The organism is Streptomyces sp. NPDC019396, assembly GCF_040632375.1.
Taxonomy (GTDB): Bacteria; Actinomycetota; Actinomycetes; order Streptomycetales; family Streptomycetaceae; genus Streptomyces.
This window is the reverse complement of the sequence record NZ_JBEYBS010000029.1, coordinates 1-57,671: the sequence shown is the minus strand read 5'-3', so window position 1 is coordinate 57,671 and position 57,671 is coordinate 1. Positions and strand designations below refer to the sequence as shown.

The following is a 57,671-nucleotide window of genomic DNA, read 5'->3' as shown; positions in this document are numbered from 1 at the left end:
CACAGAGAAACCTACGAATTACCCATCCCGCTGAACGGTGTCCCGATGTCCCCCGTATGGAACGACGCGCTACCCCTCCCGGGATTGGAGTTCCATGGGACGCACATCACGCAAACGCTCAACGCTGGCAAACCGGGCGATCGCTGCCTCGGCTGCCCTCATTCTGGGCGGGGGTGGGTTGGTAGCGGCCAATTACTACGCTTCCGCAGGGGAGGGCTGGACCGGCCAGCGTCCGCTCCAGTCCACGAACGGATGGCAGTCGGTGTCCACCATCGACTGTCCCGACGTCGGAAACGAGATCCCCGAAGTGCCCCAACAGGTACGCGGATCGGTTGACCGCCAACTCGCCACACTGGATTCCCAGATCACCAGGGCCTACCAGAGATTCGCCGAGAACAAGCAGCGGGTGCAGAGCGACCGCACCTACGGCCAGCAGCAGATCCTCACGCCGCTGCAGAACGAGCGCCTGGTGATCATCCAGCGGATCATCGCCCTGCTCAACCAGCAGCGGACCGCTCAGAAGCCCCAAGGGCTCCAGTCGATGGCATCGTGCGAACTGCGCGGCGATGACAACAACACCGGCGGTCAGAACAACGGCGGCCAGGACCAGAACGGCGGTGGCCAGGAGCAGGCCGACAACCAGGGTCAGGGTGACGGCGGCCAGGACAACGGCGGCGACGGCGGTCAGAACAACGGCGGCCAGGACCAGGGCGGAGCAGGTCAGGCCGGCAACGGCCCGGAGACCGGCGACTTCGTGGACATCACCACCGTCCAGCCGAACGTGCAGAGCCCCCGCAAGCTCCGCAACGCGTCCCGCGGCACCTTCACCACCAGCTGCGGCCGGAACGAGAACGGCAAGTTCAACCCGGACAACGTCATCGTGGCGCCCGGTGTGAGCAACGGCGCCCACCACATGCACGACTACGTGGGCAACCAGGCCAACGACGCCTTCGCCAGCGACGACGACCTCGCCAACGGGCAGACGACCTGCCGCAACCAGGGCGACAAGTCGACCTACTACTGGCCGGTGCTGCGCGTGCAGAACGGTCAGGACGAGAACGACGTCCAGGCCGACGGCGGCGGCAAGGACAAGAACGTCGGCGAGATCCAGACACCGTCCCAGGTGACCCTGAACTTCGTCGGCAGTCCGGTCGGCAAGGTCACCGCGATGCCGAAGTTCCTGCGGATCATCACGGGTGACGCCAAGGCGTTCGTCAACGGCAACGCCAACGCCAACGCCTCCTGGAGCTGCACGGGCTTCGAGAACCGCCAGCTCAAGGACAAGTACCCGGTCTGCCCCGAGGGCAGCAAGGTCGTGCGGTCGTTCAAGTTCCAGAGCTGCTGGGACGGCCAGAACACCGACAGCGCCAACCACCGCACCCATGTCGCCTTCGCCGACCAGAACGGCCGCTGCCAGAACGGCTTCAAGGCCATTCCGCAGCTCGTCCAGCGGATCGTGTACGACGTGCCGCCGCCGGTCTTCGACGGGAACAACCCGAGCGTCTTCGCGGTCGACTCGTTCCCCGAGCAGCTGCACAAGCCGGTCACGGACCACGGCGACTTCATCAACGTCTTCGACGAGAACCTGATGAACAAGGTGGTGAACTGCATCAACACCGCTCGCAGGTGCCGGTAGCCTTCACGAGCACCCGAAAGGGCCCGCCGTTCACGGCGGGCCCTTTCGGCGTTCCGACGAGCGTCTCAGTTGTGTCCGGAGTGGTCCATGCCCGAGTGCTCACTTCCGGAGGGCTCACTGCCGGTGTGGCCGCTGCCCGTGTGCCCACCGTGCGAGGCGCCGGTCTCCACATCCCCGCCGAGCCGGTCGCGCAGCGCGGTGACCACCTTCTCGTCGCCGCTCACGACCCACTTGCGGCCGACGAGATAGGCGCCGCCGTAGTCGTTGGCCTCGTTGATCCACTCGCGCTGGCCCCGGTCGGTCGCGAAGGTGGTCAGCACATACTTGCCGTCCTTCGTCGCGCAGTTGGCCTGCCGGAGTTCCTTGGCGTCCGTGGAGACGTTCGGCCTGCACGTGACCTTGGCGGCCAGCTCTTCCAGCGACCCCGTCGCCGTCTCGGGCACGTCAGCGGCTTTCTCGTCATCCGGGACGCAGCCCGTGAGAGCCGTGACGGCCGTCAGGGCGAGCGCGGCCAGGGCTATCGGTGCGGTGCTTCGACGTCGGTCCGTACGCATCCAGCCATCCTGCCTGCTCGCCCCGCTGGTGTCACCGGGCAAGAGGGGCGGCGCGGGGTGACGTGCCGCACGGAACACCGAGGTGCTGTCCGGGCCGGGGAACAGACGGGCCACGGGTCAGGGCAGCAGCAGCCAGTCCGCCGCGAGTGCCGCCACCAGGCCCGCACCCAGCAGCCAGCTACCCAGCCGGGTACGGCCGTGACGGCTCAGCTCGATGACCACCCCGCACAGGATCATGGCCAGTCCGTAGACCCCCACCACCAGTACGGACGTACGGCTGGCGAGCCGCACCACGAGCACGGCGGCCAGCGTCACCAGCAGCGCGGACGCCACGGCGATACGCACCACCCGGGCCTGGCGGGGAGTCATGCCCGTGCGCTCCGGGAGTGCTTCCAGCTCACCCGGAGCCTCCGACTCCGGTACCGGGGCTTCCTGGTCAGATGCGGTCATATCCCCGGAGCCTACCGGGAGTGCCGCGGCGGCGGTTCACTGACCGGCGCTGTCCCTGTGCGGGCCGGCGCCCGACCGACTCCGACCCGCTCCGACCGGCCGTTAGGCTGTTCGCATGACGACCGGGGTTCGCCGCAGGATGGGCGTCGAAGAGCGCAAACAGCAGTTGATCGGGGTGGCGCTGGAGTTGTTCAGCCACCGCTCCCCCGACGAGGTGTCCATCGACGAGATCGCCACCGCGGCGGGGATCTCACGCCCGCTCGTCTACCACTACTTCCCCGGCAAGCAGAGCCTGTACGAGGCGGCGCTGCGGCGAGCGGCCGACGATCTGGCGGCCCGCATCGTGGAGCGGCACGAAGGGCCGCTCGGCGGACGGCTGCTGCGGGTGATGTGCCGGTTCTTCGACTTCGTGGACGAGCACGGCCCCGGCTTCTCAGCGCTGATGCGGGGCGGCCCCGCGGTCGGCTCCACCCGGACCAATGCCATGGTCGAAGAGGTCAGGCAGGCCGCCTACGACCACGTCATGGCCCATCTCGGCGTCAGCGACCCGCCGCCCCGGCTGCGCCTGGTCGTCCGTTCCTGGGTGTCGCTCGCGGAGTCGACGGCACTGATCTGGCTCGACGGGCGGGAGATTCCACGGGCTGAGCTCGAACGGCAGCTGGTGCACGACTTCGTGGCCCTGGTCGCCGTACCCGCCGCGTACGACCCGGTGATGGCGGAAGTGCTGGGTCGCCTGCTCGGCGAGGAACCGGCCGACGGCCCCTTCGGTGAGCTGATCGGCCGGTTGGCGACGCTGGTGCCCGAGGCGGTGCGCCTGCCGGGGCAGCGCGCCTGAGCCGGCCGTACGAGGCGTACGAAACCGGCCCGGGCGCACCGCCCTGACGGGTCAGCCGCGGGTGAAGACCGCGACGGTGCGCCCCGGCACCGTGAAGGTCCCCGATTCGGGCGCGTACGAGGCCGACTTCACGGTGGCGTCGGAGCCCGCGGCCTGCACCGGGTGCAGGGCGTACGGGGTGCCCGCGAGTGCCGCCACCCGCTGGTCCCGGGTCGTCGGCGTGGCGTTGAAGACCACGGTCAGCTTCCCGAGCCGCATGGTGATGACGCCCGGTGTCTCGTCCGCGCCCGAGAGCGGGAAGGACAGCGCCGACTGCACCGCGTCCGCCGTGCCGAGCCCGAACACCGGCTCGCTGGTCCGGATCCGCAGCAGGTCACGGTAGGCGGCGGAGGCCCCGGAGATCTCGTCGCAGCCCGGCTTCAGCGCGGCGCCGGTCAGCAGCGGTTTGGCGTAGGGCCACTTGGCCTTGTTGTCGGCGGCGGGGGGCAGCCCCCGGCCGAAGCCGTTGCCGTCCCGGCAGTCCCAGTGGAGGGCGTTGAACCAGTCCCCGCTGTCGTAGGAGTTGCGGTCCAGCGACTTGGAGCGGAGCAGGTCCGAGCCCGCCTGGGAGAGCGCCGGCCCCTGGGAGAGGGCGGCGGTCGCCATGGCGAGCACCTGCATCCGCGCCCGGTCGGCGGCCGTGACCGTCGGCGGGAGTTTGTAGGCGAGGGCGTCGTACAGGCTCTCGTTGTCATGGGCGTCGGCGTAGGCGAGCGCGTCACCGGGCGCGGTGGCGTATCCGGCCGGGGAGCCGTTGTAGTCGACCTCGGAGCCCTTGACCTCCGCACCGCTGCTGTCGGTGAAACGGTACGAGGCCAGGTTTCCCGAAAGTCCGACCTTGATCAGGTCCTGGTAGTGCAACAGGCGGGACTTCTGCTCCTGTGGGGTGCCGTTGGCCTTCGAGGCGCCCGGCTCGGTGAACAGTCCGGAGGCGAAGCCCCGGATCCCCGGGTCCTCGTCGAAGGGTCCGCCGCCGCGCACGGCGTCGCGCGCCCGGTCGGAGAAGGTGGCGATCCCGGTGCCCGCCATGTTCTTCTGGGTGGCCTGGACGAAACGGGCGTCGTCGGCGATCTCGCCGAAGTTCCAGCCCTCCCCGTACAGGACGATGCTCTTGCCGTCCACGCCGTCCTTCTGCATGGTGAGGGCGTCGAGTGCTTTGCGGACGGCGAGGATGTTGGTCTTCGGGTGGTGGCCCATGAGGTCGAACCGGAAGCCGTCGACCTTGTACTCCCTGGCCCAGGTGACGACCGAGTCCACGACGAGCTTGCCCATCATGGCGTTCTCGGGGGCGGTGTTGGCGCAGCAGGTGGAGGTGGCCACGGTGCCGTCGGCGAGCAGCCGCTGGTAGTAGCCGGGCACGATCCGGTCCAGTACGGACTTGTCGTCCTGGCCGCCGGCGACGGTGTGGTTGTAGACGACGTCCATGACGGTCCGCAGTCCGGCCCCGTTCAGGCCCTGCACCATCTGCCGGAACTCGACCGTGCGGCTGGTGCCGTCGGGGTCGGACGCATACGAGCCCTCGGGCACCGTGTAGTGCAGCGGGTCGTAGCCCCAGTTGTAGGCGTCCTTGGCGGCTGCCTCGGTGACGCAGGCCTGCTGCTCCTCGGAGTCGGGGGCGTGGGCCGTGAGATCGCAGTCCGGGGTGGACTGGTCGGACTTCCGCTCGGGGATGGTGCCGATGTCGAAGACGGGCAGCAGATGGACATACGAGGTGCCGCTGTCGGCGAGCTGCTTCAGGTGCTTCATACCGGCCGACGCACGGTCGGTGAAGGCCAGATAGCCGCCGGGGTGCTTCACCGTGCGGTCGGCGACCGAGAAGTCGCGGACGTGCAGCTCCTGGATCTGAGCGTTCCGCAGCGGCACGGCGGCGGGCTTGCGCAGGGCGGCCCAGCCACTGGGGGCGAGCCCTGGGTCGGCGAGGTCGACGACCAGGCTGCGGGCCGAGTCGGTGGTGAGAGCTGTCGAGTAGGGGTCGGTGACCTTGTTGGTGACGAGCTTGCGCACACTGGGCGCCCAGACGGTCACGGCGTAGCGGTAGGGCTTTCCGCGCCAGCTCGCCGGGCCGGACACGGACCAGACGCCGGTGGTGTCGTCGCGCCTCATCCGCACGGTCCTGCCGTCGAGTTCGAGCGCCACATCGCGGGCGGTCGGTGCCCAGACGGAGAGGGTCGGGCGGCCCTTGCGGAACACCGGCCCGAGCGCGGCTTCCCCGGCCTTGCCGGCGTACAGGTCGTCGAGCACGCCCGGGATCTGCACCCCGGTGGCGGCGAGCAGGGCGCCCGCTTCGTTGCGCTGGGTGGCGATGAGCTGGCCACGCAGGGCACCCCGTACCCGGTCACGGTCGCGCGGGTCGACGACGAACGCCGGGTAGTCCTTGAGGTGCGGGTACTTCGCCTTCTGGGCGTCGGTGAGCGAGGAGGGGCTCAGCCGGAGCCACTGCCCCTCGTCGCTCAGCGCGCCGTCCGAGATCTCGATGCCGCCCCGCGGGGCGTACACGAGCTGCTGGCTGGTGGCGTCGGTGGCCTTCGCCTTCCAGACGACGGTGTTCCGGTCGATGAACTGGGCCTCGGCCTTCGTCAGGTCGAGTGAGAGCGCCCCGCCCGTCTGCGGCAGCAGATACTTCTGCTGCCCGGCCAGCATCCACACCTCGCGGCCATGGTCGGCGAAGGTCAGCGACTGGTCGGTCGGCAGGTCCTTCTGGTCGCCCTTGTGGACGATGTAGCTGAGCGAGGTGGCGCCGTCGGCGAGCGGCACCTCGAAGGTCACCCCGTACGCGTCCTGGCGGACCGGCATCAGCGGCTTGGACCAGTCGGTGGGTTCGGCGGCACCGGTCCAGGTGTGCAGACCCCAGCCGTCGTAGTCTCCCCCAGAGCCTTCGGCCTGGGAGGTACCCCCGTCGGGCCGCTGGTAGTGCAGCACGGCCTTCTTGGTGTCCTGCGGCGGGTACGCGCCCTCGGGTGCCGTGTCGGACTGGCCGTCCTGGCCCTGCGTGATCCAGACCTCGCCGGTGCGGGCGAGGCTGATGTCGCGCTGGGGGCCTTCGGTGGTGCCGTCCTTCTCCACGGTGTACGGGAGGGTGGCGGCGCCCTCGGGGACCTTGACCCAGGCGAAGGCACCGTAGGCGTCCCGGCCGGTGAACGCCGCGGTGGTCCCGGCGGCCTTCAACTGCCAGCCGTCGTAGCCCCCCTCGGTCCGCTTGTAGTGGACGACGGCGTAGTCGCGCTGGACGGCCGTCGGCTTCGCGGGCGGCGGGATCCTGCCCGCCGTGGAGGAGGCGAGGGCGCTCGCGGTGCGGCCGAGGCTGTCGACGGCCACCGCCTTGTAGCGCAGGGGCGTGCCGGCGGGGGCGGTGAGGTGCTGGGTGACCTTGTACGGGGCGTGGTCGGCTGTGCCGAGGGTGCGCCACTCGCCGTTGCCGACCTGGGCGGCGAACACCACCCGGTTGAGCTGCCCGCCCTGGACATCGGCGGTGAGCTCGACGGTGCCGGTGGCTCCGGTGGCCGGCGCCCTGAGCGTCAGGGACGGCTTGGCGGCGGGTGCGGCGAGTGGCTTGGTCGCACGCAGCACCAGCGAGGAGAGCGCGGGCACGGTGACGGTGATCTTCCCGTCCTCGGCGTGGACGGCACCGGAACCGCCGTACAGCACGCGGAAGTCGGCAGCGTCCACGGGCAGGGTGACCTTCTTCGGCGCCGTGGCGTTGTTCGTGGCGACGACGTACTCGACGCGCTGCCTCGCGTCCGTACGGGAGAAGGCGTACACGGACTTCTCGGCGCCTGAGGCGTACCGCTCCTGCTGGATTCCGTCACGCAGCGCCGGGTGCCTGCGGGTGAGTCCGGAGAGCGCGGCGATCGAGCGGTAGACCGGGTGCGCGGGGTCGTAGGCGTCGTCGGCGTGGGTGCGGTCGGTGCCGAGCTGGTCGTCGTCCAGGTAGTCGGCGGTCTTCGAGGCGAAGAGTGTCTGGCGGGCGTCCTTGTCGCCGCCGGCGCCGGTGAAACCCTGCTCGTCGCCGTAGTAGACCACCGGATTGCCCCGGCTGAGGAACATCAGCTCATTGGCGAGCCGGGCCCGCTTCAGCAGCTCGGCGTCGTCCGCGCCGGGGTTGTCCTGCTTGAGGAAGGTGCCGATGCGGCCCATGTCGTGGTTGCCGAGGAAGGTCACCTGCTCGTAGGCGTTGGCCTTGTCGGTGGTGTACCGGTAGTCGTCGGCGAGCACCCGCGCGAGCCGTCCGGCATCGGCGCCCTGGGAGGCGTAGGCACGAGCCGCGTCCTGGAAGGGGAAGTCAAGGGTGGCGTCCAGTCGTCCCCGGGTGACGTACGGGGACGTGACGGCCGTGTCGGCGGAGTAGACCTCGCCGAACATGAAGAAGTCGTCCCGGCCCCGCTTCGCGGCGTAGGCGTCGAGTGCGGTGGCCCACTGGGTCCAGAAGTCCAGGTCCACGTGCTTGACGGTGTCGATCCGGAAGCCGTCGATGCCGAAGTCGCGGACCCACTTCTCGTAGATCTTCTTCATGCCGTCCACGACCTCGGGACGCTCGGTCCACAGGTCGTCGAGGCCGACGAAGTCGCCGTACTCGGCGCTCTCCCCCGCCCAGGTCGAGTCGCCCCGGTTGTGGTACATCGTGGGGTCGTTGAGCCAGGCGGGGACCTTGGGGATCCGGCCGGGTCCCTGGACCGGGGTGTACGGGAAGGAGTCCGCGTCCACCTTCGCGATCCGGTCGCGGTCGTCGAAGGGGCGGCCCTCCTCGTCCAGGTAGGGGTAAGCGCCCTTGGGACGGTAGCCGTACTTCTTCTCGGCGTAGTCGACGGTGTCGGCGGTGTGGTTGGTGATGACGTCGAAGAAGACCTTCATGCCCTTGGCATGGGCCTTGCCGATCAGCCTGGTGAGGTCGGCGTTGGTGCCGAAGTGCGGGTCGACCTGGGTGAAGTCGGTGATCCAGTAACCGTGGTAGCCGGCAGAGGCCTCGTTCCCGGTGCCCTGCACCGGCCGGTTCTTGAAGATCGGCGCGAGCCAGATGGCGGTGGTGCCGAGGCCCTTGATGTAGTCGAGCCGCTGGGTCAGCCCCTTGAGGTCGCCGCCCTGGTAGAAGCCCTTGTCGCCGGGGTCGTAGCCGGTCTCCAGGCGTGAACCGGTCAGTCCGCCCCGGTCATTGGCCCGGTCGCCATTGGCGAAACGATCCGGCAGCACGAAGTAGAACTGCTCCCGGGTCAGATCGTGGCGGCTCGGCTCAGCGGCGAGCTTCGCGTCCGCCGGGGGTGCGGGTGGCTTGGCCGCCGCCGCGGGGACGGCGGGCGCGAGCGCCGCGCACAGGGCGGCGGCGAGCGTGGCCGCGACTGCTCTGCGCCTGCCGCGCAGGGGGCGTATCACAGGGGCTCTCCGTAGGTTGTGAGACTGACCGGGAAGGGTCCGGGAGGAGAAGGGAAGAGTGGTGTGCCGCTCCGCGCGCAGCGGGGTCGAGAGCGCGCGGAGCGGCAGTTCGGGGTGGTGGCGGTTCAGTCGCGCCAGGTGTCGTTCAGCGTGACCGTGCCGCTCGCGGGCACGGTCGCCGTGCGGTTGGCGCCGCTCTCCCACACGACGGTGCCGGTGGCGTCCTTGCGGATGTACTTGTACGCGAAGGCCGTACCGGCGGGCAGACCGACGTCGAGCTTCCACACCGGGTAGCTCGCCGGGTCGAGCTTCAAGGCGGCACCGGTGTTCCAGTTGCCGAGTGCCGGCTGATCGCCGGTGACATAAATGTTCTGACCGAACACGGTCGTGGCGCTGACGCCGAACGAGGCTCCCGCGGCGCTCGTCGAACCACCGCAGTTCCGTGCGCCCACGTGAAGCGCGACGGCGGTGTCGGCATCCAGGGTGCGGGTGAACTGCCCCGAGGCGTTGACCGTGACGCCCGTACCGGACTGGACGTCGCAGTAGGCGCCCGCGGGAAGCGAGGTCTGGAAGGTCCGGGTCAGCGGGGACGACTCGTGGTTGATGGCCACGAAGGCCTTGTCGCCGCGCCCGAAGGCGATCGCGTCCCCTGCGTTGTCCCACCAGTTCGTGACACCCTGACCGTGGGCCACGTTCCTGAAGGCGACCATCGAGGAGATCTCGCGCCATGCGTGCTGGCACTTCCAGCCGTCGCTGTAGCAGGCGTTCACCGTGCCGCCGTTCGGCGGTCCGGCGTCCCGGTCGGTCCACTCGTAGCCGGAGTGGACGTCCGGGGCCCCGTAGGGCCACGCCAGCATGAAGACGTTGGCGAGCGTGTAGCCGGCGCCGTCCTTGTAGCTGAGGGTGTCACCGCCGCGCTCGGTGTCGTGGTTGTCCACGAAGACGGCGGACCGGCCACTCGCCATATAGCCCCAGCCCTCGCCGAAGTTCTTCAGGTGGGCGAGGTTCTCGTTGTTGAGGACCCGCTTGAGGTCGCGTGCGTAGCGGAACTCCTGGACGTCTCCGTTGCCGAGGTACTCGCTGGGCGAGACGGCCTCACCGGCTCCGTGGATGGCCTCCTGCTTCCAGTACACGCCGGGGTTGCCGAGCTTGGCCTTGATGGCGGCGAGGTCGGCGGCCGGTATGTGCTTGGCGGCGTCGATCCGGAAGCCGTCGACGCCCAGCGACAGCAGGTCGTCCAGATAGCCCGCGATCCTGGTGCGGACGTACTCCTCACCGGTGTCGAGATCGGCGAGCTGCACCAGTTCGCAGTTCTGGACGTTGGCGCGGTCCTGGTAGTTGGTGATCTGCGCGGTGCAGTCGTCCATGTCCCGGGAGGAGTACAGACCGGGGTAGCCGTACTTCGTGTACGGCGAACCGCCCGTGCCGGTACCGCTGCCGGCGGCCATGTGGTTGATGACGGTGTCGGCGACGACCTTCACGCCCGCCGCGTGGCAGGCGCCGACCATCGCGGAGAACGCGGCACGGTCACCGAGCCGCCCCGCGATCCGGTAGCTGACGGGCTGGTAGGACGTCCACCACTGCCCGCCCTGTATGTGCTCCTGGGGCGGGGAGACCTGGACGTATCCGTAACCGGCGGGCCCGAGCGTGTCGCTGCACGCACGGGCGACTGAATCGAAGCGCCATTCGAAGAGGACGGCGGTGACATCCTTGCTGCCCGGCGGGGCCGCCTGTGCGGCTCCCGGTGGCGCGAGCACCACTGTCGCCGCACCCGCCACGAAGGCGAGGGCGGCGGCCAGGGACCTGCTGGCCATGTGGTTCCTCCTGCGGCTCAGGAAGGGAGTGGGGGAGGTCGGTGCGGAGGGCCCGGGTGGGGATGGGGATTGAATGTTCTTGCTGCAAGACTGCAAGGCCCTCTGTGCAGGTGACCGTAGGGCCAGTGAGTCCAACGGTCAACAGTTTCGACATCTGCAGGACTCATGGAAGACATGAGTCCGCAAGAAATTGCACGAGAGGCGCGTAGCACCCGGGAGTCCGCGTCCGTACGTCGTGCCCGCGGCGGGCATGACTTCGAGGAGCGGCATGGCGCCGCTCCTCGAAGCCTTCATCAGCCCCGGCTTCCCCCGGCCTCCGGTCGCGGCCTGCGCAGTGCCGCTCCCGCCGGCGGTGCCCGCCATGCACCCCGGACCCAGGTCATCGGCGGGACCCTGTCGTCGTGGTCGTCGTGCCGGCGACCGCCTCAGCGCGAAGGACGCGCCGTGGACCCCCGTACCACCAGCTCCGGCTGGAACAGGTACTCCGTGGTCGGCACGGGATTGCCGCGGATCTCCTCCAGCAGCGCGCCGACGGCCGTCGACGCCATCGCGTGTACGGGCTGGCGCACCGTGGTCAGCGGCGGGTCCGTGAAGGCGATCAGCGGGGAGTCGTCGTAGCCGACCACCGAGACCTGGCCCGGTACGTCAAGGCCCCGCTCGCGGGCGGCGCGGATCGCGCCGAGGGCCATCATGTCGCTGCCGCAGACGATGCCGGTGCAGCCCGCCTCGAACAGCTCGGCCGCCGCGGCGTGGCCGCCCTCGACGCTGAACAGGGTGTGCCGGACGTACCGTTCGGCGCCCGGTCCCGCCGTCGCGAGGAAGCCCTCCGTCTTGCGGAGGGACGGCACGTAGCGGACCGGGCCGACCGCCAGACCGATCCGGTCGTGGCCCAGTTCGGCCAGATGGCGCACGGCCATGGCGGCGGCCATGTGGTCGTCCGTCGAGACGAAGGGGGCCGAGATCCGCGCGTTGTAGCCGTTGATGAGGACGAACGGGACCTTGCGGGCGGCGAGTTCGGCGTAGCGCGCGGGGTCGGCCGAGGTGTCGGCATGGAGCCCGGACAGGAAGACGATGCCGTCGGCACCGCTCTCCTCGAGCTGCTCCACCAGCTCGTCCTCCGTGGCCCCGCCGGGCTGTTTGGCGCACAGCAGCGGGGTGTAGCCGTAGCCGCTCAGCGCCTGCTCGACGACCTGCGCGAACGCCGGGAACACCGGATTGGTGAGCTCGGGCACCACCAGCCCCACCAGCCCGTCACTGCGCCTGCGCAGCCGTACGGGCCGCTCGTAGCCGAGTACGTCCAGCGCTGCCAGCACCCGGGTCCTGGTCGCCGCCGATACGCCCGGTTTGGCGTTGAGCACGCGGCTGACCGTGGCCTCGCTGACGCCCGACTGGGCCGCGATGTCGGCGAGCCGAGGAGCGGCCACCCCCGTGCCGCCGCTCCTCGGCCGGGGGACGGTCACACCGCCCACCACGCCGTGCTGTCGGCGGGCAGCACGACCGTTCCGCCGCCGGCGCCTTCGCCGAACGCCACCGGACCACTGGCCAGCAGCAGGGCGCCGGGGACAGGCAGTTCCACGTCCGCACCCGTGGTGTTGGTGGTGCAGACGAAGCCGTCGCGGGCCAGGGCGAGCACGCCTTCGGGCGCGTCCAGCCAGGTCACCGCGTCACCCGCGCCAAGGCCGGGGTGCTCACGGCGTACCGCGAGGGCCGCCCGGTACAGCTCCAGCGTCGAGCCCGGCACACCCGTCTGGGCCTCCACACTCAGCTCACCCCACGAATCCGGCTGCGGGAGCCAGCTGCCACCGCTGCCGAAACCGTACGACGAACCCGAGCGCGTCCACGGGATCGGCACCCGGCAACCGTCACGGAATCCGTCCTGGCCCTCGGCCCGGAAGAAGGACGGGTCCTGGCGCACCTCGTCCGGCAGGTCGGTGACGTCCGGAAGTCCCAGTTCCTCGCCCTGGTAGACGTACGCCGAACCCGGCAGCGCCAGCATCAGCAGTGTCGCCGCACGCGCCCGCCGCAGACCGAGCTCACGGTCACCCTGGTCGCGCAGCTGGGTGCCGAGACCGGGCGGGTTGGCGAAGCGTGTGGCGTGCCGGGTGACATCGTGGTTGGACAGCACCCAGGTGGTGGGGGCGCCGACGGGGCGCATCGCGGCCAGCGAGCCGTCGATGACTCCGCGCAGCTCCTGCGCATCCCAGTTCGTGGTCAGGTACTGGAAGTTGAAGGCCTGGTGCATCTCGTCCGGGCGGACATAGAGCGCGGTGCGCTCGACCGTCGGGGTCCAGGCCTCGGCGACGAGCACGCGCTGACCCTCGTACTCGTCGAGGATCCGCCGCCAGGAGCGGTAGATCTCGTGCACTCCGTCCTGGTCGAAGAACGGCATGACGTCGTTGCCGAGCAGCTTGAGCTGTTCGCTGCCACCGATGTCGGGCAGACCCGGGGCCTTGACCAGGCCGTGGGCGACGTCGACGCGGAAGCCGTCGGCGCCCAGGTCGAGCCAGAAGCGCAGGATCGAGCGGAACTCGTCCTGGACGGCGGGGTGTTCCCAGTTGAAGTCGGGCTGCTCGGGCGCGAAGAGATGCAGGTACCACTCTCCCCCGGCCTCGCCCCCATTGCCGTCCGGCTCCTCGACCCGGGTCCAGGCCGGTCCGCCGAAGATGGACTCCCAGTCGTTGGGGGGCAGTTCGCCGTTTACTCCCTTGCCCGGGCGGAAGTGGAAGCGCTCACGCAGCCGGGATCCGGGGCCCTCGCGCAGTGCCTGACGGAACCAGTCGTGCTGGTCCGAGCAGTGGTTGGGCACTAGGTCCACGATGACCCGCAGACCGAGTTCGTGGGCGGCGCGGATCAGCGCGTCGGCGTCGTGCAGGTTGCCGAACACCGGGTCGATGGCACGGTAGTCGGCGACGTCGTAACCGGCGTCGGCCTGCGGGGATGCGTAGAAGGGGCTGAGCCAGACCGCGTCGATGCCGAGCTCTTTGAGGTACGGGAGCCGGTCGCGTATGCCCGCGAGATCGCCCATGCCGTCGCCGTTGCCGTCGGCGAAGCTGCGCGGATAGACCTGGTAGATCACCGCGTCCCGCCACCAGCCGGTGTGCGTGCCACTGGTCGGGTGGTGGGCGGGGGCGGCGAGGTGCTGGGTCATTTCGTCCCTGGATGTGATCGGATGCGGAAGGTGTGGGGGGGCCGGGGCGGGGGCTCAGCCCTTGACGGCGCCGGCCGATACACCGGTCACCAGATGCCGCTGGGCGAAGAGGAACACGATCGCGGCGGGGATCGCGATGAGCACGGACGCCGCGGTCATCGGGCCCCACTGGGCGCCGTACTGGTTGACGAACTTCTGGAGCCCGCCGGCCAGGGTGAGGTTCTCGTCACCGACCATGAACGCGGAGGCGTAGGCCACCTCGCCCCAGGCGGTGATGAACGAGTAGAACGCCGTCACCGCGATACCGGGCTTGGCCAGCGGCAGGATCAGCCGCCAGAACGTGCCGAACGGGGTGAGCCCGTCGACCTGGCCCGACTCGTCGATCTCGCGTGGGATGGTGTCGAAGAAGCCCTTCATCATCCAGGCGCAGAACGGCACGGCGATGGTGAGGTAGGTGATCACCAGGCCGGCCGGCTCGTTGAGCAGCCCCAGGCCCGCCATGATGTTGTAGATCGGCACGATCAGCACCGCGACCGGGAACATCTGGGTGATCAGCAGGGTCCACATCAGACCCCGCTTGCCGGGGAAGCGGAAGCGGCTGACGGCGTAGCCGGTGGTGGCGGCCACGAACACGCCGAGCACCGTGGTGAGCCCGGCGACCAGCAGCGAGTTGCCGAACCAGGTGAGGAACTCGGTGTCGTCGATCAGCTTGGTGTAGTTCTCGAACGTCGTCTCTTTGACGAAGTCGGTGGTGGTCGCGTATTCCGCGGGCTTGAGGGAGGTCAGGAACACCCACAGCACCGGGAAGACGGCGATCGCGGACGCCACCACCAGCGTCAGATGCAGTCCGAGCGAGGCGAGCGGGGAGCGCCGGCCACGCACCGGGGCCTTCACCGATCCCACCGGGGCCTTCATCGGGACGTCGGTCGTCGTGGTCACCACGCTTCTCCCTGCTTGCGGAGGACTCGCCGGTAGACCGCGGCGAAGAGCATCAGGAGGACGAGGATCAGCACGCCCCATGTGGAGGACTGCGCGAAGTCGCGCGGGCTGATCTCGAAGGAGAACTTGTACGCCTGGGTCACCAGGATCTGGGTGGCCTCACCGGGGCCGCCCCGGGTCAGCAGGAAGATCACCGGGAACATGTTGAAGGTCCAGATGGTGCTCAGCAGGATCACGGTGGTGGACACCGAGCGCAGGCCGGGCATGGTGATGTGCCGGAAGCGCTGCCAGGCGTTCGCGCCGTCCATCTCGGCGGCCTCATAGAGTTCGCCGGGGATGGACTGGAGCCCGCCGAGCAGGGCGACCATCATGAACGGGACACCGAGCCAGACGTTGACGGCGATCACCGCCACCTTGGCCATCGTCGGGTCGTTCAGCCATGGCACGGCGTCGATGCCGCCGCCCGCGAGGAACTTGTTGAGCAGTCCGTTGTCCTCGTTGTAGAGGAAGCGCCAGGCGAATACGGAGACGAAGCCGGGCACGGCCCAGGGCAGGATCAGCATCATCCGGTAGAACGACCGGCCGGCGATCCGGCGGTTGAGGACGTTGGCGAGTGCGAGGCCCAGGCCGAAGGTGACGGCCACGCAGGAGACCGTCCACACCAGCGTCCACCCGAGAGTGTCGAGGAACTGGTCGCCGGTGAGCGCGTCGGCGTAGTTGTCGAGGCCGACGAATTCGTATGTCGCCGGGAGGTGGTTGACCCCGATCGACCGCTCGACGTTCCGCTCGTTGGCGTTGGTCAGCGACAGATAGATCCCGCGGACGAGCGGATAGCCGATGATCACCCCGATCACGATCACCACGGGGGCGACCATGGTCCAGGCGTACCAGTGTGTGGAGAGGGCGCGGCGGAGCTTGCCGGGCGCCGCTGCGGAGTCGCGGCGACGGCCGCGGGCCCTGTCGGGCTCCGCGGCCTTCGCCACCGACTGGCCGCTGGTGTGGACAGCCATCAGTCGGTCTCTTCCCTTACTTCCAGTCCTTGAGGAGCTTGCGGTAGGCGTCGCCCGCCGTCGAGGCTCCCTTGTCGGGGGTGGTCTGGCCGGTGAGGACCTTGGTGTACTCGGTCACGAGCGGGGCGAAGAGGCTGCCGCCCTCGGGGATCCAGGGACGCTCGACGGCCTTGTCGACGGCCGGCTTGAAGAAGCCGACGATCTCGTTGGCCGCGACCTTCGGGTTGGAGTAGACGGAGGTGCGGGTCGGGAGCAGGTTGAGCTCCTCGGCGACCTGGGTCTGGGCCTTGACGGAGGTCATGTACTCGACGAAGGCGTAGGAGGCCTCGAGGTTCTTGGATCCCGCGTAGACGGCGAGGTTGTGGCCGCCCTGCGGGGCGCCCTGGCCCGCGGAGCCGGCGGGCACCGGGGCGACGCCCAGGTTCGCCTTGTCCTTGAACTCCTTGCCGGCGTAGGTGTCGGCCACGGCCCAGGGGCCGTTGATCATCATGGCGACCTTGCCGTCCTTGAAGGCCGACTGCATGTTGTTCCAGCCGTCGGTGGCGTCGGTCTTGGCCACACCGGAGTCGACCAGGTCCTTGACGACCTTCAGGGCCTTGACGCCGGCCGGGTTGTCCACCGTGATCTGCTTCTTCTCGGCGTCGACCAGGTCGCCGCCCTCGCCGTAGAGGAAGGAGAGGAACCAGTAGGCGTCGTCGCCGCGCAGGTACAGGCCGGTCTTGCCGGTCTTGGACTTGATGGTCTTTGCGGCGGTCTTCAGCTCGGCGATGGTGGCGGGGACCTCGACACCGGCTTCCTTGAAGATCTTCTTGTTGTAGAAGACGCCCATGGTGTCGATGACCTGCGGGACGGCGTAGGTCTTGTCGTTGTACTTCGTCGAGGCGGCTGCCTGCTCCAGGAAGTCCTTGTCGTCCTTCAGCGCGGCGGTGCCGTCGAGCGGGGCGAGGTAGCCGAGGTCGGCGAACTCGGGGGTCCAGGCGACCTCGGAGCGGATGACGTCGGGGGCGCCGGAGCCGGACTGGGCGGCGTTCTTGAACTTGTTCTGCGCCTCACCGAAGGGCACATTCACATACTTGATCTTGACGTCGGGGTGCTGCTTGGTGAAACCCTCGGCCAGCTTCTTGAAGACCTTGTCCTCGCTGCCGACGGTCGACGTGTCCCACCACGTGACCGTACCCGACAGCTTGCCGCCCGAGCTGTTCTTCGCGCCCTCACTGTCGTCGCCGCCGCACGCGGTCGCCGAGAGCGCCAGGCTCGCGACCAGAGCGGTGGCCGCTATGCCACGTCGCATGTGAACTCCTTCGATGGGGCCGCACCATCACGGCGCCGATTCGTGGAGGAACGTAACAAGGTTGAAAGAAGACCGAAAGAGCTTGCGAGAGATTTCCGCAAGAGGCGGGGATCGTTACATCCGCGTGTCCTCAAGGTTGCCGTTCGGGAGCTTGTCAGCCCGGGGTTTCATACCCTCCGGCCTCGTCCGATCGCAGCCTGTACTGGCTGACACCCGTTCCGTTGGCCTCAGCAACTGCTTCCGCAAGAGATTGCAGCGCTGTTACCTTCGGGGGAGGTCGACGTTGAACCGTTCCTCCCGATTTACGTGTCCGCAGGCATCGGCAGCACCCGAAAGACCCGAAGGGACCGTCCATGACCCAGGAGCTCAGCACCACCGCCCCGGAGCACCTCCCCCGGCAGCGGGGTGACTGGTGGCGTGACGCCGTGATCTACCAGGTGTACGTACGCTCCTTCGCCGACAGCGACGGCGACGGCATCGGTGACCTGCGGGGCATCCGGGAGCGGCTCCCCCATCTCGCCGGGCTCGGGGTGGACGCGGTCTGGATCACCCCGTTCTACGCGTCCCCGCAGGCGGACGGCGGGTACGACGTGGCCGACTACCGGGCCGTCGACCCGCTCTTCGGCAAGCTGTCCGACGCGGACGACCTGGTGCGCGAGGCGCACCGGCTCGGTCTGCGGGTGATCGTCGACATCGTGCCCAACCACACCTCCGACCAGCACCCCTGGTTCCTCGCGGCGCTCGCGGGCGGCCCCGAGCGGGCGTACTACCACTTCCGCCCAGGAAAGGGCGCCAACGGCGAGCTGCCGCCCAACGACTGGGAGTCCGTGTTCGGCGGACCGGCCTGGACGAGGGTCGATGTGCCGGACGGCAATGGGGGCACCTCCCAGCCGGAGGCTGGGGGAGAGTGGTACCTGCATCTCTTCGCGCCCGAACAGCCCGACCTCAACTGGGACGATCCCGCGGTGCCCGAGGAGTTCGCCTCGGTACTGCGCTTCTGGCTTGACCTGGGTGTCGACGGGTTCCGTATCGATGTGGCTCACGGGATGGTCAAGGCGCACGGCATGCCCGACATCGGGCTGCGCGAGCAGGCCAAGATGATCGGCGCGCAGGTGCTGCCGTTCTTCGACCAGGACGGTGTGCACGAGATCCACCGCTCCTGGCGCCGGCTCCTGGACGGGTACGACGGCGAGCGCATCGGTGTCGCCGAAGCCTGGGCCCCGACCGCGGAGCGGCTCGCTTTGTATGTCCGCCCGGACGAGATGCACCAGGCCTTCAACTTCCAGTTCCTGCGCTGCCCCTGGGACCCGGACCGGATGCGCGAGGTCATCGACGCCTCACTCGCGGCGACCACGTCGGTCGGCGCCCCGACCACCTGGGTGCTGTCCAACCATGACGTGGTGCGCCACCCCACCCGCTACGGCGACGGCCCCGTCGGCCTGCGGCGGGCACGCGCGGCGGCGCTGCTGATGCTGGCGCTGCCGGGTTCGGCGTACATCTACCAGGGCGAGGAACTGGGACTGCCCGAAGTCACCGACCTGCCGGACGAGGTGCGCCAGGACCCGTCCTTCTTCCGGGCCGAGGGCCAGGACGGATTCCGTGACGGCTGCCGGGTGCCGATCCCGTGGACGCGCTCGGGCTCGTCGCACGGCTTCGGCAGCGGTGGCAGCTGGCTCCCGCAGCCGGATTCGTGGGGCGAGCTGAGTGTGGAGGCCCAGACGGGTGTGCCCGGTTCGACGCTGGAGCTGTACCGGGCGGCCCTCGCGGTACGCCGTGAGCACCCCGGCCTTGGCGCGGGTGACGCGGTGACCTGGCTGGACGCGCCCGAAGGCGTGCTCGCCCTGGCCCGCGACGGCTTCGTCTGCACCACCAACACCACCGGCACGGAGGTGGAGCTGCCCGTGCCGGGGACAGTGCTGCTGTCGTCGGGGGCACCGGGGTTCGGCGACGGGACGGTCCGCCTTCCCGCCGACTCCAGCACCTGGTGGGCAATCTGACATGCGACCGGTACAGTCCAATCCCATGACCGCACGGCTTGCCGACATCGCAGCCCAGGCGGGGGTCAGCGAGGCCACGGTCAGCCGCGTGCTCAACGGCAAGCCGGGCGTGGCCGCGGCCACCCGCGAATCGGTGCTCGCCGCACTCGACGTGCTCGGCTACGAGCGCCCCGTACGACTGCGCAGGCGCAGCGCCGGACTGGTCGGGCTGATCACCCCGGAGCTGGAGAACCCGATATTCCCGGCCCTGGCCCAGGTCATCGGCCAGGCGCTGACCCGGCAGGGCTACACCCCCGTGCTGGCCACCCAGACCCCGGGCGGCTCCACGGAGGACGAACTCACCGAAATGCTGGTGGACAGGGGCGTCTCGGGCATCATCTTCGTCTCCGGGCTGCATGCCGACACCAGTGCCGACATGTCCCGCTATGAGAAGCTGCGCGCCCAAGGGGTGCCGTTCGTCCTCGTGGACGGATTCGCCCCGGGGGTGCACGCGCCGTTCATCTCCCCCGACGACCGGGCGGCGATGCGGCTCGCGGTGACCCATCTCGTCGCGCTCGGGCACACCCGGATCGGACTGGCGCTGGGGCCCAAGCGGTTCGTCCCGGTGCTGCGGAAGATAGAGGGGTTCGTCAAGGCGGTCCGCGAGCAACTGGGACTGGCCGACGAGCAGATCGGGTCCGAGCTGATCCAGCACTCCCTCTACACCCTGGAGGGCGGGCAGGCCGCGGCGTCCGCGCTGATGGACCGGGGCTGCACGGCGGTGGTGTGCGCCAGCGACATGATGGCGCTCGGGGCGATCCGGGCAGCGCGGCAGCGCGGGCTCGAAGTGCCGCGTGACATCTCGGTGGTCGGCTTCGACGACTCCCCGCTGATCGCCTTCACCGATCCGCCCCTGACCACGATCCGCAAGCCGGTCCCGGCCATGGGTCAGGCGGCCGTGCGCACCCTGCTGGAGGAGATCGGCGGGACCCCGGCCCCGCACAGCGAGTTCGTCTTCATGCCGGAGCTGGTGGTAAGGGGATCGACCGCTTCCGGACCCGGAAGCGCGGCTGGTCCTTAAGGCGTACGGGGCCCGTTCGATCCCCGACCGGGGGATGATCGAAGCCCGCCCGGCCATCTGGCAAACTCTGCCCCTATGGGTGAAGCGACCGTAGAAACTCTTGAAGGGCTGGCGGCCACCTCGTCACCCATGGTGACCGCGGAATCTCCGGCTCCGGATAGCGATCATGAACCTGACCGCGGCCCGGGTCGCGGGCGTGGACGCTGGCGCGGCCTGCGGGCCCCCCGCCGGCCCCGGATCTGGTTCGAGATCCTGCTCGTCGCGGTCAGCTACTGGACCTACTCCCTGGTCCGCAACGCGGTGCCCGAGCAGAAGGCGCAGGCCCTGCAGAACGCCGACTGGATCTGGGAAACCGAGAAGACCCTTGGCATAGCGGTCGAGCAGACGATCAACCATGCCGTGAACTCGGTGACTTGGCTGATCGTGACCATGAACTACTACTACGCCACCCTGCACTTCCTGGTCACCATCGGAGTCCTCGTCTGGCTCTACCGCTGGCACCCCGGCCGCTATGCCTCCGCCCGGCTCGTGCTCTTCGCCACCACCGGCGTCGCGCTCGTCGGGTACTACCTCTACCCCCTCGCCCCTCCCCGGCTGATGAACGGCCAGGACTTCGTCGACACGGTGCTGGTGCACCACACCTGGGGCTCGATGGCCTCCGGCAATCTGAAGCACATGTCGAACCAGTACGCGGCCATGCCGTCGATGCACATCGGCTGGTCGCTGTGGTGCGGACTGATCATCTTCGCGCTGGCGTCGGCGCCGTGGGCAAGGATCCTGGGCCTGCTGTACCCGACCCTCACCCTCGTCGTGATCGTCGCCACCGCCAACCACTTCTGGCTGGACGCGGTCGGCGGCATGCTCTGTCTGGCCTTCGGCTACGGAGTGAGCCACGGCTGGCACGGAGCCCTGCCGCACCGGCTGCCGAAACAGGTCGCGCGACACGAACGCCTGGAGCCGGTCATCCCCAAGCCCGAGCTGAGCCCGGCACAGCGCTGAGCCGACGGCGGGGCAGCACCCGAAGGGACGCGGCACCACCGGTGCGGGCGGCACCCGGGCCCGGTCCGGGGCCGAGCGCCGCCCGTCCGGGAATCAGGCGCCGTAGAACAGCTCCTCCACCACCGCCCTGGCCCTTCGCGTGGCCCTGCGGTAATCGTCGAGCATCTCGCCCACGTGCCCCGGGCCGTAGCCGAGATACCGTCCCACCGCGGCCAGTTCGCGCCCGTCGGACGGGAAGGTGTCGCCGGGCCTGCCGCGCACCAGCATGACGCCGTTGCGTACCCGGGTCGCGAGCACCCAAGCGTCGTCGAGGATCTGGGCGTACTCCGTGGACAGCAGACCGGCGGCGTGCGCGGCGGCGAGGGCCTCGCGGGTGCGGGGGGTGCGCAGGCCTGGTTCGGACCAGGCGTGGCGCATCTGGAGGAGCTGCACGGTCCACTCGACGTCGCTGAGGCCGCCGCGGCCCAGTTTGGTGTGCAGGGCGGGGTCGGCGCCGCGCGGAAGGCGTTCGGTCTCCATCCGGGCCTTGAGCCTGCGGATCTCACGGACGGCGTCGTCACCGAGGCCCTCCACCGGATAACGCAGCGGGTCGATCAGCTCGATGAACCGCGCGCCCAGCTCCGCGTCGCCCGCCATCGGCTCCGCCCTCAGCAGGGCCTGGCTCTCCCACACCAGGGACCAGCGCCGGTAGTACGCGGCGTACGAGGCGAGGGTGCGCACCAGGGGCCCGTTCTTGCCCTCCGGGCGCAGATCGGCGTCGATCAGCAGCGGCGGGTCCGACGTGGGGACCTGGAGCAGACGGCGCATCTCGGCGACGACGGCGTTGGCGGCCCTGGCGGCCTCCGGCTCCTCCACACCCTCGCGCGGCTCGTGCACGAACAGCACGTCCGCGTCGGAGCCGTAGCCCAGTTCGTGGCCGCCGAAGCGGCCCATGCCGATCACCGCGAAGCGGGTGGGCAAGGTGTCGCCCCACTGCGCGCGTACGACGGCGCGCAGGGCGCCCGCGATCGTCGCCGCGTTGAGGTCGGTCACCGCGCTGCCCACCCGGTCGACCAGCGCGCCCGGGTCCTGCTCGGCCGGATTGTCCTCCGTACCGTACGAGCCGATCAGGTCGGCGGCGGTGGTTCGGAACAGCTCGCGCCGCCGCACCCCGCGAGCCGCCGCGACCGCCACGTCGGCGCTGTCCGCCCGGCCCACCGCGGCCAGCACCTCCTGCTCCAGATGGTCGCGGTCACGCGACCTCAGTCCTTCGGGGTCGCCGAGCAGCGCCACCGCCTCCGGGGCCCGCAGCAGCAGATCGGGCGCCAGCCGGCCCGCCGACAGCACCCGGGCGAGGTTCTCCGCGGCAGCGCCCTCATCCCGCAGCAGCCGCAGGTACCAGGGGGTCTTGCCGAGCGCGTCGGACACCTGCCGGAAGCCCAGCAGCCCCGCGTCCGGATCTGCCGAGTCCGCGAACCAGCCCAGCAGCACCGGCAGCAGGGTCCGCTGGATCGCCGCCTTACGGGTCATGCCCGAGGTCAGTGCCTCCAGATGGCGCAGCGCGGCGGCCGGGTCGGCATAGCCGAGGGCCTCGAGGCGCTGCCGGGCAGCGGCGGTGCTGAGCCGGGTCTCACCGGGCGCGAGCTGGGCCACCGCGTCGAGCAGCGGGCGGTAGAAGAGCTTCTCGTGCAGACGCCGCACCACCGATGCATGGCGCCGCCACTCCTTGTTGAGCTCGACCACCGGATCGGCGCGCAGACCCAGCGAACGCCCCAGCCTGCGCTGGTCGTCCTCGCCCTCCGGCACGAGATGCGTACGGCGCAGCCGGTACAGCTGGATGCGGTGCTCCATGGCCCGCAGGAAGCGGTACGCCTCGCCGAGCTGGGCGGCGTCGGCGCGCCCCACGTACCCGCCCGACGCGAGGGCGTCCAGCGCGCCGAGGGTGCTGCCGCCGCGCAGCGAGGCGTCGCTGCGGCCGTGCACGAGCTGGAGCAGCTGGACGGCGAACTCCACGTCCCGCAGGCCCCCGGGCCCCAGCTTCAGCTCCCGGTCTATCTGGGCGGCGGGGATGTTGTCGACGACCCGGCGGCGCATGCTCTGCACGTCGGACACGAAGTTCTCGCGCTCGGCGGCCTGCCAGACGAGCGGCGACACGGCCTCCATGTAGTCGGCGCCCAGCTCGGGGTCACCCGCCACCGGCCGTGCCTTGAGCAGGGCCTGGAACTCCCAGGTCTTCGCCCAGCGCTGGTAGTACGCGAGATGGCTGGAGAGGGTGCGCACCAGCGGGCCGTTGCGGCCCTCCGGGCGCAGATTGGCGTCCACGGGCCAGATGGCGCCCTCGACGGTGGTCTCCGAGCAGATCCGCATGAGGTGCGAGGCGAGCCGGGTCGCGGCCTTGACCGCCGCCGCCTCGTCGGCGCCTTCGGCCGGTTCCCCGACGAAGATCACGTCGACGTCGGAGACGTAGTTCAGCTCATGGCCGCCGCACTTGCCCATCGCGATCACCGCGAGCCGGCACATCGCGGCGTCCTCGGGCGCGGCGGCGCGGGCGATCGCGAGTGCCGCGCGCAGGGTCGCGGTGGCCAGATCGGCGAGCTCGGCGGCGGTCTGGGCGACATCCGTGGTCCCGCACACGTCTCGGGCCGCTATCGACAGCAGACAGCGCCGGTACGCGACACGCAGCGACACCGGGTCGGTGGCCTCGGCGAGCCCGTGCTCGAACTCCTCCACACCGGGGTGCAGATCCGCCGCCTCGTACGTTTCCAGCGCGTGCCAGTCCTGAGGGTGCCGGGCCAGGTGGTCCCCGAGCGCCTCCGAAGCCCCCAGCACCCCGAGAAGGCGGTCCCGCAGGGGTTTCGCGGAGATCAGGGTGTCCAGCAGCACCTGCCGCTCGTCAGGCTCGCCGTCCGCCGTCTTCTGCGCCTCCACCAGCCGCACCAGCCCGAGCAGCGCGAGATCGGGGTCGGCGGTGACGCCGAGTGCGTCGAGCAGCACGGAGTCGGCGCGCACCGGCGCCATCTCCGGCAGCTCCAGGAACCTCTCGGCGGCCCCGGGGTGGGTGAATCCGTGCCGCAGCAAGCGGGTGAACGTGCTGCTCCTGCGCCCCGGCACCGTCATCCCGCCGCCTCCATCCGATCAGGCCCGCCCCCGAGCGTAGCCCCCTGTGCAGGCTGGTTCCCGGTGTGCCGCACCCCGTGGAGTCTCGCGGGTCGGACCGCGCGGGTTTCGCGGTGTGCCACACCCCGTGCGGCGGGTCGGGGAGTGTCCGATGGCCGGGGTGTCCGCTCTCAGGATCCCCCTGACCGATGACGTCGTCGGGGGGAACCCGGACCGGGCCGGAATTCCGGCCCGTCCGGCACACCGCGGAACCGGCTACAGCACCGGCAGGTTCTTGCGGAGCTCGAAGGCGGTGACCTCGGAGCGGTACTCCTCCCACTCCTGCTTCTTGTTCCGCAGGAAGAAGTCGAAGACGTGCTCGCCCAGCGTCTCCGCCACCAGCTCGCTGCGCTCCATCAGCGCGATCGCCTCGCCCAGGTTCTGCGGCAGCGGCTCGATCCCCATCGCCCGGCGCTCGGCGTCCGACAGCGCCCAGACGTCGTCGTCGGCGCCGGCGGGGAGCTCGTAGCCCTCCTCGATGCCCTTGAGGCCGGCCGCGAGCAGGAGCGCGTAGGCGAGGTAGGGGTTGGCGCCGGAGTCGAGGGAGCGGACCTCGATGCGGGAGGAACCGGTCTTGCCGGGCTTGTACATGGGGACGCGAATCAGGGCAGAGCGGTTGTTGTGGCCCCAGCAGATGTACGAGGGGGCCTCACCGCCGGAACCCGCGGTGCGGGCCGAGCCGCCCCAGATCCGCTTGTAGGAGTTGACCCACTGATTGGTGACCGCGGAGATCTCCGCGGCGTGCCGCAGCAGACCGGCGATGAAGGAACGGCCCACCTTGGAGAGCTGGTACTCCGCGCCGGACTCGTAGAACGCGTTGCGGTCGCCTTCGAAGAGCGACAGGTGGGTGTGCATCCCGGAGCCGGGGTGCTCGGAGAAGGGCTTCGGCATGAAGGTCGCCTGGACGCCCTGCTCCAGCGCCACCTGCTTCATCACCAGGCGGAACGTCATGATGTTGTCCGCGGTGGACAGCGCGTCCGCGTAGCGCAGGTCGATCTCCTGCTGGCCGGGCGCGCCCTCGTGGTGGCTGAACTCCACGGAGATGCCCATGGATTCGAGCATGGTGATGGCCTGGCGGCGGAAGTCCATCCCGACGTTCTGCGGGGTGTGGTCGAAGTAGCCGGAGTTGTCGGCGGGGGTGGGGCGGGTGCCGTCCAGCGGCCGGTCCTTCAGCAGGAAGAACTCGATCTCGGGGTGGGTGTAGAAGGTGAACCCCAGGTCGGAGGTCTTGGCCAGGATCCGCTTGAGGACGTAGCGCGGGTCGGCGAAGGACGGTGAGCCATCGGGCATGAGGATGTCGCAGAACATCCGGGCGGTGCCGGGGGCCTCCGCGCGCCAGGGCAGGATCTGGAAAGTGCCCGGATCCGGCTTGGCGATCATGTCGGACTCGTACACCCGGGCGAAGCCCTCGATCGCGGACCCGTCGAAGCCGATGCCCTCGTCGAATGCCTGTTCAAGCTCAGCCGGGGCCACCGCCACCGACTTCAGGAAGCCGAGCACATCGGTGAACCACAGCCGTACGAACCGGATGTCGCGCTCCTCGAGCGTACGGAGCACGAATTCCTGCTGCTTGTCCATGACCACATCCTTGCAGTTCAGACGGCTTGCGCACCACCGCCAGGGCGTAGGGCGAGGGGCTTCAGTATCGCGACCCGGGGTTTCGCCCAGATTACGCACCCCGTATCACCCTCGGCACGTCATCGTCGTTACCATCTGCCCCCATGGGGGGCCCGCGGCACCATCGCATCGCACACATCGTGCGTCCCATGGCGCTGGGGAGCGCCATGGCGACGCTTCTCGCCGCGCTCTTCGTCTGTATCGGGATGCTCGCGGACGCCCGAACGGACCACACGCCGCCGCCGGGGATCACGGCCGCCGTGCAGCACACCACGGCCGGTACCGGCACGGACGCGAAGGCCGGCTGTCCTTACGACCGCGGCGACTGCGGCATGTTCGGCCATCTCTCCCCCGCCGTGCTCACGGCTCCCCCGCTCGACGGCCCCGCCGACGAGGCCGGAGCCCGGCCCGGACCCGCCACGGTCCCCGGCACCGGCCGGCTGGCGCGCACCGGGGTGCTTCCCCGTGCTCCCGATCTCCATGTCCTTCAGGTGCAGCGGACCTGAGTCCTGTCCGGGCGCGCCGTATCCGCGCCACCACTCTCTTCCCACCCCACTTTGAGAAGGACACGTCATGGCCGCCAGCAACAGCACCAACGACCGCCGCGCCCGTATAGAGCAGATGCGCCGCACGGAACAGTCGCGCGAGCGCCGCAGCCGCATCATCACGATCGGCGTCAGCGGCCTCGTGGTCGCCGGACTCGTCGGCTTCGGCATCTATGTGCTGAACAAGGAGTCCGACAAGAAGGAGCAGGCGGAGGCCGCCGCCAGCGCGCCGATCAAGGACGAGAAGTCCTGGGACGCCAAGAAGCTGGGCCGCGACCACGTCGCCACGACGGTGAAGTACCCGATGAAGCCTCCGGTCGGCGGTAACCACGACCGGGCGTGGATGAACTGCGACCGCAACGTCTACGACAAGCCGGTCCCCGAGGTCAACGCGGTGCACTCGCTCGAGCACGGTGCGGTGTGGGTCACCTACAACGACAAGGCCCCGGCCGCCGATGTACAGAAGCTGAAAGAGAAGGTCGGCAAGACCTCGTACTCCCTGATGAGCCCGGTGCAGGACCAGTCCGGGGCCATCATGCTGAGCGCCTGGGGCAAGCAGGTCACGGTCGACGGCGCGGACGACCCCCGGGTGGACGCGTTCTTCAGCAAGTACGTCCAGGGCCCCCAGACCCCTGAGCCGGGCGCCGCCTGCACGGGCGGACTGAGCTCGTGACCGTCCGCCTGACGCGTACCCACTGGGTGGCGATCACGGCCGTGGTCCTGGCCCTGCTGTTCGCGGGGGCCGCCACGGTCGCGTCGGCGGGCGGGGACGAGCACACGACAGCCGCCGGCGCCCCGGGCGGGGACTCGGCGGACGCGGGCTTCGCCCGTGACATGGCGGTCCATCACCAGCAGGCGGTGGAGATGTCCTTCATCGTCCGCGACCGCACCGAGGACGCGGACGTGCGCAGGCTCGCGTACGACATCGCCAACACCCAGGCGAACCAGCGCGGAATGCTGCTCGGCTGGCTGGACATGTGGGGGCTGCCGAAGGTCGGGACAGGGATCGGGCCGATGGCCTGGATGAAGTCGGGGAAGCCGTCCGAGCACGCCGGTCACACAGGTGAGGGCGAACACGCAGGGCACGAGACCGGCGACGGCTCGCTGATGCCCGGCATGGCCACCCAGGCCGAGCTGGACCGGCTGGCCACGGCCAAGGGGCGGCAGGCGGAGATCCTCTACCTCCAACTGATGACCGACCACCACAAGGGCGGTGTCGCCATGGCGCAGGGCTGTGCCGGGCTGTGCACGGTGGCACCGGAGAAGTCCCTCGCGCAGGGCATGGTCGACGCCCAGCAGTCGGAGCTGAGCCTGATGGCCGACATGCTGAAGGAGCGCGGCGCGGCGCCCCGGTCCTGAACAGCGACCGGCCGCGGCGGCGAGGGGTCCCATGGTCCACGGGGCGCCTCGCCGCCGTCGGCGGTAAGGTCGAAAACGGATTCGGGTCGCCGTATGAAGCCGCACTCAGCAGGCAGGAGGTACGCACCCCATGACCACCGCCAAGGACATCATGCATCCCGGGGCGCAGTGGATCCCCGCACACGAGACGCTCGACCGGGCCGCGCAGTTGATGCGTGAACTGAACGTGGGCGCACTCCCCATCGCCGACAGCGACGAACGGCTCTGCGGCATCCTCACGGACCGCGACATCGTCATCGGCTGTGTCGCGATGGGCCACGACCCCGCACGGGTGACCGCAGGTGACATGGCCAGGGGCACGCCCCGTTGGATCGAGGCGGACGCGGATGTGAACGAGGTGCTGCACGAGATGCAGGACCACCGGATCCGCCGGCTGCCGGTCATCGAGAACAAACGGCTGGTCGGAATGATCAGCGAGGCCGACCTCGCCCACCATCTGCCGGAGGGCCAGCTCGCCGCCTGGGTCGAGCAGATCTACGCGCGGGGCTGAGGCGCCTGACGGGGCCGGCCCATCGTCAGCACCGCCCGCGCCACCGCGTCCGGCCGGTCCAGCATCACCAGATGGCCCGCGGGTTCGACTGCCTCGAAATGTGCGTCGCCGAGCCCGCGGGCCAGTGTGCGCTGCCGCTCCAGCCAGCGCCGGTTGAACCGCCCACCGGGACCGCCGCGCCCGTCACAGGCGGCGAGCACCGTCACGGGAACCGCCTGCGGCAGCGGGAAACGCTCGCGCAGGGCGAGGAGTTCGGCCGCGACCGCACGGTAGTGGGTGTTCTCGTTCAGGATGCCGTGCAGCACCCGCGAGGTCCCGTAGCAGCGGCGTACGAGCGCGGCGGGAGCCGGGTCGCCGCCCGCGGCACGGGACAGCCGCACCGCGAGACGCCGGGTGGCCGGGCCCAGCGCGGCGGGCGCGCCCAGCAGGGAGAGCGCGGTCCCGGCGCCGCGCGCGAGTGTGGTACGGACGGCCGGTGCCGCGGGCACCCGGGCATCCTCCTCGACGCTGGAGTCCACCAGCACCACACCGGCCGTCCGGTCGGGATGGAGCCGGGCGAAGGCCTCGGCGTGGAAGCCGGCGATCGAGTGTCCGACGACGGTGGCGGGCCCGTCGAGCCCGAGTGCGCGGAGTACGGCGGCGATGCGGTGGGCCTCACCGGCGGCGGTGGGCGGCACGAGAGCGGGTCCGCTGAGCCCGTGGCCGGGGCGGTCGAAGCGGACGACGGTGCGGTACGGGGCGAGCAGCGGGACCACGGGGTCCCAGTCGAACCAGCTCATGGCGAGTCCGGCGCTCAGCACACAGACCGGTCCGCTGCCGTCGACGACGACGTGGTGGGGCACGCCCCCTATCCGTACGAAGCTCACCGGGCCACCCTGTCACGAGGGACGATGCCACGGGGAACGATCGGGTCATTGACGGCATAGCAGCCCACGTTAGGCCGTGTCGGACCGGTCCTTACTCGGGTCTTTTGTCCGATCCGGCTAATGTGCGTCGTGTGATGAACCAACGGACGGCCGGGTACGGGCCACTGCCGCTGCCGATATGAGCGCGTCCGGCCGTCCCGTCCAGTCCTGACGCGGTGGCAGACGCACCCCCTTTCACGCCTTCACCCCCCAGCGAGGTGCACACAGTCATGCCCATGGAGCACACCGGTCAGACCTCCCCCACTCGTCGCGCCATGCTCGGCGCCGGACTCGGCGTCGCGGGATCCGGCCTGCTCGCCGCATGCTCGGACTCCGGCTCCGGCGACTCCGGACGACCGGACCGCGGCGGCCACAGCGCGGACCAGGGAGCGGGCCCCAGGGGCACCGCGGCACCCGACCGCGAGCGGGGTGACACCCGTGAGGGCGACCACGTCGGCAAGCACAGCCGCCAGCTCACCTTCACGGCCAGGCCGAGCACGGTGGATCTGGGCGGCGGGCGCACCTTCAAGACCTGGACGTACGACGACGAGCTGCCGGGACGGGTGGTCCGGATCACCGCGGGCGACACTCTCTCACTCACCCTCAAGAACCATCTGCCGGAATCGACCACCGTGCACTGGCACGGCCTCGCCATCCGCAACGACATGGACGGCGTGCCCAATGTGACCCAGCCGCCGATCGAACCCGGAGAGTCGTTCTCGTACCGCTACGAGGTCCCGCACCCCGGCACGTACTGGTTCCATCCGCACCAGGGGGTCCAGGTCGACCGCGGCACGTACGCGCCGCTGATCGTGGACGACCCGAGGGAGCCGCTCTCGTACGACCGGGAGTGGATCATCCTGCTGGACGACTGGATCGACGGCGTGGGCGGTTCGACCCCGGACGACGTCTTCTTCCAGCTCAGCAAGGGCAAGAAGATGGTGCACGACCCCGGATACGGGCACCACGGCGGCGGCGGCGCACATGACGGCAACCGGTCGGGGTCGGGCTCCGGGCCCGGGGTGGCCAAGCCGTCCGGTCCCGTGGGCGCGGGAGCGGGCGGGGCGCGCCCCGACGACGACCCGAAGAACGACGGCCCCTCGGCACGGCGCCACCCCAGGGGTCCGCGGCGGGTGATGACGGGGGCCCACAGCAGCCTCCTCGGTCACGCGGGCGACATCGCCTATCCGTACTACCTGATCAACGGACGCACTCCGGACTTCCCCACGCAGTTCAAGGCCAAGCCAGGGGACCGGATCCGGCTGCGGATCATCAACGCGGGCGGTGAGACCGCCTTCCGGGTGGCGCTCGGCGGCCATCGCCTCACCGTCACCCACACCGACGGCTTCCCCGTCCGCCCCTACAAGACCGACGCCCTGCTCATGGGCATGGGCGAGCGCTATGACGTGCTGATCACCGCGAAGGACGGGGTCTTCCCGCTCACGGCGCTCGCCGAGGGCAAGCACGGCTCGGCGATGGCCGTCCTGCGCACCGGCGGCGGGCGCCCGCCCGGGCCACGCACCCGGCCCAGCGAGCTGTTCAGGAACGTGCTCGAGTCGTCGGCGAAACTGCGTCCTGACGAGTCCGTCGCCCTGCCGCGGCGCGGCAAGCCGGACCGGCTCATCAAGCTCAAGCTGACCGGCGGTATGGAGAAGTACGACTGGGCCTTCGACAACAGGCCCTACGACCCCGACACGATGCACCGGATCGAGTACGGCGAGCGGGTCCGCCTCGTGGTCATCAACGTCACCGACATGTGGCACCCGGTACATCTGCACGGGCACACCTTCGCGCTGGCGGATGTCCTCTCACACGGCGCCCGCAAGGACACCGCCGCGGTGCTGCCGCACCACAAGCTGGTGCTGGACTTCGACGCGGACAATCCGGGGGCGTGGATGCTCCACTGCCACAACATCTACCACGCGGAGTCCGGGATGATGACGACGGTCGCCTACCGCGACCGGCGCGGCAGGCGCGGCAGGTGACGCCCGCCCGGCCGTCCGGGGGCGCCCGTAGTGGGGCGCCCCACACTCCCCGGCCGGGACATTGCGTCAGTCAGACGATTACACTGTCCCCGTGCCTCAACTACGTCTCGCTCTGAATCAGATCGACTCGACCGTCGGTGATCTCGCCGGCAATGCCGAATCGATCGTGCACTGGACCCGGCACGCCGCCGAGCAGGGGGCGCACCTCGTCGCCTTCCCCGAGATGGTGCTCACCGGTTACCCCGTCGAGGACCTCGCCCTGCGATCCTCCTTCGTCGAGGCGTCGCGGTCCGCCCTGCGCGCCCTCGCCGCGCGGCTCGCCGACGAGGGCTTCGGGGAGCTGCCGGTGATCGTCGGCTACCTGGACCGCTCCGAGAAGGCCCAGCCCCGGTTCGGTCAGCCCGCGGGCGCTCCGCAGAACGCCGCAGCGGTGCTGCACGGTGGCCGGGTGGTGCTGACGTACGCCAAGCACCATCTGCCGAACTACGGCGTCTTCGACGAGTTCCGGTACTTCGTGCCGGGCGACACCATGCCGGTGATCCGGGTCCACGGGGTCGACGTGGCCCTCGCCATCTGCGAGGACCTCTGGCAGGACGGCGGCCGGGTGCCCGCCGCCCGTTCCGCCGGGGCCGGGCTCCTCCTGTCCATCAACGCCTCGCCTTACGAGCTGGACAAGGACGACACCCGCCTCGAACTGGTGCGCAAGCGCGCCCAGGAGGCCGGCTGCACCACCGCCTATCTGGCGATGATCGGCGGTCAGGACGAGCTGGTCTTCGACGGCGACTCGATCGTGGTCGACAAGGACGGCGAGGTCATCGCCCGTGCCCCGCAGTTCGCCGAGGGCAGTGTGCTGCTGGACCTGGACCTCCCCGCCGCGTCCGCCGACGCCCCGTCCGGCACGGTCGACGACGGGCTGACCATCGACCGGGTCGTGATCTCCGACGAGCCGCTGGAGCCGTGGGAGGCGGAGCTGACGGGCGGATACGCCGACCGGCTCGACGACACGGAGGAGATCTACTCCGCACTGGTGGTCGGCCTGCGCGCCTATGTCGCCAAGAACGGTTTCCGCTCGGTGCTGGTGGGCCTTTCCGGCGGCATCGACTCCGCTCTCGTCGCCGCCATCGCCTGCGACGCTGTCGGCGCGCGGAACGTGTACGGCATCGCCATGCCGTCCAAGTACTCGTCGGACCACTCCAAGGGCGACGCCGCCGAGCTGGCCCGCCGTACGGGTCTCAACTTCCGCACCGTACCGATCGAGCCGATGTTCGACGCCTACATGGGCTCGCTCGGGCTCACCGGTCTCGCCGAGGAGAACCTCCAGTCGCGGCTCCGCGGCACGATGCTGATGGCCGTCTCCAACCAGGAGGGCCACATCGTCCTCGCTCCGGGCAACAAGTCCGAGCTGGCGGTCGGCTACTCGACCCTGTACGGGGACTCGGTGGGCGCCTACGGCCCGATCAAGGACGTCTACAAGACGACGGTCTTCCGGCTCGCGAAGTGGCGGAACGAAGCGGCCGGGCAACGCGGTCAGACCCCGCCGATCCCGGAGAACTCCATCGTCAAGCCGCCGAGCGCCGAGCTGCGCCCCGGACAGGTCGACACCGACTCACTCCCGGACTACGACGTGCTGGACCGGATCCTGGAGCTGTACGTCGACCGGGACCGGGGCAAGGACGCGATCGTGGCGGCCGGTTACGACGAGGAGCTGGTCACCAGGACCCTGCGGATGGTCGACACGGCGGAGTACAAGCGCCGCCAGTACCCGCCGGGCACCAAGATCTCGGCGAAGGGCTTCGGCAAGGACCGGCGCCTGCCCATCACCAACCGGTGGCGGGAGACCACCTCGCTCTGATGCGACGAACAGGGGCTTCCCGCGAAGGCGGGAAGCCCCTGTTCCGTCCAGGCCCGGTCCGGGCGCACGGAGGTCAGAACGTGACGCGCGCGGCGATCGGGAGGTGATCGCTGGCGGTGCGCGGCAGGGTCCAGGACGACACCGGCTCGACGCCCTTCACCATGATCTGGTCGATCCGCGCCATCGGGAACGAGGCCGGCCAGCTGAAGCCGAAGCCGTCGCCCGCCGCGCCCTGCGTGGAGCGCATCTGGGCGGTGACCGCGTTCAGCGAGCGGTCGTTCATCGTGCCGTTGAGGTCACCGAGCAGCACCACCCTGGGCACCTCGTCGCGGGCGATGGCCGCTCCGAGCGCGTCGGCGCTCTCGTCCCGCTGGCTGGCGGTGAATCCGGAGTTCATCTTGACCCGTACGGACGGCAGATGGGCCACGTACACCGCGACGTCGCCGGACGGGGTCGCCACCGTGGACCGCATCGCGCGCTCCCAGCCGAGCCGGATGTCCACGGCACCGGTCCCGCTCATGGGGTACTTGCTCCACAGCCCGACGGTCCCCACCACCGAGTGGTGCGGGTACGCGGACGCCAGCGCCTTCTCGTAGGCCGGGACGGCATCGGCCGTCAGCTCCTCCAGGGCGACGACCTCGGCGCCGGACTCCGCCACCTGGCGGGCGGTGCCCTCGGGGTCGGAGTTGTCGGCGTTCACGTTGTGGGTGGCGACCGTGAGCCCGCCCTCGCCGGTGTCCTCGCTCTTGTCGGTGACCAGCCCGCCGAAGAGATTCAGCCAGACCACCACGGGCACCAGCAGGGCGATGAGCGCCGTGGCGGACCGCCGCAGCAGGGCGAGCACGAGCAGCACCGGCACGAGCAGCCCGAGCCAGGGCAGGAAGGTCTCGGTCAGGCTGCCCAGGTTGCCGACCCGGTTCGGGATCTGGGCGTGGAAGATCATCAGCAGTCCGACCAGCACGGAGAACGCGGCGAGCACCATGCCCCGGCGCCAGATCCCGGGATCGCGGCGCCATCTGCCGAACGCGGCCCGGACGCGGGATCCGGAGCGTCCACCCTGCTCCGCGTCGTGCCCCGACTCCGTGATGTATGCCTGCCGCATGCGTGTCCTCACTGCCTTACTGCGCCTTGCTGCCGTGCCCTGCAAGCCGTGCCGTCCGCGCTCGCTCTCGACCCTAGGGGATGACGGAGGGCTTGCTGCCGTACGGTCACGAGGACGACCCGGCGGCGCGGCGGGTTCCGGTTGTGCCCGCCGAGGCCAGGGCTGTGACAGAACGCGGATATTGCGCTCAGCGCACCGGGGACAGTCGGGACGAACGGGATGGCCGGGGTGTTCGGGACGACTCAGGCGCCTGGGACGGGCGCAGGCCGTCGAGCACCGCGCCGACGATGCGCTCCGCCAAGTCCCCCGGCAGCGGGGCGTCGGGCCGCATCACGGCCCTGACCAGCATGGGGCCGACGATGAGGTCGTTGATCAGGTCGATATCGACGTCGTCGCGGATCTCCCCGCCCTCGATCCCCCGCCGCAGGATCTCCAGGACCGTGACCCGGCGGGGGTCGATCACGGTCGCGACGTAGGCCGCCCACAGCTTGGGATGGCTCTTCATCTGCGCCAGGACGTTGTGCAGCAGCGCCGACGAGCGGTGGGCGAGGCCACGCACGCGTACGGACTCCAGCATGGTCACGAGGTCGTCCCGGGCGGAGGTGCCCGGCAGGTCGGGCTCCGACGGCTCGATGTCCCGGAGGACCTCGACGAACAGCTCCTCCTTGTCGCTCCAGCGGCGGTAGATCGTGGCCTTGCCGACCCCGGCCGTGCGGGCGAGGCGCTCGATGGAGATCTCGCCGAGCGGAACGCCGTCCTCGAGCAGCGCCACCACGGCCTCCCGGATAGCCCGCTGCGCGGCCTCGCTACGGGGGCGCCCCCGGGCCGCGGTACGGCCTCCGCTTCCGGCGCTCACCCCCTGACCGCCCCGGCCGCGGGCCTTCCGTGCGGTTCCCCCGGGGGCAGTGAGCCGCCGGGTCCGGGCTTCACCCGCCCGGGCAGGTGCATCGCCACGACCACCGCGCCCACGACGGTCGCCATGGCCGCCGCGAGGGCCGTCAGGTGCATGGCGAAGAGGAAAGCCTCGTTCGCCGGACCGACCAGCAGCTTCCCGGTAGGGCCGAGCTTCGCCGCAGCGCCCATGGTGGCCTCGATCGACTCCCCCGCCGCCGTCCTGACACCGTCCGGCAGGCCCGCGGTCCTGGCGAGGGTGGACTCGATGCCGCCCCGGTACGCCGCCGAGAGCAGCGAGCCGAGCATCGCGACCCCCAGCGCCCCGCCCACCTGCCGGAAGGTGTTGCTGATCGCCGAACCGACCCCGGCCTTCTCCCGGGGCAGCGCCTGCATCACCGCGACCGTCACCGGGGGCATCACATGGGCCATCCCCGCGCCCTGGACGAAGAAGGCGGCCTCGATCAGCCACAGCGGAGTGGAGCCGTCGAAGAAGGCGAACGCGGCCAGCCCGGTGGTGATCATCAGCATGCCCGCCGTGCAGGTCGCCTTGGCGCCGAACCGGCCGATGGCCAGCCGTGCGCGCGGTGCGAACGCCGACTGCGCCACGGCGAGCGGCAGCAGCAGCAGTCCGGCCGCCAGCGGGCTGTAGCCGCGCACGCTCTGCAGATAGAACACGGACAGGAAGGCCACGCCCATCATCGCGAAGAAGCCCAGCGCGGTCGCGGCAATCGCGGACGAGAACACGGGGTTCCTGAAGTACGAGAAGTCGAGCGCCGGATGGTCGCTGCGCACCTCGTAGACCACGAACACCGTCAGCACGCCCAACCCGCCGAGCAGCGGCACCAGCACCGCCGGATCGGTCAGGGAGGCGAGCTCGCCGCCCCGGATGATCCCGTACACCAGCAGCACGAGACCGACGATCGAGAGCAGCACCCCGACCGGGTCGAGCCTGCCGGGGGCGGGGTCCCGGGAGTCCGGGATCAGCACCACCATCGCGATGAAGCCGATGAGCACCACGGGCACGTTGACCAGGAAGATCGAGCCCCACCAGAAGTGCTCGAGCAGCAGCCCGCCGGTGAGCGGTCCGAGGGCGATCGACACGCCGACCCCGCCCGCCCAGATGCCGATGGCCTTGGCCTGCTCGTCCCGTTCGAACACGTTCATCAGGATGGCGAGCGTGGCGGGGATCACGAATGCCGCACCGACCCCCATCACCGCGCGGTACGCGATGAGCTCGGCGGACGACCCGGAGAACGCGGCGAGCGCGGAGCCGGCCCCGAAGACGGCCATGCCGAACAGCAGCGCCTTGCGGCGGCCCGTACGGTCGCCGATGAGCCCCGCCGTGAACAGAAGGGCGGCGAAGACCAGGGTGTAGGAGTTGATGGCCCACTCCAGCTCGCCCTGGGTGGCACCGAGGCCGACGGGGGCGGGGGTGGCGATGGTCTTGACCGCGACGTTCAGCACCGAGTGGTCGAGCACCACGATGAGCACGCTGAACATGAGGACGGCGAGGATGGCCCAGCGGCGCCGGTGTACGGCTTCCGGGACACGGGGCGGGGCGGGTGGCGCCCCCGGGGGTGTGGACATGATCCAGGGATTCCCGCTTTCGATACGAGACCGTCTCGTATCGGAGAAAACGACCGGGATGGCGGAACATCGCCGCAGTGTGAACGGCACCACTTCCCGCGACGGGCACCGGGATGCCACCATGGATGCGGTCCGGGGACGCCGTAAGGGCGCCTCGAGATGACGAAGGAGCCGATCACCATGACGCTTCAGGCTGCGACGAAGCAGTCCGCCGACAGCAGCGAAAGCAAAGCGCTGTACGGCGGGAAGAGCACTCGCCGCGTCACCGTCCACGACATCGCCGCCGCCAAGCAGCGCGGTGAGAAGTGGCCCATGCTCACCGCCTACGACGCGATGACCGCGTCCGTGTTCGACGAGGCCGGTATTCCGGTGATGCTCGTCGGCGACTCGATGGGCAACACCCACCTCGGCTACGACACCACCGTGCCCGTCACGATGGACGAGATGACCCTGCTGTCCGCCGCCGTGGTGCGGGGCACCAAGCGCGCCCTGATCGTCGGCGACCTGCCCTTCGGCTCGTACCAGGAGGGCCCGGTCCAGGCCCTGCGCAACGCCACCCGGCTGGTCAAGGAGGCCGGTGTCGGGGCCGTGAAGCTGGAGGGCGGGGAGCGCTCGCTGCCCCAGACCGAGCTGCTGGTGCAGGCGGGCATCCCGGTCATGTCCCACCTCGGTCTCACCCCGCAGTCCGTCAACACCATGGGCTACCGGGTCCAGGGCCGCAGCGACGAGGCCGCACACCGGCTCCTGCGCGACGCCAAGGCGGCTCAGGACGCGGGCGCGTTCGCCCTCGTGCTCGAACTCGTACCGGCCGAGCTGGCCGCCGAGGTCACCCGTTCACTGCACATCCCCACCATCGGGATCGGCGCGGGACCCGAGACGGACGCGCAGGTGCTCGTGTGGACCGACATGGTCGGGCTGACGGGCGGGAAGGTCCCGCGCTTCACCAAGCAGTACGCGGACATGCGCCAGGTACTCGGCGATGCGGCGAAGGCGTTCGCCGGCGATGTGGTCGGCGGGGCGTTCCCCGCCGAGGAGCACTCCTTCCACTGAGCACGGCTGAACGCCTCCCGGACCGCTGAGGTCCGCCGTACCGCCTCCACGAGCCACTCCGGCACCAACGACAGCCCGCCGATCTTCCCCCGTCGGCGGGCTGTCGGCCGTCCCGGCCGTGGAGGCGGAAGGGGTTCGGAGCTAGGCTGAAAAAGGACTCGGGGACCCCTGCTCCGCCGGGAGGCGGGCGATTATGGCTGGAATCTTCACGAAGAACTTCGGCTCCGCCGACGAGACACGTCCCTTCGAGGACGGCAAAGGGAAGCTCGAACTCCTCAGCACCGACCAGGGCCCCGTCGGCCGTGCCGTGTTCGAACCGGGCTGGCAGTGGTCCAAGCACGTCAAGCCCATCGCCGGCACCGAGAGCTGCCAGGCCGCCCACGCCGGATACGTCGTCAGCGGACGGATGAGGATCGTCATGGACGGCGGCGAGTCCGCGGACGTGGGGCCCGGCGACTACATCGACATCGAGCCGGGGCACGACGCCTGGGTGGAGGGCGACGAACCCTGCGTCATCGTCGACTGGGCGGGGTTCGGGGACTACGCCAAGCCCAGGTGATGCCGGATCGGTGAAGCGCCGGCAGACCGCCGCGTCCACGTTGTCCAGGGGCTGTCGGTGGCCTGTCGGCCGTCTGTCGGTGGCTTGTCGGTGGCTTGTCGGTGGCGGCTGACACGCTTCGGCACATGACGCGAAACGACAGGAACGCCGTCGAGGTACGTGGCCTCGTAAAGCACTACGGCGAGACCAAAGCCCTGGACGGAGTGGATCTCGACGTCCGGCAGGGCACGGTGCTCGGGGTCCTCGGTCCCAACGGGGCGGGCAAGACCACCCTGGTGCGCTGCCTCTCCACCCTCATCGTCCCGGATGCCGGGCACGCCACCGTGGCCGGGCTCGACGTGGTCCGGCAGCCGCGCCGGGTGCGCCGCACGATCGGGCTGACCGGCCAGTACGCCTCGGTGGACGAGAAGCTCCCGGGCTGGGAGAACCTCTACATGATCGGGCGGCTGCTCGATCTGCCCCGCAAGGAGGCGAGGCGCCGCGCGGACGAGCTGCTGGAGCGGTTCTCGCTGACGGACGCCGCCAAGCGGCCCGCCGCCACCTACTCGGGGGGTATGCGCCGCCGGCTGGATCTGGCCGCCTCGATGATCGGGCGGCCCGCCGTGCTCTATCTGGACGAGCCGACCACCGGCCTCGACCCCCGCACCCGCAACGAGGTCTGGGACGAGGTCCAGCGGATGGTCGCCGAGGGCGCCACGGTCCTGCTCACCACGCAGTACATGGAGGAGGCCGAGCAGCTGGCGGACTCGCTGACGGTCATCGACCGCGGCCGGGTCATCGCCGAGGGCGCCGTCCCCGAGCTGAAGGCGAAGGTCGGCGGCCGGACGCTGCGGATCGGGCCGGCCGACCCGGCCGAGCTTCCGCTGATGGCGGCGGCGATCCGTGAGGCGGGACTGGACGGCGTCGCGGGGGCGCAGCCCGTTCCGGACGAGGGCGTGCTGTACGTCCCGATCCTCAGCGACGAGCAACTGACCGCCGTTGTCGGCCTGCTGGGGGCCCGTGGCTTCGCCATCGCCGACATCGGCACCGATCTGCCCAGCCTGGACGAGGTGTTCCTGGCCCTGACCGGCCAGCGGACGGCGTCCGTCAACGAGACGATTCCCCAGGAGGTCGCGGCGTGAGCGCCACCACTGTCACCCCTGCCACTGCTGCCGGCCCCAAGGCGCTCGCCGACGACGACCGGATCGGACCGCGCGGCAATCTCCGGCACATCGGCGCGCTCGTCCGCCGCAATCTGCTGTGGATCCGGCAGGACCCGGAGTCGATGTTCGACGCCGTGTTGATGCCGATCGTCTTCACCCTGCTGTTCGTGTTCGTCTTCGGCGGCTCCGTCGGGGCGTCCCTGGGCGGCGACCGGGCCACGTACGTGGACTACGTCGTGCCCGGGCTGATGGCGATGATCGGTATGAACATCGCCATGGGGGTCGGCACCGGCTTCAACCAGGACTTCCAGAGCGGGGTCATGGACCGGTTCCGGTCCCTGCCCATCGCCCGGTCATCGGTGCTCGTGGCCAAGATCGTCGTCGAGGTCCTGCGGATGACCGTCGCGACGGTCATCCAGCTTGCGGTCGGTTTCCTGCTGGGCATGTCCGTGTCACAGGTGTGGGGTCTGGTCGCCGCGTTCGGCCTGTCCCTGATCTTCAGTTCGTCGGTCATGTGGATCTTCCTCACCATGGGCGTGACCATGAAGAGCGCCCAGGCGATCCAGGGAATGGGGTTCCTGGTGCTGATGCCGTTGCAGTTCGGTTCGTCGATCTTCTCGCCGCCCAGCACCATGCCGGGGTGGCTGCGGACCTTCACCGACTACAACCCGATGTCCTCGCTCGCGGACGCGGCACGCGGACTGATGCACGGCGGACCCGTCGCCCACGATGTGTGGGTGACGCTGATCTGGTCGGTGGTGATCACCGCGGTGATGGCCCCGGTCGCGATCCGGAAGTTCCGCACGAAGTCCTGACGTGCTGTTCGACGAGGTGCTGATCGACGAAGGACTGCTCGACGACGTGCTGTTCGACGAGCGCGACGGCCTGCTCCGGTGTGAGGTCCTCGCCCTCGGCGAAGCGGGCCGCCCAGCGTTCGTCGCCCAGTGCGGCGCGGGCGGCCCGCTCCGCGCGCTCGCGGCCCTGGCGTTCCAGGGCCGTCGGGACATGTCCGGCGGGCAGCAGCCGCCGGTACGCGCCCAGCAGCCGGGCCGCGTCGGCGGCGGCGGTGTCGCCGAGGGCGCCGTCCTTTCCGCCCCGGCCGCCTGTGCCGGCGGCCAGACTGGCGAGTGCCTCGGCGGCGGTCGGCAGCTGGTTCACGACCAGATTCGGTGCGACCATCCGGGCGAGGGGTGCCATCGCCGACTCCAGCGCAGCGTGGACATGGTGGAGCGCTTCCGCATAACGGCCGTCGAGACAGTCGATCCAGGCCAGCCCACCGAGCCGGAAGCCGTCGAAGAACGCCAGGGTCTCGGACCTGAACTCGACCGCGAGCAACTCCAGTTGCTCGCGTGCTTCGGCCGTGCGGCCGTCCAGCCCGAGCAGCATGGCGAGGAAGAGGCGCGCGGTGGGCAGGGCCTCGGCGGTGCCATCGGCGTGCTGCGCGAGCACCTCGCGGAAGATGGCCTCCGCCTCGTCGCGGCGGCCGAGCTCGGTGAGCATCGCCGCCTGCCGGGCATGCAGATACGGCACCTGGCCCTCGGCGCCGAGGCGCCGGGCCCGGTCGACCGCGGCCGCGAAGTCGTCGGCGGCGGGGCCGAACTCTCCGCGTATCTGACGGGCCTCCCCGCGCGCCGACAATGCGCCCGCGGCGCCCCAGAGATCTCCGAGGCGTTCGAAGATCCCCAGGCTGCGATCCGCGTCGGCGCTTGCGTCGCCCGGCCATTCGCTGCGGTTGACCAGCACGTTGGCCCGCATCTGGAGGGCGGTGCCCAGGTCCCACTCGTAGCCGTACTCCTCGCAGCCGCGCACGGTCTCGTCGATGGTGCGGCGCAGCTGGTCCTCGTCGCCGGTGAGCAGGACCGCGTAGAGCCAGAGCGAGCCGGGGAAGCGGCAGGTCTGCGGACTGCCGGGGTGATACGCCGACGCGACCCCACGCAGCCAGCCCAGCCGCTCGGGTGTCGTCCAGTCCTCCGCCCAGTGCTCCATGCTGCAGATCCCGATCAGCCGCACTCCGCGCCTGGCCTCCTGGCGGTGCCCGGCGCCGAACGGCGGCGGGGCGTCGATGATCCGCTCGCGCAGCGGCTCGGCGGGGACGACGGGCGGGGCGAACGGGTCGGGGCCGAGCGCCGCCACCGAGCGCGACCAGTGCCGGGCGGTGGCGCGCAGATCGCGCATCTGCCAGTACCAGGCGAGGGACAGCACCAGGCACAGTGCCTCGTCCTCGTCGCCCGCCACGGTGGCCCGGTGCAGCGCCGTGTGCAGGTTCTCCTGCTCCCGTTCCAGTCGTGCGACGGCCTCGATCTGCCCGGGGCCTCGCAGCAACGGGTCGGTACGGCGGGCCAGTTCCCGGTAGTACACGAGATGCGCCCGCTCGGCCTCGGACCGGTCGCCCGCGTCGTCGAGCCGCTCGGCGGCGTACTCGCCCACGGTTTCGAGGAGCTGGTAGCGCATCGCGCCGTCCGGTGCGGGGGCGGCGACGACGAGGGACTTGTCGACCAGGGCGCCGAGGACGGGCAGGACGCCGGGGACATCGACGGCGGCCGGCGGGTCCGGCGTCGCGGCGGACCGGACGGAGGCCCGAGCCGAAGGGCCGGGGCAGGTGCCGGACGGGACGGAGGCCTCCCCGGGGAAGGCACCCGGTGGGCCGACGCTCGCGCAGACCGCTTCCGCCGCTTCGAGGTCGCAGCCGCGGGCGAAGACCGCGAGCCTGCGCAGGACGGTGCGTTCTGCCGCGTCGAGCAGGTCCCAGGACCAGTCGACCACCGCGCGCAGGGTCTGCTGGCGCGGCAGTACGGTGCGGCTGCCGCTGGACAGCAGCCGGAAGCGGTCGTCGAGGCGCTCGGCGATCTGCCGGGGTGTCAGCAGCCGCAGCCTGGCGGCGGCGAGTTCGATGGCGAGGGGCAGACCGTCGAGGCGCCGGCAGATCTCGGCCGCCGCGGCGGCCGTGTCGTCGTCGGCGTCGATCCGGAAGCGGGGGTTCGCCGCCGCACCGCGCTCCGCGAGCAGTCGCAGGGCCATGGGAGCGGGCAGCGGTCCGACCGGCCGCACCGCCTCGCCCGGCACGCCGAGGGGTTCCCTGCTGGTCGCCAGCACCGTCAGCCCCGGGCACCGTTCCAGGAGCCGCTCGCACAGGGTCGCCACAGCGGTCACGAGGTGCTCGCAGTTGTCGAGTACGAGCAGCATCCGGCGCCGACCGCAGCGCTCGGTGAGGCGCACCAGCGGATCGTCCCCGTGCCACAGCTCCTCGGAACCGACCCCCCGCAGCACGGTCTCCCGTGCGCCGAGTGCGGTGAGCACGGCCTCCGGCACGCTTTCCGGGTCGCTGACCGGAGCCAGCTCCGCGAGCCAGACACCGTCCGGGTACGCCCCGGCCCCCTGCTCGGCGGCCTCCTGGGAGAGCCGGGTCTTGCCCGCGCCACCGGCCCCGACGAGGGTGACCAGTCGCGCCCGGCCGAGGTCGCCGCGGATGGCCTCGATATCGCTCTCACGCCCGACGAAGCTGGTCAGCCGGGCCCGCAGGTTCCCGGGCGGGGGCAGTTGGCCCGGCGCGGGCTCACCAGCACCCGGTTCGGTGGCGGTGTGCGCGGAGCCGGGTCCGGGACCGCCCGCCCCGGGCGCGAGCAGTTCGGCGTGCAGGGCGCGCAGTTCGGGGCCCGGATCCGTGCCCAGCAGGTCCGACAGCTCGCGGCGTACGGACTCGTATGCCGCGAGCGCCTCGGCCGGGCGGCCGGCCGCCCGCAGGGCGCGGATACGCAGGGCCTGGAGCGATTCGTCGAGGGGGTGCTCGGCGCAGAGGGCGATCAGCGCGGGCAGCACTTCCCGGGCGCGGCCGAGGGCCAGGCACGCGGTGAAGCGGGTGCGGCGGCACTCGAGACGGCGGGTCTCCCAGCGGGCCGCCTCCGCCGTGCGGTCGGGCAGATCGGCGAGCACCGGCCCCCGCCACAACGCCAACGCCTCGTCCAGCAGCTCGACCGCCCGGGCCGGATCGCCTTCGGCGAGTATCTGCCCGCCCTGCTCCGCGAGCCGCGCGAAGCGGTGCAGATCCACGTCCGCGGCATCGGCGCGCAGCCGGTAGCCGCCGTCCGCCGACACCACTTCCGCGTGCCCGAGCGCACGGCGGGCCCGGCCGACGAGTGCCTGCACGGCTCCCACGGCGTCGGCCGGCGGATCGCCGTCCCACACCTCGCCGACGAGCACGTCGACCGGCACGGTACGCCCCGCGCGCAGAGCCAGCGCGGCCACGAGGGCACGCAGCCGCGCCCCACCGAGCGCGGTGGGGGTCCCGTCGTCGTGGACTGCCTGGGTTGTGCCGAGTACGCGGTAGTGCACCGGCCCATTGTCGTCGATCACCGAATGGCCCACGATGCCACCAGGCCGCCGGCAGCGGCTACGCTCGACCCCCACCCCACCCGACTCACCAGGAGCCGTGCACATGGCCACCGCCGCGACCCGCAGCAGCGATCGCCGTATCTCGCCCGTCTTCCTCGGTATCGCCGCGATCATGGCGGTCACCGGGTGGGCCGTCTGGACGGACTTCGCACCCAACCCGGGGATCGCGGTGTTCCTCTTCGTGACCTCGGGGTGGATCGTCTCGCTGTGCCTGCACGAGTACGCGCACGCCCGCACCGCACTGCACGGCGGCGACCTCACCATCGGGGCCAAGGGCTATCTGACGCTCAACCCGCTCAAGTACACGCACGCGCTGCTGAGCATCGTGCTCCCGGTGATCTTCGTGATCATGGGCGGTATCGGTCTGCCGGGTGGCGCGGTGTTCATCGAGCGGCACCGAATCCAGGGCCGCTGGAAGCACAGCCTGATCTCGGCCGCGGGCCCGCTGACGAACGTCCTGTTCGCCATCGTGTGCACGGCACCGTTCTGGCTGGGGGCCCTCGACGGCGTGCCGGTGGCGTTCCGTTTCGCGCTGGCGTTCCTGGCGCTGCTCCAGGTGACCGCCGCGATCCTGAACTTCCTGCCGGTGCCGGGACTTGACGGTTACGGGGTGGTCGAGCCGTGGCTGCCGTACAGCATCAGGCGCCACGTGGAGCCGTACGCCCCCTTCGGCCTGCTGGCGGTCTTCGGCGTCCTCTTCATCCCCGGGGTCAACCAGGCCTTCTTCGACGGGATCTACGCGCTGCTGAGCGGGCTCGGGGTGTCGGACCCGGAGTCGTACTGCGGGCAGAACCTCTACCGCTTCTGGACCGATCCGCACCCGCTCTGCGAGGCGGCGCTCAGCCGGTAGCCCTGTCCGGGCGGGAGCCCGGTAGGCCTGGGGAGGCAGTCCTCAGCCGGTCTGCGCGCGGTCGGCCTTCGCGCGGCGGAAGTAGTAGATCGCCATGTTCGACGACAGGCCCCCGAGCAGCACCCAGACGATGCCCAGCCAGCTTCCCTGCGCGAACGACACCACCGCCGCGGAGATCGCGAGTACGCAGATGACGAGGGCGTAGAGGGCGAGGCGGGGCATGGGGGTCGGCTCCTGTCCGGTGGTGTGTGTCCGGTCCAGTGTCCCCCATGCCCGTGCGGGGCCGGGCCTGGGTCAGACGTCGGTCACCCGCAGGCCCGCGTGGGCCTTGTAGCGGCGGTTCACCGAGATCAGGTTGGCGACCAGGGACTCCACCTGGTGCGCGTTCCGCAGCCGCCCGGCGAAGACGCCCCGCATCCCGGGGATACGGGCCGCGAGGGCCTGTACGAGGTCGGTGTCGGCACGCGACTCGCCCAGCACCATCACATCGGTGTCGATCTCCTCGATCGACTCGTCCTGGAGCAGCACCGCGGAAAGGTGGTGGAAGGCCGCCGTGACCCGGGAATCGGGCAGCAGGGCGGCGGCCTGCTCGGCGGCGCTGCCCTCCTCCGGCTTCAGCGCGTAGGCGCCCTTCTTGTCGAAGCCGAGCGGGTTCACGCAGTCGACGACCAGCTTTCCGGCCAGCACCTCGCGCAGCGACTCCAGGGTCTTGGCGTGGCCGTCCCACGGCACCGCCACGATGACCACGTCGCTGCGCCGCGCGCACTCGGCGTTCTCCGCGCCCTCGATACCGAGGCCGAGCTCGGCGGCGGCGGTCTCGGCGCGCTCGGCCGCACGGGAGCCGATGATCACCTTCTGCCCGGCGCGGGCCAGCCGGTACGCAAGGCCGCGGCCCTGGTCACCGGTGCCGCCGAGGACGCCGACGACCAGACCGGAGACGTCCGGGAGCTCCCAGGGGTCCTTCGGGGCGGGCTTGGGTGCGGCGGCGTTGTCTTGAGAAGTCATGTGCAGACCTTACGTGTACGGGTTTCCCGTACACGCCGCACAGAGGGGGTCCTTGCGGCAGGATGCCGGGCCATGGATGCCGTACGCGTCGCACTGCTGCGAGAGGTACTGGCCGGGACCGCCTGGCCCGCCGAGGCCCGGCGGTTCGCGGGTGTGCTGCGCTCGTCCGTCGTACCGCACGGCGGTGGGCTGCTGCTGGTGGGGACGGCGGAGTACGAGCCCTGGCACCTGGCCGCGCATCTCGTCGACGAGGCCGCCTGGTCGGGGCAGCCCGCGCTGGCCCCCACGCTGGTCCGGCACCGGGTACGCCGCGGTGACCCGGCGCATCTCGCCGTCGGGCTGGCCCGGGTGGAGACGGCGGGGAGGGGCGAGACGGTGCTGCTGGTGGCGCCGCAGCGGCCGGACCCGGGGCTGCTCGAACGGGTGCACGACGCGCGCCGCTCGGGGGCGACGGTGCTGTCGCTGGACGCCGGCGACCCCGAGGTGCAGGGTCTCGCGCATGAGGCCCTCACCGTCCCCCGGTCCGCCGAGGTGGACCTCGACACGGTCCAGCACCTGGTCAGCGCGGCAACCGGGGAGAACGGGGTGCCACCCGGCCACCCCCGCCGCGGGGGCCTGCGGGACAGGCTGTCCCGCCTGGCCGACCACTTGACGGCGCCTCCCCCGCGTAGGTGGTGACCGGGTCCCGCGTCCCTGTCCAGACTGTCCAGCTGTCCGGCGTGTGAGGACGGACGACGGACGCTCCGGCCCACCGCACGGGGTGCGGCGCACCGCGAGACCCCGCACCCCGCGCCGGGACTACTCCTGCGCGTCCTCGCCCCGGGGCGCATCGTGCCAGCGTGGATCGTTCTCCCACTGGAGGTTCTTCTCACGCGCCGTCTCCATCGCGTGCTCCGCCTCGTCCCGCGTCGCGTAAGGGCCGAAGCGGTCCTTGGCCGGGCACTCAGGGCCCTCCTCGACCTTCTTGTGCTCCAGGCAGTAGAACCACTCGCCCGGCTTGCCCACCGTGCGCTTCTTGAACAGGGCCATCCTCGGCTCCTTCCTCTGTCGCCATGCTGCCTGCCCCGCAGGGCTCCCGCTACGCCGCCGGGCGCGCTCGGACCCCCCGGATAGACTCGCTGGCATGTCTGGCCAGTCGCTGCTCGTACCAGGGAACCTCTCTCCCACCCGCTCCGTCCCCGGAAACATCCGGCGCCCCGAGTACGTCGGGAAGCCCATGCCGACGCCGTACACCGGCGCGGAGATCCAGGACGCCGAAACGATCGAGCGCATGCGCATCGCGGGCCGCATCGCCGCACAGGCGATGGAGGAAGCCGCGAAGCTCATCGCGCCCGGTGTGACCACGGACGAACTGGACCGGGTCGCACACGAGTTCATGTGCGACCACGGGGCCTACCCGTCCACCCTGGGTTACCGCGGATTCCCGAAATCCCTGTGCTCCTCGGTCAACGAGGTGATCTGCCACGGGATCCCGGACTCGACGGTGCTGCGGGACGGCGACATCGTGAACCTGGACGTCACCGCCTACCTCAACGGGGTGCACGGCGACAACAACGCCACCTACCTCTGCGGTGACGTCGACGAGGAGTCGAAGCTGCTGGTCGAGCGGACCAGGGAGGCGTTGAACCGGGCCATCAAGGCGGTCCGGCCGGGCCGCCAGGTCAATGTGATCGGACGGGTCATCGAGTCGTACGCGAAGCGGTTCGGCTACGGCGTCGTGCGCGACTTCACCGGGCACGGGATCAATTCCTCGTTCCACTCCGGCCTGATCATCCCGCACTACGACAGCCCGCACGCGACCACGGTGATGCAGCCGGGCATGACCTTCACCATCGAGCCCATGCTGACGCTCGGCACACACGAGTACGACATGTGGGACGACGGCTGGACCGTGGTGACGAAGGACCGCAAGCGGACCGCGCAGTTCGAGCACACGCTGGTGGTGACGGAGACGGGCACGGAGATTCTGACGTTGCCCTGAGCCGGAAGCGGGGTAGGTATTTACCGACAGGCCGTCGGGAACCAGTTGACTTAGGCATACCTAAGTAGGAGCATCCTCACTGGTTCCCGTCCCCATCGGTCCACGCCCCGGAGGTCCGCATTGGACACGCTGGACACGCCCTTCTCGACGCTCATCCGTGTCGCCTCGCACGAACAGCACACCGAGGCGGAGACCTCGACGTTCATGAGCGACCTGCTCGGCGGGCGGCTGGGGGTGGAGGCCTTCGCGCGGTACACGGAGCAGCTCTGGTTCGTGTACGCCGCCCTCGAAGGCGCGGCCGGGTCGCTCAGGGCGGACCCGCTGGCCGGCCCTTTCATACAGCCTGAGCTGTTTCGCACGGCGGAGCTGGAGCGGGACCTGGCGCATCTGCGCGGGCCCGGCTGGCGGGCCGGGCTGCGGGCGCTGCCCGCGACGGAGGCGTACGCGACCCGGGTCGAGGAGTGCGCCCGCGACTGGCCCGCGGGTTATGTGGCCCACCACTACACCCGCTATCTCGGCGACCTGTCGGGCGGTCAGATCATCCGCGACAAGGCCGAGCGGACCTGGGGCTTCGAGCGCAAGGGCGATGGCGTCCGGTTCTACGTCTTCGAGCAGATCACCAACCCCGCGGCGTTCAAGCGGGGTTACCGGGAGCTGCTGGACGGGGTGGACGCGGATGATCTGGAGAAGCAGCGGATCATCGACGAGTGCAAGCGTGCCTTCGGCTTCAACGGAGCGGTGTTCCGGGAGCTCGAGGGGGAGTTTCCGCTGAGCGCATGACGGCGTGCGGAAGCCGGAGGCGCTGCGTGCGCCGCAGGGGCTCGATCCGTGTGGCGGTGGCCGTGGCGCGTCGGTACCTCGCGAACGGGTCAGGGCACTGACCCACGCACCGGGCGCGCTAGTGCGCGGCGCCATCCGCACCCGGCCGCCGATCTCCACGATGCCGTCGGGGCCCGGGGCGGTCAGGATCTGGGAGCCCCGGCCCTGGGTGATGTTCAGGGCCCGGCCGAGCCGCGCGGTCAGCAGCAGCGCCGCCGCGCCTGTCGCCTCGTCCTCGACGATCCCGTCACCACGCCTGGGGAAGGCCCTGGCCCGTACCCGCCCGGCCGCCTCGTCCTCCCACGCCCAGGCGTACAGCCAGCCCTCACCGGGCGGCGGCGCGGGCAGGGCGTCGACCTCGGCCGCTGAGCCGTACCGCTCCAGCAGCCGCGGCGGTGCCCACTCGGCACGTGCGCTGATCCAGGTGAACTCACCGTCGTCGCGCGCCCACACCTCTCCCGCCGGGGGGTGCACGGTCTCAAGGTCCAGTAGCCAGGCGACGCCGACCAGCGGATGGCCCGCGAACGGCAGCCGCAGGCCGGGGGTGTAGATGTCGACGACCCCGCGCTCGGGATCGTCGATGAACACGGTCTCGCTGAAGCCCAGCTCGGCCGCGAGCGCCTGACGGGAGTCCTGATCGGGCCAGCGGCGCGGGTCGCGTACGACGCCGAGTCGGTTACCGAACCGGCCGTCACCGGCGCAGAAGACCTGGAGCACGTCGAGTTCGTCCACTCCGGCATTGAAGCACCCGGGGGTGTGCGAGCGCCGCCCACAACCAGGAAACGGCCGGAGCGGCGATCGTCACATTCGGGAGCCTCAGTTGCGTGCGTCAGCGCGGCGGCGCACTGCCAGGACCACGCCCGCGCCCGCGGCGGCAAGGGCGCCCGAGGCGGCGAGGAGGGTGCCGCTGGGTACCTCGGAGCCCGTGGTGGCGAGGTGGCCGGTGGTGGTGAGCCCCCCGCCGACGGTGCCGCCGGCCTTGGCCGCGCTCGTGCCGGAGGTGTCCTGGTCGGCGCACCGCCGGAGTCCGCGGGCGGGGCGGCGTCCTTGTCGAGGGTGAGGACGACCGTCACCGGGTCGACCGCGGTGCCCGGCTTGCGGAACACCTCGCCGTCGGGGCCCGCGAACTGCGCGGCGCCCGCCTTGGTCAGGGCCCACCCGACCGGGGCGCCGCTCGTTGTGCCCAAAAGGGGCACTTGACCTTCGCTTGACTTGCAGCGGGGGCGGACATGACGGATCCGTGATCGGACCGTGCCCGGGCTTCTCGTATGACGGACGGATGAGAGGCGAATCACTGGACGGATGGGATTCGGTCAGGTAAGCCTCGGTTAAGTTAGGTCCGCCTCACCGCCGTAGGACTCCCGTCCCACGGCCGTTGTCCGTTCACTCGTGGAGCCTGTATGCGACCCGTCCGTCTCTCCGCCCTCACCGCCGTGGCTGCCGTGACCGCTCTCACCGCCGTCACCGGCTGCGCCGAGAAGGGCGACGCGAAGGGCGGCCACGGCGCCGTCAGCGTCACCGCGAAGGACGACGCCTGCGAGGTGTCCACCAAGGAGTTCCCCGCCGGGCACGTCCAGGTCGACATCGAGAACAAAGGCTCCAAGGTCACCGAGGTCTACATCCTCTTCCCCGACGACCGCATCGTCACCGAGCGCGAGAACATCGGCCCCGGCACCAAGGCCAGCATCACCGCCGAGATCAAGGCCGGCGAGTACGCGATCGCCTGCAAGCCCGGCATGAAGGGCGAGGGCATCCGCCAGCAGGTCAAGGTCACCGGTGGCACCGCCGCCAAGCGCTCCCCGGAGATGGACGAGGCGGTCGCCGCGTACCGCACCTACGTCCAGCAGCAGGCCGACGAAACCCTGCCCAAGGTCAAGGTGTTCACCGACGCCGTGCGCGCGGGCGACATCGAGGCGGCCAAGAAGGCCTACGCCGACTCCCGTATCGGCTGGGAGCGCACCGAGCCGGTCGCCGAGTCCTTCGGCGACATCGACCCGAAGGTCGACCTGCGTGAGGACGGCGCCGCCGACCTGGAGCCGGGCCAGAAGTGGGGCGGCTGGCACCGCCTCGAGAAGGCGCTCTGGCAGGACAAGAAGCTCGGCGCCGAGGAGAAGGCCTTCGCCGACACCCTCGACAAGGACCTCGCGGTCTGGGTGAAGAAGGTCGGCACCGCCGAGATCACCCCCACCTCGATGGCGAACGGCGCCAAGGAGCTTCTCGACGAGGTCGCGACCGGCAAGGTCACCGGTGAGGAGGAGCGTTACTCCCACACCGACCTGGTCGACTTCAAGGCGAACGTCGAGGGCGCGCAGAAGTCCTACGAGCTGCTGAAGCCGGTGGCCTCGAAGAACGACGCGAAGCTGGCCGCCGAGCTGGACAAGCAGTTCACGGCGATGAACGCGCTGCTGGACAGGTACCGCGCGGACAAGAACACCTACGTCTTCACTTCGTACGACAAGGTCACGCCGGCTCAGCGCAAGGAGCTGTCCGACGCCGTCAACGCACTGGCAGAGCCGCTTTCGAAGCTCGCCGCCGCCGTGGTCAAGTAACGGACGCGAGGGGACGACGCAACCATGTCCGAAACGACAAAGCCCACGGAATCCACGGAACTGACGGATTCCACGGACCGGACGAGCACGACGGCTCCGGCAGACGCCACGGGCGAGGACCAGAACGCCACGCCCTCCCGGCGCGCCCTGCTGGGCTGGGGCGGAGCCGGGCTCGCGCTCGGCGCCGCCGCCGCGGGCGGTGCCGCCGCCCTGGCGCGCGGCGGGGACGAGGCGGTGCCCGCCGCGCTCAGCGGCGCCGCCGTGCCCTTCCACGGCACGCACCAGGCGGGTATCGCCACCGCCGTGCAGGACCGGCTGCATTTCGCCGCGTTCGACGTGAAGACCACGGACCGCGCCGAGCTGATCCAGCTGCTCAAGGACTGGACCCGGGCCGCCGAGCGGATGGCGGCCGGGCTGCCGGTCGGCGAGGGCGCCTACGGCGGTCTCGCCGAGGCCCCGCCGGACGACACCGGTGAGGCTCTCGGTCTGAAGCCGTCCAGGCTGACCCTCACCATCGGCTTCGGCCCCTCGCTGTTCGACGACCGCTTCGGTCTGAAGGACAGCAGGCCCGCGGCGCTGATCGACCTGCCGAAGTTCGCCGGTGACAACCTCGATCCGGCCCGAAGCGACGGCGACCTGTGCGTCCAGGCATGCGCCGACGACCCCCAGGTCGCCGTGCACGCCATCCGCAACCTCGCCAGGATCGGCTTCGGCAAGGTCACGGTGCGCTGGTCGCAGCTCGGGTTCGGCAAGACCTCGTCCACCACTCCGGATGAGCAGACCCCACGCAACATGATGGGCTTCAAGGACGGCACCCGGAACATCGCGGGCACCGACCAGGAGGCTCTCGAGAAGCATGTGTGGGTATCGCAGAAGGACGGCCCGGCCTGGCTGGCCGGGGGCTCGTACCTGGTGGCACGCCGGATCCGGATGAACATCGAGACCTGGGACCGTACTCCGCTCCAGGAGCAGGAGGACATCTTCGGCCGCGACAAGGGCGAGGGTGCTCCGGTCGGCAAGGCGAAGGAGCGCGACGAACCGTTCCTCCCCGCCATGCTGCCGACCTCCCACGTCCGCCTGGCGCATCCGGACTCCAACGGTGGCGCGAAGCTGCTGCGCCGCGGCTACTCCTTCACGGACGGCACGGACGGGCTGGGCCGCCTCGACGCCGGCCTGTTCTTCCTCGCCTACCAGAGGGACGTGGCCAAGGGATTCGTACCGGTGCAGCGCAGTCTCGCGTCGGACGACCTGAACGAGTACATCCAGCACGTGGGTTCGGCGCTGTTCGCCGTCCCGCCGGGCGTCCGCGGCAAGGACGACTGGTGGGGCCGGGCGCTGTTCTCGTAGGCAAGCGAAGGGACCCGCCGTGTTCGGCAACTATCTGATCGGTCTGCGCGAGGGCCTCGAGGCCAGTCTGGTGGTCTGCATCCTCGTCGCCTACCTGGTGAAGACGGGCCGCCGTGACGCGCTGAAGCCGATCTGGATCGGCATCGGCGTGGCGTGCGCGCTGTCGCTGACCTTCGGCGCGGCACTCGAATTCGGCTCGCAGGAGCTGACGTTCGAGGCACAGGAACTGCTCGGCGGGTCCCTGTCGATCGTGGCCGTCGGTCTGGTCACCTGGATGGTGTTCTGGATGCGGCGCACCGCGCGGCATCTGAAGGCGGAGCTCGGCGCCAAGCTGGACGCGGCCCTGGAGATGGGCACGGGCGCCCTGGTGGTGACGGCGTTCCTCGCCGTGGGCCGGGAGGGCCTGGAGACCGCGCTGTTCGTGTGGGCCTCGGTGCGTGCCGCGGCCGACCAGGGCGGCTCATCGGCCCCCCTGACCGGGGTGCTGCTCGGCATCGCGACCGCGGTCGTGCTGGGCTGGCTGTTCTACCGGGGCGCCCTGAAAATCAACCTGGCGAAGTTCTTCACCTGGACGGGTGGAATGCTGGTCGTCGTGGCCGCGGGCGTGCTCGCGTACGGCGTCCACGACTTGCAGGAGGCCCGCTTCCTCGGTGGTCTGCCGGACAAGGCCTTCGACATCAGCGAGGCCATCCCGCCGGACAGCTGGTACGGCACCCTGCTGAAGGGTGTCTTCAACTTCCAGCCCGACCCGACCGTTCTCCAGGTCACGGTGTGGGCCCTGTATCTGATCCCGGCACTTGCGCTGTTCCTCTCCCCGGTAGGGTTCGGACGGTCAGTGGGGGTCGAGAAGCAGAAGGCAACCGATGAGCAGGCCCAAGAGCAGGCGGAGCCGGGCGGTGACGGGGCTCGCGGCGACGACGGTGACGACGGTGTTGTCGCTGACGGCGAGCGGGTGCGTGACGGTTCACGGCGAGCTGGAAGTCGTACCAGCGGCGACGACGAATGAAGCCGCGCAGGCACTCGACGACTTCACCGACGCGTACAACGCCGCGGACCGGGCCTACGATCCGGCGCTCGACGCGGCTCAGGTGACCGGCGCACTCGGTGCGATCAACCAGGCCGGGCTGAAGGCACGCAGTGTGACCAGCCCGCGCGGCAACTCCCAGCACCGGTCGCTGGAGCTCACGGACGCGAAGTTCCATGTGCCGAAGAAGGCCGGCTGGCCGCGCTGGTTCCTGGCTGACACCGACAGCAACCGTGACGTCGACAGCGGCGACCGGGACTCCCGCTGGCTGGTGGTGTTCGTGAAGACCGGCAGCGACGCGCAGTGGGAGGCCTCGTATCTGGCCATCCTCAGCCGAAGCGAGGTGCCCCGCTTCCGCACCGACCAGGACGGCTACGCCCTGCCGGTCGGGACCGACTCGGATGACACGGCGGTCGCCCCCGGTCAGCTGAGCAAGGACTACGCCTCGTATCTGCGCAGTGGCAAGCCCGAGCGCTTCGTGGCGGGCGAGGCCACGAGCGAATGGCGTGAGCGGCGCGAGCAGAAGAAGACGCGGCGGTCCGGTGTGGTCACCGAGTTCGTCGACCAGCCGCTGAACAGCGGCCAGTTCGCACCGCTGGGTCTGGTCACGGACGACGGCGGGGCCCTGGTGTTCTTCTCGATGCGCTACTACGAGCGGCAGACGGCGCCGGCGGGCTACCGGCCGAAGGCCAGCCCGGACGAGAAGGCGCTGATGACCGGGGAGATCAAGAACACGCTCACCAAGGAGTGGATGTCCAGCCAGGCGGCGAAGGTGGCTCCGCGCGGAGGCTCGGAGCCCTCGGTCGCGATAGTGGGCCGGCTTCAGGGCGTGACCTCGGCGAAGGGCTCGTGAGCACGAGCTCACGGCCATCGGCGCGCCGACTCGTCAGCACGTGCACGCGGGCACCTGCTCGTGGGCACCGGCACCGGCACCGGCTTGCAGGCACCGGCTCGTGCCCTGCGCGGGCACAGGACACGAGCGCCGGGCGTCAGCGGCGCGCGGGCCAGGCCACCGAGTGCTGGTCGTGCTCGTCCGTCTCGTCCGCGTACCGGGCGCAGGCGTCGGCGAGCGCCTCGAGCAGCGTCAGCGGATCCGGCAGCGGATGCTCCGAGCCCTGCACCCAGTCGACGGTGAGGCCGTCGGGCAGCCGCGCGGGCGGTACGAGGACATAGCTGCCGCGACTGTGCCAGCGCAGGCCCGGATGCTCGTCCATGGTCTCCGGATGGCAGTCCAGCGCGCAGGGCCACCACTCGTCCTCGTCCTCCGGGGTGCCGCGGGTGGCGGTGAAGAACAGCATCCGCCCCTCCCCGGACTCGGCGACCGGACCGACCTCGACGCCTTCCCCGAGCAGCCGCTCGAGGGCGGCCCGTCCGGCTGCGGCCGGTACGTCGAGGACGTCGTGGACCATGCCGGTGGCGGTGATGAAGTTGGCCTCCGGCTGTTCTTCCGCCCAGCGCCCGACGGTCGCCCGGTCGTGCGTGGCCTGGGTCTGCCAGGCGAAGGAGACGGGATGGCGGGCGGGGGTGGGACAGCCGATGCGCTCGCAGGAGCAGCGGAAGCCGGCCGGATGCGCGGCGGGCGCGAGCGGCAGTCCGGCGCCCGCGGTGGCGAGCAGCAGCTCGAGCCGGTCCGCCCCCACGTCGGCGGCGCTGTCCTCGCGGGCACGCCTGCGCAGCCACTGCGGCAGCCGGTTCTCCCAGGACGTCCTGCCGCGCCCACCGCGACTGCGGTCGGTAGTGCCGGTGCCGTCGTTGCCGCCGATGCCATCGATGCCGTCGCCCATCGATCCCCTCACCTCAGCTCTCCCCCTGTGGTCCCCGCCATGGTCCCACCATCGGGCGCGCAAGGTGGCCGCACCCCCCGATCGGGTGGCGGCATCCCCGGTCAGGGGCCGGATTCACGGGCCGGCGACGGGTGGGCGCGGAAGGTCGTTTCGTCAGGGCGTGCGCCAGCAATACATGTGATGAACCACCCGTTCGGATCACGCGCGAAACCGCCGAACGGCGCACTATGGCTGCACGCACAACCGTGCGTCGCTGCTCTGCTCTGACGTTCCTGAGGAGCCTGCATTGCCTCGTGACGCTAGATCCCGCCGCTACCTGATGTGCCCACCCACGCACTTCGAGGTGACGTACTCCATCAACCCCTGGATGGACCCCGGGAAGCCCGTTGACCTGCCGCTGGCCATGGCCCAGTGGGAAGACCTGCGCGACCGCTATCTCGCGCTCGGCCACACCGTGGAACTGCTGGACCCCCGCCCCGACCTCCCCGACATGGTGTACGCGGCGAACGGCGCGTGTGTGGTGGACGGACGGGTGCTCGGCGCGCGCTTCGCGCACCGGGAGCGGGAGGCCGAGGCGGAGGCGCATCTGGAGTGGTTCCGCGCGCACGGGTTCACCGAGATCCATGAGCCGGTGCACATCAACGAAGGAGAGGGCGACTTCGCGGTCACCTCGACGTATGTGCTCGCCGGGCAGGGCTTCCGGTCCAGCCCGCTCTCGCACGGCGAGGCGCAGGAGTTCTTCGGCAGGCCGGTGATCGGTCTCGAGCTGGTGGACCCGCGCTACTACCACCTCGACACGGCGCTGTCCGTGCTGGACGACGACGGGGACGAGATCATGTACTACCCCGGCGCCTTCTCACCGGGTAGCCGGGCGGTCCTCGCCCGGCTCTTCCCCGACGCCCTGCTCACCAGCGAGGAGGATGCGGCGAGGCTGGGGCTCAACGCGGTGAGCGACGGCCGCCATGTGGTGCTTCCGCAGGCGGCGACGGGGCTGTTCGAGCCGCTGCGGGAGCGGGGCTTCGAGCCCGTCGGCGTGGACCTCGGGGAGCTGCTGAAGGGCGGCGGCAGCGTGAAGTGCTGTACGCAGGAGCTACGGGCGGCCTGACCGGAGCGGACGAGTCCCGGGGGCCGGTGCCTGGCACCCGGGACGACCTTGGGCCGTCGGCCTGGACAGCATTGGGGCCGCACCCGGGGACGCCCCTGACTCCCCACGCGGGCCGATCCTGCTTCCTCCCCGGGACGACCTCGAGCCACCCGTGAACCCTTAGAATTCGCCGGTGAACGCCACTCCTCCCACCCACTCCCCCAGCACGCCCCTGGCCGGTCTCGGCACCGCTCTCGCCGGCCTCCTGGAGGGTCTGCCGCAGGGCAGGGTCGCCCAGGCCGTGGAGCGGCTGATCGCCAGCTACCGCGGGGACACCCCGACGGACGCACCGGTGCTGCGGGACCGGGCGGATGTGGCCGCGTACGCCGCGTACCGCATGCCCGCGACGTTCGAGGCGGTACGGTCCGCGCTTTCGGCCTTCCGCGCGGCCCTGCCCGACTGGGCACCGGCCACCCACACCGACATCGGCGGCGGCACGGGCGCGGCGAGCTGGGCCGTGGCCGACGCCTGGCCGGAGGGCACCCACGGCACCACGGTGCTGGACTGGGCGGAGCCCGCACTGGCCCTGGGCCGGGAACTGGCCTCGGCCGCGGAGTCGCCCGCGCTGCGCGGTGCGCGCTGGCAGAGGACGCGGATCGGCTCGGCCATGGGCCTGGAGCCCGTGGACCTGGTCACGGTGTCGTATGTGCTGAAGGAACTCACGGAGGCCGACCGGGCCGCCGTGGTCGAGCAGTCCGCAGCCGCCGGCCAGACGGTGCTGATCGTCGAGCCGGGGACCCCCGACGGCTACGAGCGTGTCATGGCGGCACGCGACCGGCTGATCGCCGCGGGCCTGCGGGTCGCGGCCCCCTGCCCGCACAGCGACGCCTGCCCGATCGTCCCCGGCAGCGACTGGTGCCACTTCGCGGCCCGGGTCAGCCGTTCGTCGCTGCACCGCCAGGTGAAGGGCGGATCGCTGGCCTACGAGGACGAGAAGTTCAGCTACGTCGCCGCCACCCGCCTCCCGGCGGCCCCGGCGCCCGGCCGGGTGGTCCGCAAGCCCCAGATCCGCAAGGGCCAGGTGCTGCTCGACCTGTGTTCCGACGACGGGACCCTGCACCGCACCACGGTCACCAAGCGCCATGGCGCGCTCTACCGCGAGGCCCGCGACACGGGCTGGGGCGCCCAGTGGCCGCCTGCCGAGTGAGCGGTTACGAGGCGCTCGCCTCGGCGGACCGCGAGGCCTGATCCGCCGGAGCGGTGGCCTGCCTGGGGATGCCGCCTTCACCGCGCCAGGGTCGGCAGAGGCCCAGGAAGCAGCCGATGGCGCCGAGTGCGCAGACTAGCTGGACCACGGCCATCGGTACGGCGGTGGCCTCGCCCGCGATCCCGACCAGCGGGGACGCGATCGCCCCGACGAG

Annotated in this window: 45 protein-coding genes and 2 pseudogenes; 25 read left to right on the top strand and 22 right to left on the bottom strand. The window is 70.6% G+C overall.

Translation table 11 applies throughout. The annotated features are described in order from the left end of the window. Window positions 1–94 precede the first annotated feature (94 nt). Window positions 95–1,636 (top strand): DUF1996 domain-containing protein, encoded by a 1,542-nt coding sequence (locus ABZ532_RS27125; protein ID WP_361289065.1) that lies wholly within the window; start codon window positions 95–97, stop codon window positions 1,634–1,636. Between the two features lie 65 nt (window positions 1,637–1,701). Here the strand turns inward: ABZ532_RS27125 and ABZ532_RS27120 are convergent, their stop codons facing one another. Both ABZ532_RS27120 and ABZ532_RS27115 read right to left on the bottom strand, forming a co-directional pair. Then, entirely contained in the window at window positions 1,702–2,190 is a 489-nt protein-coding gene (locus ABZ532_RS27120; RefSeq protein ID WP_361289062.1) for a hypothetical protein, read from the bottom strand. Between the two features lie 117 nt (window positions 2,191–2,307). Continuing rightward, the gene (locus tag ABZ532_RS27115; RefSeq protein ID WP_361289059.1) at window positions 2,308–2,640 is read right to left on the bottom strand and encodes a hypothetical protein; all 333 of its coding nucleotides are present in this window, start codon (window positions 2,638–2,640) and stop codon (window positions 2,308–2,310) included. A gap of 115 nt (window positions 2,641–2,755) precedes the next feature. Here ABZ532_RS27115 and ABZ532_RS27110 point away from each other — a divergent pair, with 115 nt between their 5' ends. Beyond that, window positions 2,756–3,475: a TetR/AcrR family transcriptional regulator gene (locus tag ABZ532_RS27110; protein WP_361289057.1), complete on the top strand. Its 720-nt coding sequence runs from the start codon at window positions 2,756–2,758 to the stop codon at window positions 3,473–3,475. A gap of 51 nt (window positions 3,476–3,526) precedes the next feature. On the opposite strand, the gene pulA is transcribed toward ABZ532_RS27110, so the two are convergent. From pulA to ABZ532_RS27075, 7 genes are all read right to left on the bottom strand, one after another. Beyond that, a complete protein-coding gene (gene pulA / locus ABZ532_RS27105; protein WP_361289054.1) occupies window positions 3,527–8,878 on the bottom strand; it encodes a pullulanase-type alpha-1,6-glucosidase in 5,352 nt (1,783 codons plus the stop codon). A 125-nt stretch (window positions 8,879–9,003) separates the two neighbouring features. Then, entirely contained in the window at window positions 9,004–10,692 is a 1,689-nt protein-coding gene (locus tag ABZ532_RS27100) for a carbohydrate-binding module family 20 domain-containing protein (protein ID WP_361289051.1), read from the bottom strand. Window positions 10,693–11,117: 425 nt separating this feature from the next. Next, a complete protein-coding gene (locus tag ABZ532_RS27095) occupies window positions 11,118–12,164 on the bottom strand; it encodes a LacI family DNA-binding transcriptional regulator (RefSeq protein WP_361289048.1) in 1,047 nt (348 codons plus the stop codon). Then, complete coding sequence (locus ABZ532_RS27090; protein WP_361289045.1) at window positions 12,149–13,840, bottom strand: glycoside hydrolase family 13 protein; 1,692 nt, start codon at window positions 13,838–13,840, stop codon at window positions 12,149–12,151. The genes ABZ532_RS27095 and ABZ532_RS27090 overlap by 16 nt, the downstream gene beginning before the upstream one ends. A 54-nt stretch (window positions 13,841–13,894) precedes the next feature. Beyond that, a complete protein-coding gene (locus ABZ532_RS27085) occupies window positions 13,895–14,755 on the bottom strand; it encodes a carbohydrate ABC transporter permease (RefSeq protein ID WP_361289113.1) in 861 nt (286 codons plus the stop codon). Window positions 14,756–14,775: 20 nt separating this feature from the next. After that, window positions 14,776–15,789: a sugar ABC transporter permease gene (locus ABZ532_RS27080; protein WP_361289042.1), complete on the bottom strand. Its 1,014-nt coding sequence runs from the start codon at window positions 15,787–15,789 to the stop codon at window positions 14,776–14,778. A gap of 16 nt (window positions 15,790–15,805) precedes the next feature. Then, window positions 15,806–17,080: an extracellular solute-binding protein gene (locus ABZ532_RS27075; RefSeq protein ID WP_361289039.1), complete on the bottom strand. Its 1,275-nt coding sequence runs from the start codon at window positions 17,078–17,080 to the stop codon at window positions 15,806–15,808. Between the two features lie 353 nt (window positions 17,081–17,433). Here ABZ532_RS27075 and ABZ532_RS27070 point away from each other — a divergent pair, with 353 nt between their 5' ends. The 3 genes from ABZ532_RS27070 (at window position 17,434) to ABZ532_RS27060 (ending at window position 21,136) form a co-directional block, all read left to right on the top strand. Further along, on the top strand, window positions 17,434–19,077 hold the full coding sequence (locus ABZ532_RS27070) for a glycoside hydrolase family 13 protein (RefSeq protein ID WP_361289036.1): 1,644 nt from the start codon (window positions 17,434–17,436) through the stop codon (window positions 19,075–19,077). Between the two features lie 25 nt (window positions 19,078–19,102). Beyond that, window positions 19,103–20,137 carry a LacI family DNA-binding transcriptional regulator gene (locus ABZ532_RS27065; RefSeq protein ID WP_361289033.1) on the top strand — a complete coding sequence of 345 codons (1,035 nt, stop codon included), beginning with the start codon at window positions 19,103–19,105 and terminating at the stop codon, window positions 20,135–20,137. A gap of 75 nt (window positions 20,138–20,212) precedes the next feature. Further along, complete coding sequence (locus ABZ532_RS27060) at window positions 20,213–21,136, top strand: phosphatase PAP2 family protein (protein ID WP_361289030.1); 924 nt, start codon at window positions 20,213–20,215, stop codon at window positions 21,134–21,136. A gap of 93 nt (window positions 21,137–21,229) precedes the next feature. On the opposite strand, the gene ABZ532_RS27055 is transcribed toward ABZ532_RS27060, so the two are convergent. After that, window positions 21,230–24,232 (bottom strand): bifunctional [glutamine synthetase] adenylyltransferase/[glutamine synthetase]-adenylyl-L-tyrosine phosphorylase, encoded by a 3,003-nt coding sequence (locus tag ABZ532_RS27055; RefSeq protein ID WP_361289027.1) that lies wholly within the window; start codon window positions 24,230–24,232, stop codon window positions 21,230–21,232. Window positions 24,233–24,487: 255 nt separating this feature from the next. Then, entirely contained in the window at window positions 24,488–25,849 is a 1,362-nt protein-coding gene (gene glnA / locus ABZ532_RS27050; protein WP_361289024.1) for a type I glutamate--ammonia ligase, read from the bottom strand. Between the two features lie 188 nt (window positions 25,850–26,037). Here glnA and ABZ532_RS27045 point away from each other — a divergent pair, with 188 nt between their 5' ends. From ABZ532_RS27045 to ABZ532_RS27030, 4 genes are all read left to right on the top strand, one after another. Continuing rightward, window positions 26,038–26,394 carry a hypothetical protein gene (locus tag ABZ532_RS27045; RefSeq protein WP_361289021.1) on the top strand — a complete coding sequence of 119 codons (357 nt, stop codon included), beginning with the start codon at window positions 26,038–26,040 and terminating at the stop codon, window positions 26,392–26,394. Window positions 26,395–26,461: 67 nt separating this feature from the next. Next, on the top strand, window positions 26,462–27,106 hold the full coding sequence (locus ABZ532_RS27040; RefSeq protein WP_361289018.1) for a DUF3105 domain-containing protein: 645 nt from the start codon (window positions 26,462–26,464) through the stop codon (window positions 27,104–27,106). Then, entirely contained in the window at window positions 27,103–27,792 is a 690-nt protein-coding gene (locus ABZ532_RS27035; RefSeq protein WP_361289015.1) for a DUF305 domain-containing protein, read from the top strand. The genes ABZ532_RS27040 and ABZ532_RS27035 overlap by 4 nt, the downstream gene beginning before the upstream one ends. 130 nt (window positions 27,793–27,922) lie before the next feature. Then, the gene (locus tag ABZ532_RS27030; protein WP_361289012.1) at window positions 27,923–28,342 is read left to right on the top strand and encodes a CBS domain-containing protein; all 420 of its coding nucleotides are present in this window, start codon (window positions 27,923–27,925) and stop codon (window positions 28,340–28,342) included. Here the strand turns inward: ABZ532_RS27030 and ABZ532_RS27025 are convergent. Next, window positions 28,327–29,208: an alpha/beta hydrolase gene (locus ABZ532_RS27025; RefSeq protein ID WP_361289009.1), complete on the bottom strand. Its 882-nt coding sequence runs from the start codon at window positions 29,206–29,208 to the stop codon at window positions 28,327–28,329. The two genes, ABZ532_RS27030 and ABZ532_RS27025, sit on opposite strands and share 16 nt — an antisense overlap. 275 nt (window positions 29,209–29,483) lie before the next feature. Between ABZ532_RS27025 and ABZ532_RS27020 the strand changes: the two genes are divergently transcribed. Together ABZ532_RS27020 and ABZ532_RS27015 are read left to right on the top strand one after the other, a co-directional pair. Then, window positions 29,484–31,232: a multicopper oxidase family protein gene (locus tag ABZ532_RS27020; protein WP_361289006.1), complete on the top strand. Its 1,749-nt coding sequence runs from the start codon at window positions 29,484–29,486 to the stop codon at window positions 31,230–31,232. A 91-nt stretch (window positions 31,233–31,323) separates the two neighbouring features. Further along, complete coding sequence (locus tag ABZ532_RS27015) at window positions 31,324–33,084, top strand: NAD+ synthase (RefSeq protein ID WP_361289003.1); 1,761 nt, start codon at window positions 31,324–31,326, stop codon at window positions 33,082–33,084. A gap of 73 nt (window positions 33,085–33,157) precedes the next feature. Here the strand turns inward: ABZ532_RS27015 and ABZ532_RS27010 are convergent, their stop codons facing one another. The 3 genes from ABZ532_RS27010 to ABZ532_RS27000 form a co-directional block, all read right to left on the bottom strand. Continuing rightward, complete coding sequence (locus tag ABZ532_RS27010) at window positions 33,158–34,186, bottom strand: endonuclease/exonuclease/phosphatase family protein (RefSeq protein ID WP_361289000.1); 1,029 nt, start codon at window positions 34,184–34,186, stop codon at window positions 33,158–33,160. A 187-nt stretch (window positions 34,187–34,373) separates the two neighbouring features. Beyond that, on the bottom strand, window positions 34,374–35,042 hold the full coding sequence (locus ABZ532_RS27005; protein WP_361288997.1) for a TetR/AcrR family transcriptional regulator: 669 nt from the start codon (window positions 35,040–35,042) through the stop codon (window positions 34,374–34,376). After that, window positions 35,039–36,667 (bottom strand): DHA2 family efflux MFS transporter permease subunit, encoded by a 1,629-nt coding sequence (locus tag ABZ532_RS27000; RefSeq protein ID WP_361288994.1) that lies wholly within the window; start codon window positions 36,665–36,667, stop codon window positions 35,039–35,041. The genes ABZ532_RS27005 and ABZ532_RS27000 overlap by 4 nt, the downstream gene beginning before the upstream one ends. A 180-nt stretch (window positions 36,668–36,847) precedes the next feature. Here ABZ532_RS27000 and panB point away from each other — a divergent pair, with 180 nt between their 5' ends. The 4 genes from panB (at window position 36,848) to ABZ532_RS26980 (ending at window position 40,233) form a co-directional block, all read left to right on the top strand. After that, complete coding sequence (gene panB / locus ABZ532_RS26995; RefSeq protein ID WP_361288991.1) at window positions 36,848–37,717, top strand: 3-methyl-2-oxobutanoate hydroxymethyltransferase; 870 nt, start codon at window positions 36,848–36,850, stop codon at window positions 37,715–37,717. 193 nt (window positions 37,718–37,910) lie between these two features. Beyond that, complete coding sequence (locus tag ABZ532_RS26990; protein WP_361288988.1) at window positions 37,911–38,276, top strand: cupin domain-containing protein; 366 nt, start codon at window positions 37,911–37,913, stop codon at window positions 38,274–38,276. A 125-nt stretch (window positions 38,277–38,401) separates the two neighbouring features. Continuing rightward, a complete protein-coding gene (locus tag ABZ532_RS26985) occupies window positions 38,402–39,397 on the top strand; it encodes an ATP-binding cassette domain-containing protein (protein ID WP_361288985.1) in 996 nt (331 codons plus the stop codon). Continuing rightward, window positions 39,394–40,233, top strand: a complete 840-nt coding sequence (locus ABZ532_RS26980; protein ID WP_361288983.1) for an ABC transporter permease — start codon at window positions 39,394–39,396, stop codon at window positions 40,231–40,233. The genes ABZ532_RS26985 and ABZ532_RS26980 overlap by 4 nt, the downstream gene beginning before the upstream one ends. Here the strand turns inward: ABZ532_RS26980 and ABZ532_RS26975 are convergent. Beyond that, entirely contained in the window at window positions 40,181–43,747 is a 3,567-nt protein-coding gene (locus ABZ532_RS26975) for a BTAD domain-containing putative transcriptional regulator (RefSeq protein WP_361289110.1), read from the bottom strand. The two genes, ABZ532_RS26980 and ABZ532_RS26975, sit on opposite strands and share 53 nt — an antisense overlap. A gap of 103 nt (window positions 43,748–43,850) precedes the next feature. Here ABZ532_RS26975 and ABZ532_RS26970 point away from each other — a divergent pair, with 103 nt between their 5' ends. Next, window positions 43,851–44,657 carry a site-2 protease family protein gene (locus ABZ532_RS26970; protein WP_361288980.1) on the top strand — a complete coding sequence of 269 codons (807 nt, stop codon included), beginning with the start codon at window positions 43,851–43,853 and terminating at the stop codon, window positions 44,655–44,657. A gap of 42 nt (window positions 44,658–44,699) precedes the next feature. On the opposite strand, the gene ABZ532_RS26965 is transcribed toward ABZ532_RS26970, so the two are convergent. Together ABZ532_RS26965 and npdG are read right to left on the bottom strand one after the other, a co-directional pair. After that, window positions 44,700–44,879 (bottom strand): hypothetical protein, encoded by a 180-nt coding sequence (locus tag ABZ532_RS26965; RefSeq protein WP_361288977.1) that lies wholly within the window; start codon window positions 44,877–44,879, stop codon window positions 44,700–44,702. Window positions 44,880–44,951: 72 nt separating this feature from the next. Beyond that, window positions 44,952–45,662: an NADPH-dependent F420 reductase gene (npdG, locus tag ABZ532_RS26960; protein WP_361288974.1), complete on the bottom strand. Its 711-nt coding sequence runs from the start codon at window positions 45,660–45,662 to the stop codon at window positions 44,952–44,954. Window positions 45,663–45,734: 72 nt separating this feature from the next. Between npdG and ABZ532_RS26955 the strand changes: the two genes are divergently transcribed. Further along, entirely contained in the window at window positions 45,735–46,340 is a 606-nt protein-coding gene (locus ABZ532_RS26955; protein WP_361288971.1) for a hypothetical protein, read from the top strand. 120 nt (window positions 46,341–46,460) lie between these two features. On the opposite strand, the gene ABZ532_RS26950 is transcribed toward ABZ532_RS26955, so the two are convergent. After that, complete coding sequence (locus ABZ532_RS26950; RefSeq protein ID WP_361288968.1) at window positions 46,461–46,691, bottom strand: hypothetical protein; 231 nt, start codon at window positions 46,689–46,691, stop codon at window positions 46,461–46,463. 94 nt (window positions 46,692–46,785) lie between these two features. Between ABZ532_RS26950 and map the strand changes: the two genes are divergently transcribed. Further along, window positions 46,786–47,643, top strand: coding sequence for a type I methionyl aminopeptidase (gene map / locus ABZ532_RS26945; protein ID WP_361288965.1), 858 nt, complete (start codon window positions 46,786–46,788; stop codon window positions 47,641–47,643). 129 nt (window positions 47,644–47,772) lie between these two features. Next, the gene (locus tag ABZ532_RS26940; RefSeq protein WP_361289107.1) at window positions 47,773–48,423 is read left to right on the top strand and encodes a biliverdin-producing heme oxygenase; all 651 of its coding nucleotides are present in this window, start codon (window positions 47,773–47,775) and stop codon (window positions 48,421–48,423) included. A gap of 129 nt (window positions 48,424–48,552) precedes the next feature. Here ABZ532_RS26940 and ABZ532_RS26935 read toward each other — a convergent pair. After that, window positions 48,553–49,194: pseudogene (locus ABZ532_RS26935) on the bottom strand (PhzF family phenazine biosynthesis protein); the annotation flags it as partial. Window positions 49,195–49,862: 668 nt separating this feature from the next. On the opposite strand from ABZ532_RS26935, the gene efeO reads away from it, so the two are divergent. The 4 genes from efeO to ABZ532_RS26915 are packed head-to-tail and all read left to right on the top strand — an operon-like array spanning window position 49,863 to window position 54,235. Then, window positions 49,863–51,011: an iron uptake system protein EfeO gene (efeO, locus tag ABZ532_RS26930; RefSeq protein WP_361288962.1), complete on the top strand. Its 1,149-nt coding sequence runs from the start codon at window positions 49,863–49,865 to the stop codon at window positions 51,009–51,011. Between the two features lie 24 nt (window positions 51,012–51,035). Beyond that, window positions 51,036–52,358: an iron uptake transporter deferrochelatase/peroxidase subunit gene (efeB, locus tag ABZ532_RS26925; RefSeq protein WP_361288959.1), complete on the top strand. Its 1,323-nt coding sequence runs from the start codon at window positions 51,036–51,038 to the stop codon at window positions 52,356–52,358. A gap of 19 nt (window positions 52,359–52,377) precedes the next feature. Further along, a complete protein-coding gene (efeU, locus tag ABZ532_RS26920; protein WP_361288956.1) occupies window positions 52,378–53,364 on the top strand; it encodes an iron uptake transporter permease EfeU in 987 nt (328 codons plus the stop codon). Continuing rightward, window positions 53,315–54,235, top strand: coding sequence for a hypothetical protein (locus ABZ532_RS26915; protein WP_361288953.1), 921 nt, complete (start codon window positions 53,315–53,317; stop codon window positions 54,233–54,235). The genes efeU and ABZ532_RS26915 overlap by 50 nt, the downstream gene beginning before the upstream one ends. Window positions 54,236–54,371: 136 nt before the next feature. On the opposite strand, the gene ABZ532_RS26910 is transcribed toward ABZ532_RS26915, so the two are convergent. Beyond that, entirely contained in the window at window positions 54,372–55,166 is a 795-nt protein-coding gene (locus ABZ532_RS26910) for a bifunctional DNA primase/polymerase (protein ID WP_361288950.1), read from the bottom strand. Between the two features lie 286 nt (window positions 55,167–55,452). On the opposite strand from ABZ532_RS26910, the gene ddaH reads away from it, so the two are divergent. Further along, window positions 55,453–56,271, top strand: a complete 819-nt coding sequence (gene ddaH, locus ABZ532_RS26905) for a dimethylargininase (RefSeq protein ID WP_361288947.1) — start codon at window positions 55,453–55,455, stop codon at window positions 56,269–56,271. A gap of 172 nt (window positions 56,272–56,443) precedes the next feature. After that, window positions 56,444–57,457: a small ribosomal subunit Rsm22 family protein gene (locus ABZ532_RS26900; protein ID WP_361288944.1), complete on the top strand. Its 1,014-nt coding sequence runs from the start codon at window positions 56,444–56,446 to the stop codon at window positions 57,455–57,457. Window positions 57,458–57,461: 4 nt separating this feature from the next. Here ABZ532_RS26900 and ABZ532_RS26895 read toward each other — a convergent pair. Further along, window positions 57,462–57,671 (bottom strand): annotated as a pseudogene (locus tag ABZ532_RS26895) (hypothetical protein); the annotation flags it as partial.

What these genes read in the sequence shown, in the direction of transcription:
- ABZ532_RS27125 (WP_361289065.1), top strand. Translation starts at nt 95, where the DNA reads ATGGGACGCACATCACGCAAACGCTCAACGCTGGCAAACCGGGCGATC.
- ABZ532_RS27120 (WP_361289062.1), bottom strand. Translation starts at nt 2,190, where the DNA reads ATGCGTACGGACCGACGTCGAAGCACCGCACCGATAGCCCTGGCCGCG.
- ABZ532_RS27115 (WP_361289059.1), bottom strand. Translation starts at nt 2,640, where the DNA reads ATGACCGCATCTGACCAGGAAGCCCCGGTACCGGAGTCGGAGGCTCCG.
- ABZ532_RS27110 (WP_361289057.1), top strand. Translation starts at nt 2,756, where the DNA reads ATGACGACCGGGGTTCGCCGCAGGATGGGCGTCGAAGAGCGCAAACAG.
- ABZ532_RS27100 (WP_361289051.1), bottom strand. Translation starts at nt 10,692, where the DNA reads ATGGCCAGCAGGTCCCTGGCCGCCGCCCTCGCCTTCGTGGCGGGTGCG.
- ABZ532_RS27090 (WP_361289045.1), bottom strand. Translation starts at nt 13,840, where the DNA reads ATGACCCAGCACCTCGCCGCCCCCGCCCACCACCCGACCAGTGGCACG.
- ABZ532_RS27085 (WP_361289113.1), bottom strand. Translation starts at nt 14,755, where the DNA reads ATGAAGGCCCCGGTGGGATCGGTGAAGGCCCCGGTGCGTGGCCGGCGC.
- ABZ532_RS27080 (WP_361289042.1), bottom strand. Translation starts at nt 15,789, where the DNA reads ATGGCTGTCCACACCAGCGGCCAGTCGGTGGCGAAGGCCGCGGAGCCC.
- ABZ532_RS27075 (WP_361289039.1), bottom strand. Translation starts at nt 17,080, where the DNA reads ATGCGACGTGGCATAGCGGCCACCGCTCTGGTCGCGAGCCTGGCGCTC.
- ABZ532_RS27070 (WP_361289036.1), top strand. Translation starts at nt 17,434, where the DNA reads ATGACCCAGGAGCTCAGCACCACCGCCCCGGAGCACCTCCCCCGGCAG.
- ABZ532_RS27065 (WP_361289033.1), top strand. Translation starts at nt 19,103, where the DNA reads ATGACCGCACGGCTTGCCGACATCGCAGCCCAGGCGGGGGTCAGCGAG.
- ABZ532_RS27060 (WP_361289030.1), top strand. Translation starts at nt 20,213, where the DNA reads ATGGGTGAAGCGACCGTAGAAACTCTTGAAGGGCTGGCGGCCACCTCG.
- ABZ532_RS27055 (WP_361289027.1), bottom strand. Translation starts at nt 24,232, where the DNA reads ATGACGGTGCCGGGGCGCAGGAGCAGCACGTTCACCCGCTTGCTGCGG.
- glnA (WP_361289024.1), bottom strand. Translation starts at nt 25,849, where the DNA reads ATGGACAAGCAGCAGGAATTCGTGCTCCGTACGCTCGAGGAGCGCGAC.
- ABZ532_RS27045 (WP_361289021.1), top strand. Translation starts at nt 26,038, where the DNA reads ATGGCGCTGGGGAGCGCCATGGCGACGCTTCTCGCCGCGCTCTTCGTC.
- ABZ532_RS27040 (WP_361289018.1), top strand. Translation starts at nt 26,462, where the DNA reads ATGGCCGCCAGCAACAGCACCAACGACCGCCGCGCCCGTATAGAGCAG.
- ABZ532_RS27030 (WP_361289012.1), top strand. Translation starts at nt 27,923, where the DNA reads ATGACCACCGCCAAGGACATCATGCATCCCGGGGCGCAGTGGATCCCC.
- ABZ532_RS27020 (WP_361289006.1), top strand. Translation starts at nt 29,484, where the DNA reads ATGGAGCACACCGGTCAGACCTCCCCCACTCGTCGCGCCATGCTCGGC.
- ABZ532_RS27010 (WP_361289000.1), bottom strand. Translation starts at nt 34,186, where the DNA reads ATGCGGCAGGCATACATCACGGAGTCGGGGCACGACGCGGAGCAGGGT.
- ABZ532_RS27000 (WP_361288994.1), bottom strand. Translation starts at nt 36,667, where the DNA reads ATGTCCACACCCCCGGGGGCGCCACCCGCCCCGCCCCGTGTCCCGGAA.
- panB (WP_361288991.1), top strand. Translation starts at nt 36,848, where the DNA reads ATGACGCTTCAGGCTGCGACGAAGCAGTCCGCCGACAGCAGCGAAAGC.
- ABZ532_RS26990 (WP_361288988.1), top strand. Translation starts at nt 37,911, where the DNA reads ATGGCTGGAATCTTCACGAAGAACTTCGGCTCCGCCGACGAGACACGT.
- ABZ532_RS26985 (WP_361288985.1), top strand. Translation starts at nt 38,402, where the DNA reads ATGACGCGAAACGACAGGAACGCCGTCGAGGTACGTGGCCTCGTAAAG.
- ABZ532_RS26970 (WP_361288980.1), top strand. Translation starts at nt 43,851, where the DNA reads ATGGCCACCGCCGCGACCCGCAGCAGCGATCGCCGTATCTCGCCCGTC.
- ABZ532_RS26965 (WP_361288977.1), bottom strand. Translation starts at nt 44,879, where the DNA reads ATGCCCCGCCTCGCCCTCTACGCCCTCGTCATCTGCGTACTCGCGATC.
- npdG (WP_361288974.1), bottom strand. Translation starts at nt 45,662, where the DNA reads ATGACTTCTCAAGACAACGCCGCCGCACCCAAGCCCGCCCCGAAGGAC.
- ABZ532_RS26955 (WP_361288971.1), top strand. Translation starts at nt 45,735, where the DNA reads ATGGATGCCGTACGCGTCGCACTGCTGCGAGAGGTACTGGCCGGGACC.
- ABZ532_RS26950 (WP_361288968.1), bottom strand. Translation starts at nt 46,691, where the DNA reads ATGGCCCTGTTCAAGAAGCGCACGGTGGGCAAGCCGGGCGAGTGGTTC.
- map (WP_361288965.1), top strand. Translation starts at nt 46,786, where the DNA reads ATGTCTGGCCAGTCGCTGCTCGTACCAGGGAACCTCTCTCCCACCCGC.
- efeO (WP_361288962.1), top strand. Translation starts at nt 49,863, where the DNA reads ATGCGACCCGTCCGTCTCTCCGCCCTCACCGCCGTGGCTGCCGTGACC.
- efeB (WP_361288959.1), top strand. Translation starts at nt 51,036, where the DNA reads ATGTCCGAAACGACAAAGCCCACGGAATCCACGGAACTGACGGATTCC.
- ABZ532_RS26910 (WP_361288950.1), bottom strand. Translation starts at nt 55,166, where the DNA reads ATGGGCGACGGCATCGATGGCATCGGCGGCAACGACGGCACCGGCACT.